General features: G+C 75.9%; 53 protein-coding genes and 3 pseudogenes (2 of these 56 running past the window's edge). 45 read left to right on the top strand and 11 right to left on the bottom strand.

The genetic code is table 11. From position 1 onward, the window contains the following. From VSR01_RS36370 to VSR01_RS38165, 4 genes are all read left to right on the top strand, one after another. On the top strand, nucleotides 1-443 hold the 3' portion of the coding sequence (locus VSR01_RS36370; protein ID WP_326453226.1) for an SDR family oxidoreductase. 400 nt of this gene lie to the left of the window's left edge; 443 of the gene's 843 nt are visible here — the last part of the coding sequence; its start codon lies beyond the left edge, outside the window; its stop codon occupies nucleotides 441-443. A 155-nt stretch (nucleotides 444-598) separates the two neighbouring features. Continuing rightward, nucleotides 599-1,507 carry an SDR family NAD(P)-dependent oxidoreductase gene (locus VSR01_RS36375; RefSeq protein ID WP_326453227.1) on the top strand — a complete coding sequence of 303 codons (909 nt, stop codon included), beginning with the start codon at nucleotides 599-601 and terminating at the stop codon, nucleotides 1,505-1,507. A 176-nt stretch (nucleotides 1,508-1,683) separates the two neighbouring features. Continuing rightward, complete coding sequence (locus tag VSR01_RS36380) at nucleotides 1,684-1,899, top strand: tautomerase family protein (protein WP_326453228.1); 216 nt, start codon at nucleotides 1,684-1,686, stop codon at nucleotides 1,897-1,899. Then, the gene (locus tag VSR01_RS38165) at nucleotides 1,856-2,122 is read left to right on the top strand and encodes a pentapeptide repeat-containing protein (RefSeq protein ID WP_442785620.1); all 267 of its coding nucleotides are present in this window, start codon (nucleotides 1,856-1,858) and stop codon (nucleotides 2,120-2,122) included. Before VSR01_RS36380 ends, VSR01_RS38165 begins: the two co-directional genes overlap by 44 nt. Here VSR01_RS38165 and VSR01_RS36385 read toward each other — a convergent pair. Together VSR01_RS36385 and VSR01_RS36390 are read right to left on the bottom strand one after the other, a co-directional pair. After that, nucleotides 2,073-2,498, bottom strand: a complete 426-nt coding sequence (locus VSR01_RS36385) for a hypothetical protein (protein WP_326453229.1) — start codon at nucleotides 2,496-2,498, stop codon at nucleotides 2,073-2,075. The genes VSR01_RS38165 and VSR01_RS36385 overlap by 50 nt on opposite strands. After that, on the bottom strand, nucleotides 2,495-3,304 hold the full coding sequence (locus tag VSR01_RS36390) for a helix-turn-helix transcriptional regulator (RefSeq protein ID WP_326453230.1): 810 nt from the start codon (nucleotides 3,302-3,304) through the stop codon (nucleotides 2,495-2,497). The genes VSR01_RS36385 and VSR01_RS36390 overlap by 4 nt, the downstream gene beginning before the upstream one ends. A 67-nt stretch (nucleotides 3,305-3,371) precedes the next feature. Here VSR01_RS36390 and VSR01_RS36395 point away from each other — a divergent pair, with 67 nt between their 5' ends. From VSR01_RS36395 to VSR01_RS36430, 8 genes are all read left to right on the top strand, one after another. Continuing rightward, on the top strand, nucleotides 3,372-3,887 hold the full coding sequence (locus VSR01_RS36395) for a cupin domain-containing protein (protein ID WP_326453231.1): 516 nt from the start codon (nucleotides 3,372-3,374) through the stop codon (nucleotides 3,885-3,887). A gap of 151 nt (nucleotides 3,888-4,038) precedes the next feature. After that, nucleotides 4,039-5,100: a LacI family DNA-binding transcriptional regulator gene (locus tag VSR01_RS36400; RefSeq protein WP_326453232.1), complete on the top strand. Its 1,062-nt coding sequence runs from the start codon at nucleotides 4,039-4,041 to the stop codon at nucleotides 5,098-5,100. A gap of 351 nt (nucleotides 5,101-5,451) precedes the next feature. Then, nucleotides 5,452-7,113, top strand: coding sequence for a ribulokinase (araB, locus tag VSR01_RS36405; protein ID WP_326453233.1), 1,662 nt, complete (start codon nucleotides 5,452-5,454; stop codon nucleotides 7,111-7,113). 141 nt (nucleotides 7,114-7,254) lie between these two features. After that, a complete protein-coding gene (locus tag VSR01_RS36410; RefSeq protein ID WP_326453234.1) occupies nucleotides 7,255-7,965 on the top strand; it encodes an L-ribulose-5-phosphate 4-epimerase in 711 nt (236 codons plus the stop codon). Between the two features lie 2 nt (nucleotides 7,966-7,967). Then, a complete protein-coding gene (araA, locus tag VSR01_RS36415; protein WP_326453235.1) occupies nucleotides 7,968-9,473 on the top strand; it encodes an L-arabinose isomerase in 1,506 nt (501 codons plus the stop codon). A 477-nt stretch (nucleotides 9,474-9,950) separates the two neighbouring features. Further along, nucleotides 9,951-11,087 carry a substrate-binding domain-containing protein gene (locus VSR01_RS36420; RefSeq protein WP_326453236.1) on the top strand — a complete coding sequence of 379 codons (1,137 nt, stop codon included), beginning with the start codon at nucleotides 9,951-9,953 and terminating at the stop codon, nucleotides 11,085-11,087. After that, nucleotides 11,087-12,634 (top strand): sugar ABC transporter ATP-binding protein, encoded by a 1,548-nt coding sequence (locus VSR01_RS36425; protein WP_326453237.1) that lies wholly within the window; start codon nucleotides 11,087-11,089, stop codon nucleotides 12,632-12,634. Before VSR01_RS36420 ends, VSR01_RS36425 begins: the two co-directional genes overlap by 1 nt. Continuing rightward, nucleotides 12,631-13,677, top strand: a complete 1,047-nt coding sequence (locus VSR01_RS36430) for an ABC transporter permease (protein ID WP_326453238.1) — start codon at nucleotides 12,631-12,633, stop codon at nucleotides 13,675-13,677. The genes VSR01_RS36425 and VSR01_RS36430 overlap by 4 nt, the downstream gene beginning before the upstream one ends. 69 nt (nucleotides 13,678-13,746) lie before the next feature. On the opposite strand, the gene VSR01_RS36435 is transcribed toward VSR01_RS36430, so the two are convergent. Next, a complete protein-coding gene (locus VSR01_RS36435; RefSeq protein WP_326453239.1) occupies nucleotides 13,747-15,165 on the bottom strand; it encodes a ricin-type beta-trefoil lectin domain protein in 1,419 nt (472 codons plus the stop codon). A 383-nt stretch (nucleotides 15,166-15,548) separates the two neighbouring features. Here VSR01_RS36435 and VSR01_RS36440 point away from each other — a divergent pair, with 383 nt between their 5' ends. Further along, nucleotides 15,549-16,454 (top strand): helix-turn-helix domain-containing protein, encoded by a 906-nt coding sequence (locus tag VSR01_RS36440; RefSeq protein WP_326453240.1) that lies wholly within the window; start codon nucleotides 15,549-15,551, stop codon nucleotides 16,452-16,454. Nucleotides 16,455-16,605: 151 nt separating this feature from the next. Then, nucleotides 16,606-17,601, top strand: coding sequence for a hypothetical protein (locus VSR01_RS36445; RefSeq protein ID WP_326453241.1), 996 nt, complete (start codon nucleotides 16,606-16,608; stop codon nucleotides 17,599-17,601). Here VSR01_RS36445 and VSR01_RS36450 read toward each other — a convergent pair. Continuing rightward, entirely contained in the window at nucleotides 17,589-18,443 is an 855-nt protein-coding gene (locus VSR01_RS36450) for a helix-turn-helix transcriptional regulator (protein WP_326453242.1), read from the bottom strand. The two genes, VSR01_RS36445 and VSR01_RS36450, sit on opposite strands and share 13 nt — an antisense overlap. Nucleotides 18,444-18,528: 85 nt before the next feature. Here VSR01_RS36450 and VSR01_RS36455 point away from each other — a divergent pair, with 85 nt between their 5' ends. From VSR01_RS36455 to VSR01_RS38170, 6 genes and pseudogenes are all read left to right on the top strand, one after another. Continuing rightward, on the top strand, nucleotides 18,529-19,317 hold the full coding sequence (locus VSR01_RS36455) for an SDR family NAD(P)-dependent oxidoreductase (RefSeq protein ID WP_326453243.1): 789 nt from the start codon (nucleotides 18,529-18,531) through the stop codon (nucleotides 19,315-19,317). Nucleotides 19,318-19,497: 180 nt separating this feature from the next. Next, on the top strand, nucleotides 19,498-20,457 hold the full coding sequence (locus VSR01_RS36460; RefSeq protein WP_326453244.1) for an alpha/beta hydrolase family protein: 960 nt from the start codon (nucleotides 19,498-19,500) through the stop codon (nucleotides 20,455-20,457). After that, nucleotides 20,454-20,834: a DUF2255 family protein gene (locus tag VSR01_RS36465; protein WP_326453245.1), complete on the top strand. Its 381-nt coding sequence runs from the start codon at nucleotides 20,454-20,456 to the stop codon at nucleotides 20,832-20,834. The genes VSR01_RS36460 and VSR01_RS36465 overlap by 4 nt, the downstream gene beginning before the upstream one ends. A 272-nt stretch (nucleotides 20,835-21,106) precedes the next feature. After that, nucleotides 21,107-21,274: a hypothetical protein gene (locus VSR01_RS36470; RefSeq protein WP_326453246.1), complete on the top strand. Its 168-nt coding sequence runs from the start codon at nucleotides 21,107-21,109 to the stop codon at nucleotides 21,272-21,274. A 17-nt stretch (nucleotides 21,275-21,291) separates the two neighbouring features. Further along, entirely contained in the window at nucleotides 21,292-21,771 is a 480-nt protein-coding gene (locus VSR01_RS36475; protein ID WP_326453247.1) for a TetR/AcrR family transcriptional regulator, read from the top strand. A 163-nt stretch (nucleotides 21,772-21,934) separates the two neighbouring features. Beyond that, nucleotides 21,935-22,933, top strand: a pseudogene (locus tag VSR01_RS38170) (MFS transporter); the annotation flags it as partial. A gap of 426 nt (nucleotides 22,934-23,359) precedes the next feature. Here the strand turns inward: VSR01_RS38170 and VSR01_RS36490 are convergent. Next, nucleotides 23,360-24,598 carry an LLM class flavin-dependent oxidoreductase gene (locus VSR01_RS36490; RefSeq protein WP_326453250.1) on the bottom strand — a complete coding sequence of 413 codons (1,239 nt, stop codon included), beginning with the start codon at nucleotides 24,596-24,598 and terminating at the stop codon, nucleotides 23,360-23,362. 275 nt (nucleotides 24,599-24,873) lie between these two features. Then, nucleotides 24,874-25,476: a cupin domain-containing protein gene (locus VSR01_RS36495; protein WP_326453251.1), complete on the bottom strand. Its 603-nt coding sequence runs from the start codon at nucleotides 25,474-25,476 to the stop codon at nucleotides 24,874-24,876. Between the two features lie 155 nt (nucleotides 25,477-25,631). Here VSR01_RS36495 and VSR01_RS36500 point away from each other — a divergent pair, with 155 nt between their 5' ends. The 19 genes and pseudogenes from VSR01_RS36500 to VSR01_RS36590 all read left to right on the top strand — a co-directional run bounded on the left by VSR01_RS36500 (nucleotide 25,632) and on the right by VSR01_RS36590 (nucleotide 44,993). After that, nucleotides 25,632-26,042 (top strand): RrF2 family transcriptional regulator, encoded by a 411-nt coding sequence (locus VSR01_RS36500; protein ID WP_326453252.1) that lies wholly within the window; start codon nucleotides 25,632-25,634, stop codon nucleotides 26,040-26,042. Then, nucleotides 26,039-27,007: a DsbA family protein gene (locus tag VSR01_RS36505; RefSeq protein ID WP_326453253.1), complete on the top strand. Its 969-nt coding sequence runs from the start codon at nucleotides 26,039-26,041 to the stop codon at nucleotides 27,005-27,007. Before VSR01_RS36500 ends, VSR01_RS36505 begins: the two co-directional genes overlap by 4 nt. A gap of 450 nt (nucleotides 27,008-27,457) precedes the next feature. Then, a complete protein-coding gene (locus tag VSR01_RS36510) occupies nucleotides 27,458-28,999 on the top strand; it encodes an ABC transporter substrate-binding protein (RefSeq protein ID WP_326453254.1) in 1,542 nt (513 codons plus the stop codon). Then, nucleotides 28,996-30,147 (top strand): ABC transporter permease, encoded by a 1,152-nt coding sequence (locus tag VSR01_RS36515; protein WP_326453255.1) that lies wholly within the window; start codon nucleotides 28,996-28,998, stop codon nucleotides 30,145-30,147. Before VSR01_RS36510 ends, VSR01_RS36515 begins: the two co-directional genes overlap by 4 nt. Next, nucleotides 30,144-31,196, top strand: coding sequence for an ABC transporter permease (locus tag VSR01_RS36520; RefSeq protein ID WP_326453256.1), 1,053 nt, complete (start codon nucleotides 30,144-30,146; stop codon nucleotides 31,194-31,196). The genes VSR01_RS36515 and VSR01_RS36520 overlap by 4 nt, the downstream gene beginning before the upstream one ends. Further along, complete coding sequence (locus tag VSR01_RS36525; protein ID WP_326453257.1) at nucleotides 31,177-32,289, top strand: ABC transporter ATP-binding protein; 1,113 nt, start codon at nucleotides 31,177-31,179, stop codon at nucleotides 32,287-32,289. The genes VSR01_RS36520 and VSR01_RS36525 overlap by 20 nt, the downstream gene beginning before the upstream one ends. Before the next feature lie 128 nt (nucleotides 32,290-32,417). Continuing rightward, the gene (locus tag VSR01_RS36530; RefSeq protein ID WP_442785749.1) at nucleotides 32,418-33,497 is read left to right on the top strand and encodes an ABC transporter ATP-binding protein; all 1,080 of its coding nucleotides are present in this window, start codon (nucleotides 32,418-32,420) and stop codon (nucleotides 33,495-33,497) included. Between the two features lie 283 nt (nucleotides 33,498-33,780). Further along, nucleotides 33,781-34,944: an LLM class flavin-dependent oxidoreductase gene (locus VSR01_RS36535; protein ID WP_326453259.1), complete on the top strand. Its 1,164-nt coding sequence runs from the start codon at nucleotides 33,781-33,783 to the stop codon at nucleotides 34,942-34,944. Beyond that, nucleotides 34,941-36,119, top strand: coding sequence for an acyl-CoA dehydrogenase family protein (locus tag VSR01_RS36540; RefSeq protein ID WP_326453260.1), 1,179 nt, complete (start codon nucleotides 34,941-34,943; stop codon nucleotides 36,117-36,119). The genes VSR01_RS36535 and VSR01_RS36540 overlap by 4 nt, the downstream gene beginning before the upstream one ends. 150 nt (nucleotides 36,120-36,269) lie before the next feature. Beyond that, a complete protein-coding gene (locus VSR01_RS36545; protein WP_326453994.1) occupies nucleotides 36,270-37,397 on the top strand; it encodes an LLM class flavin-dependent oxidoreductase in 1,128 nt (375 codons plus the stop codon). Then, nucleotides 37,394-38,521, top strand: coding sequence for an alpha/beta hydrolase (locus VSR01_RS36550; protein WP_326453261.1), 1,128 nt, complete (start codon nucleotides 37,394-37,396; stop codon nucleotides 38,519-38,521). Before VSR01_RS36545 ends, VSR01_RS36550 begins: the two co-directional genes overlap by 4 nt. A gap of 51 nt (nucleotides 38,522-38,572) precedes the next feature. Continuing rightward, on the top strand, nucleotides 38,573-39,802 hold the full coding sequence (locus VSR01_RS36555) for an LLM class flavin-dependent oxidoreductase (RefSeq protein ID WP_326453262.1): 1,230 nt from the start codon (nucleotides 38,573-38,575) through the stop codon (nucleotides 39,800-39,802). 11 nt (nucleotides 39,803-39,813) lie between these two features. After that, nucleotides 39,814-40,299, top strand: coding sequence for a flavin reductase family protein (locus tag VSR01_RS36560; protein ID WP_326453263.1), 486 nt, complete (start codon nucleotides 39,814-39,816; stop codon nucleotides 40,297-40,299). Between the two features lie 59 nt (nucleotides 40,300-40,358). After that, nucleotides 40,359-40,526, top strand: coding sequence for a hypothetical protein (locus tag VSR01_RS36565; protein WP_326453264.1), 168 nt, complete (start codon nucleotides 40,359-40,361; stop codon nucleotides 40,524-40,526). Between the two features lie 138 nt (nucleotides 40,527-40,664). Further along, a pseudogene (locus VSR01_RS36570) lies at nucleotides 40,665-41,297 on the top strand (TetR/AcrR family transcriptional regulator); the annotation flags it as partial. 325 nt (nucleotides 41,298-41,622) lie between these two features. Further along, the gene (locus VSR01_RS36575; RefSeq protein WP_326453265.1) at nucleotides 41,623-42,870 is read left to right on the top strand and encodes a thiolase family protein; all 1,248 of its coding nucleotides are present in this window, start codon (nucleotides 41,623-41,625) and stop codon (nucleotides 42,868-42,870) included. 276 nt (nucleotides 42,871-43,146) lie between these two features. Continuing rightward, a complete protein-coding gene (locus tag VSR01_RS36580) occupies nucleotides 43,147-43,560 on the top strand; it encodes an SH3 domain-containing protein (RefSeq protein WP_326453266.1) in 414 nt (137 codons plus the stop codon). A 212-nt stretch (nucleotides 43,561-43,772) separates the two neighbouring features. Next, the gene (locus VSR01_RS36585; protein ID WP_326453267.1) at nucleotides 43,773-44,210 is read left to right on the top strand and encodes a MerR family transcriptional regulator; all 438 of its coding nucleotides are present in this window, start codon (nucleotides 43,773-43,775) and stop codon (nucleotides 44,208-44,210) included. Between the two features lie 222 nt (nucleotides 44,211-44,432). After that, on the top strand, nucleotides 44,433-44,993 hold the full coding sequence (locus tag VSR01_RS36590; RefSeq protein WP_326453268.1) for a MarR family winged helix-turn-helix transcriptional regulator: 561 nt from the start codon (nucleotides 44,433-44,435) through the stop codon (nucleotides 44,991-44,993). A 95-nt stretch (nucleotides 44,994-45,088) separates the two neighbouring features. Here the strand turns inward: VSR01_RS36590 and VSR01_RS36595 are convergent, their stop codons facing one another. After that, entirely contained in the window at nucleotides 45,089-46,051 is a 963-nt protein-coding gene (locus VSR01_RS36595; protein WP_326453269.1) for a sensor histidine kinase, read from the bottom strand. Then, nucleotides 46,048-46,872, bottom strand: coding sequence for an MEDS domain-containing protein (locus tag VSR01_RS36600; protein ID WP_326453270.1), 825 nt, complete (start codon nucleotides 46,870-46,872; stop codon nucleotides 46,048-46,050). Before VSR01_RS36600 ends, VSR01_RS36595 begins: the two co-directional genes overlap by 4 nt. Nucleotides 46,873-47,327: 455 nt before the next feature. Here VSR01_RS36600 and VSR01_RS36605 point away from each other — a divergent pair, with 455 nt between their 5' ends. Further along, complete coding sequence (locus VSR01_RS36605; protein WP_326453271.1) at nucleotides 47,328-47,954, top strand: ATP-binding protein; 627 nt, start codon at nucleotides 47,328-47,330, stop codon at nucleotides 47,952-47,954. On the opposite strand, the gene VSR01_RS36610 is transcribed toward VSR01_RS36605, so the two are convergent. Continuing rightward, nucleotides 47,932-48,744, bottom strand: coding sequence for a DUF3152 domain-containing protein (locus tag VSR01_RS36610; protein ID WP_326453272.1), 813 nt, complete (start codon nucleotides 48,742-48,744; stop codon nucleotides 47,932-47,934). The two genes, VSR01_RS36605 and VSR01_RS36610, sit on opposite strands and share 23 nt — an antisense overlap. A gap of 473 nt (nucleotides 48,745-49,217) precedes the next feature. On the opposite strand from VSR01_RS36610, the gene VSR01_RS36615 reads away from it, so the two are divergent. Next, nucleotides 49,218-49,907 (top strand): response regulator transcription factor, encoded by a 690-nt coding sequence (locus VSR01_RS36615; RefSeq protein WP_326453273.1) that lies wholly within the window; start codon nucleotides 49,218-49,220, stop codon nucleotides 49,905-49,907. Between the two features lie 15 nt (nucleotides 49,908-49,922). Next, on the top strand, nucleotides 49,923-51,398 hold the full coding sequence (locus VSR01_RS36620) for a sensor histidine kinase (RefSeq protein ID WP_326453274.1): 1,476 nt from the start codon (nucleotides 49,923-49,925) through the stop codon (nucleotides 51,396-51,398). Here the strand turns inward: VSR01_RS36620 and VSR01_RS36625 are convergent. Then, nucleotides 51,343-51,939, bottom strand: coding sequence for a hypothetical protein (locus VSR01_RS36625; protein WP_326453275.1), 597 nt, complete (start codon nucleotides 51,937-51,939; stop codon nucleotides 51,343-51,345). The genes VSR01_RS36620 and VSR01_RS36625 overlap by 56 nt on opposite strands. 205 nt (nucleotides 51,940-52,144) lie before the next feature. After that, complete coding sequence (locus VSR01_RS36630) at nucleotides 52,145-52,813, bottom strand: glycerophosphodiester phosphodiesterase (protein WP_326453276.1); 669 nt, start codon at nucleotides 52,811-52,813, stop codon at nucleotides 52,145-52,147. Between the two features lie 183 nt (nucleotides 52,814-52,996). Between VSR01_RS36630 and VSR01_RS36635 the strand changes: the two genes are divergently transcribed. The 3 genes and pseudogenes from VSR01_RS36635 to VSR01_RS36645 all read left to right on the top strand — a co-directional run. Further along, a complete protein-coding gene (locus VSR01_RS36635; RefSeq protein WP_326453277.1) occupies nucleotides 52,997-54,394 on the top strand; it encodes a DUF6421 family protein in 1,398 nt (465 codons plus the stop codon). A gap of 47 nt (nucleotides 54,395-54,441) precedes the next feature. After that, nucleotides 54,442-55,199: pseudogene (locus VSR01_RS36640) on the top strand (SDR family NAD(P)-dependent oxidoreductase). Next, a protein-coding gene (locus tag VSR01_RS36645) for a threonine aldolase family protein (RefSeq protein WP_326453278.1) crosses the window boundary here: on the top strand, nucleotides 55,178-55,284 show its 5' end (the start). 985 nt of this gene lie beyond the right edge of the window; the window shows 107 of its 1,092 coding nt (coding positions 1-107); the start codon lies at nucleotides 55,178-55,180; its stop codon lies beyond the right edge, outside the window. Before VSR01_RS36640 ends, VSR01_RS36645 begins: the two are co-directional and overlap by 22 nt.

A 55,284-nucleotide genomic window follows, 5' to 3' on the forward strand; every position in this document is an offset into this window, starting at 1 on the left:
TGGCCGACCTGGACCTCGCCGAGCTGGACGCGACGTACCGCACGAACATCCGCGGCACCTTCGCCGTCGCCCAGCAGGCCGCCCGCCGGGTGCGCGCCGGCGGCTCGATCGTCACGTTCTCCACCTCCATCGTGGGCCTGGCCTTCCCCGGCTACGCCGCGTACAGCGCGAGCAAGGGCGCGGTCGAGGCGGTCACCCTGATCCTCGCCCGTGAGCTGCGCGGCCGGGACGTCACGGTGAACGCCGTCGCCCCCGGCCCGACCGCGACCGACCTGTTCCTGGACGGCAAGGACGAGGAGACCATCGCCCGGCTCGCCGCGCAGCCCCCGCTGGAGCGGCTCGGCACCCCCGCCGACATCGCCGAGGTCGTCGCCTTCCTGGTCTCCCCGGCGGGGCACTGGGTCAACGGCCAGGTCGTCCGCGCCAACGGCGGCATCATCTGACGCCGATCCTCCGGCCCCGCCAGCCGGCGGCCCGCGGCCGGTCCGCGCGCCGCACTCCATCCGTACGTCCGCGCACCGTCACACCGACCGTCCGCACGCACACCGCACGTCCGCACGCACACCGCACGTCCGCCCACCGTCCCGAGGAAGCACCCATGTCTGCCCCGACACCCCTGACCGTCCTGGTCACCGGAGCCTCCAGCGGCTTCGGAGCGCTGACCGTACGGGCCCTGGCCCGCGCCGGCCACACCGTCCACGCCGGCATCCGCGACACCGCGGGCCGCAACGCCCCGGCCGTCGCCGAGCTGGCCCGGTACGCCGCCGAGCACGGCGTCGACCTGCGCGCCGTCGAACTCGACGTCACCTCGCAGGAATCCGCGGACGCGGCGGTCGCAAGGACCGTCGGCGAGCGGGGCCGGCTGGACGTGGTGGTCCACAACGCGGGCCACATGGCGTCGGGCCCGGCCGAGGCGTTCACCCCCGAGCAGTTCGCCGAGCTGTACGACGTCAACGTGCTGGGCGCGCAGCGCGTCAACCGCGCCGCGCTGCCGCACCTGCGCGCCCGCGGCCGGGGCCTGCTGCTGTGGATCGGCAGCTCCAGCACCCGCGGCGGCTGCCCGCCCTTCCTGGCGCCGTACTTCGCCGCCAAGGCCGCGATGGACGCGCTGGCCGTCAGCTACGCGGCCGAGGTGCTGCGCCACGGCATCGACTCCGCGATCGTCGTGCCCGGCGCGTTCACCTCGGGCACCAACCACTTCGCGCACGCCGGGACGCCCGCCGACACCGCGCGCGCCGCGGCCTACCAGGACCGCTACGGGGACCTGCTGGCCGGCCTCGACGGCCGGCTCGCCGCCCTCGTGCCGCCGGACGCCGACGCCGCCCAGGTCGCCGACGCGGTCGTCCGGCTGGTCGCCCTGCCGGCGGGCCGACGGCCGCTGCGCACCCACGTCGACCCCAGCCGTGACGGCAGCGAGGTCGTCTCCGCGGTCGCCGACCGCGTCCGCGCGGAGTTCTTCCGCCGCGTCGGCCTCGACGACCTGCTCACCCAGGGCAGTTCGCTCTAGCCCCCGACGTCCGCGGACCCCGCGGCCGGTTCGCCGGCCCGCCCGGTCCGACACCACAGCTGCGGTCGCTCCGGCCGTTCAGCCGACCCGTCCACCCCTCCGTCCGATTCCATCCGATTCCATCCAATTCCATCCGATCGACCCGGTCGATCGGATGCACCACCAGGAGACGCACCATGCCTTTCGCCAACTTCAAGGTTCCCGCCGGCACCCTCACCGCCGCGCAGAAGGAGACCCTCGTGACCCGTACCACCGACCTGTACGCCGAGATCTACGGCGAACGCGCCCGTGCCACGACGATGGTGCTGGTCGAGGAGGTCGTCGACGGCGGGTGGGGGATCGGCGGCGGTGTGCTCACCCTCGCCGACCTGGGCGGCGCGCCGGACGCGTGACCCCCGGACCCCGGCCGAGGCGCCGACCGTCCCCGCGACGGTCGGCGCCTCGGCCGCGAGCGGTGCCGTCCTGAGCAGTGCTGTCCTGAGCGGTGCCGTCCTGAGCGGTGCCGTCCTGAGCGGTGCCGTCCCGAGCGGTTTCGGGCCGCCCGGGGACGGGGCTCCGGTCGCCCTCAGCCGGCCAGCAGCAGGATGCCGCCCGCGATCAGCGCGACGGTCTTGACCGTCTCCAGGGCGATGTACGCGTGGTGGGCGTGCGAGCGGGGCGCCTGCGCGCCGGCCAGCACCGCCTCCGAACGCCGCGTCAGGGAGGGCCGTACGAGCACCAGTTGGACCAGCAGCGCGGCCACGGCCACCGCCGTCGCCACGACGGCGCGGGCCGGCGGCGGGTCCGCCGCGATCGCACCCAGCACGGCGACCGCGAACAGGGCCTCCGCCGCGTTGAGCGCGCGGAAGACCAGCCGCCCGATGCCGAGCCCGATGGGCACCGTCACGCCCGGCGCCCGGAACTTCAGCGGCGCCTCCAGGAACGAGATGGCGAGCACCATGCCCAGCCACACGAACGTCACCGCCACCGCGGCCGACAGCGCGCCGCTCATCGTGCCCCTTCCGCCGGCGCGAGATGCGCCACGCACAGGTCCGGCTCGGCGAAGCGCTCCAGCCGGTCGACCGTGACCGGCGCGTCCCAGCCGGCCATCGCCCCCTGCATCACGCCGAGATGCACCGGGCACACCACCTCGCCGCCGCTCTCGGCGAGTTCGAGGAACGGACAGTTGCGCAGCCCCAGCCGGTCCGCGCCGGACCCCGCCGCGACCCCGCGTTCCGGGGCGAAGCCCAGGGCGGCGAGCAGGTCGACCAGACGGCCTACCGCGTCGTCCGCGTCCGGACGGCCGTCGTCGTCGCCTGCCGGTCCGGAGCCGCGCGCCGCCAGTTCGCGGCCCCAGGCGCGGCCCGCCCGGACGGCCTGCGCCGACGGGTCGGGCCCGGCGGCGATGCCGCGGGTGAGGATCTCCGCGAGCATCCGGTAGTGCCGGGCGCCGCTTCTGGGCATCCGCCGCACCGCGCGGAACGGCGTGGCCGGGCGGCCGGTTCCGCGCCGGGCGGCCGGCGCGTGCTCCGCCGGCTCCGCCAGGCCGTCGCGGACCAGCCGGTCGAGGTGGAAGCGGACGGTGTTGGGATGCACCGCGAGCCGCTCGGCGATCCGCGCGATCTCCAGCGGCTCGGCCGCGTCCCGCAGGACGTTCAGCACGTCCAGACGCCGTCCGGCGGGCCCGGCGTCGACCGGGTCGGGGGCCGCGTCGGGGGCCGGGACCGCGTCCCGCGCGGTCCGGCTCCCCGCCGTCTCCGGCTCCGGGCCGCCGCCGCGGGCCGGGCTCCCGCCCCTGTCCTCGTGCGCGTCGTGCATGGCCTAGAGTTTACACAACTCGGAATTGGAGAAATTCCGCGCCGCCCGCAGGACAGGAGACAGCACGATGGCCGACGACGCTCCACCGCAGTGGCGGTCCGGGCGGGACCCGGAGCCCTCGCCTGGGCCGCCCCGCCTGCTCGCCGACACCGCGGCGCTCGCGCGGCGCACCGGAGAGCCGGACGTGCGCGGCGCGGTGTGGCGGCTCGACCCCGCGGAACGCGACCTGGACTCCAACGTCGTCGCCCTGCCGCCCGGCGGTGTCATCGAGCCCCACCTCGGCCCCGACCTGGACGTCCTGGTCCATGTGCTGGGCGGATCGGGGAGCCTGGCCACCGAGGCGGACGCGGTGGAGCTGCGGCCAGGGGCGCTGCTGTGGCTGCCGCGCCGCTCGCTGCGCGGATTCACCGCCGGGCCGGCCGGGCTGCGCTACCTCACCGTCCACCGCCGCCGGCAGGCGCTGGTCCTGGAACCGCCCGCGCCCCGCGGCGACGCGCCCGGCATCCGCGGCGACGCGCCCGCACCCTCCGGCGACGCGCCCGCGCCCCGCGGTGACGCGCCCGCCGACCGGCCCGGCGCCTGACCCGCCGCGACCGCCTGCCCGCCCGACCCGGTCCGCCCGGCGTCCGACTCGCCGAACCCCCTGGCAGCCGCCCCGGCGCGATCCCGTGTGCATCCCTTGACGCCTCTTGCTGTGAACGCTAACAATGACTCTCGTCACCGATCGGAGGGTCATGTCGCAGACTGCGGAGAGCGCCGGAAAACGACGACCGCCCACCATGGCGGACGTCGCCCAGGTGGCGGGGGTGTCGCACCAGACCGTGTCGCGGGTGCTGAGCAACCACCCCAACGTACGCGAGTCGACCCGGGACGACGTCCTGCGCGCCATCGACCAGCTCGGCTACCGGCGCAACTCCTCGGCGCGCGCCCTGGTCACCCGCCGGACCCTGACGCTGGGCGTGGTGGCCTGCAACCCCACGCTGTTCGGGCCCTCCAGCACCCTGTTCGGCCTGGAGGAGGCGGCCCGCGAGGAGGGCTACCTGGTCTCCGCGGTGACGCTGCGCCGCTACTCCGCCTCGGCGCTGAAGGAGGCCATCGACCACCTCAGCGACTGGGGAGTCGAGGGCATCGTGGTGATAGTGCCGCACCGCGACGCGGTCAGCGCGCTGGCCGAACTGCGGCTGCCGTTCCCCGTGGTGACCGTCGAGGGCGGCCACAGCCTGCCGATACCGGGCGTCTCGGTGGACCAGGAGCTGGGCGCCCGCCTGGTGACCGGCCACCTGCTCGCCGCCGGGCACCGTACGGTCTGGCACGTCACCGGACCGCAGAGCTGGCTGGAGGCCGAGGCCCGGATCAAGGGCTGGCGCAGCACCCTGGAGGAGGCCGGCGCCGAGGTGCCCGAGCCGCTGGCCGGCGACTGGACTCCGCTGTCCGGCTACCGGGCCGGGCAGGAGCTGGCCGGGCGCGTCGCCGCCGGCCTCGCCCGGCCGGGGGCGCCCGGCGTCACCGCGGTGTTCGTGGCCAACGACCAGATGGCGCTCGGCGTGCTGCGCGCCTTCCGCGAGGCGGGCCTCAGCGTGCCCGGCCAGGTGGCGATCGCCGGCTTCGACGACATCCCCGAGGCCGAGTTCTTCGCGCCGCCGCTGACCACCGTCCGGCAGGACTTTGCCGCGGTCGGGCAGGCCAGCATCCGGCTGCTGGTCAGCCGGCTGGAGGCGGGAGGGGCCGGCGACGCGGACGAGCGCGTCGTCATCGAACCGCGGCTCATCGTCCGCAGCAGCACCAATCCGTACTGAGCACGGCACGCCCCGCCCGCACGCCCCCGCGTCCGACCAGCCCCGCACGCCCCCGCGTCCGACCAGCCCCGCACGCCCCGCGTCCCGTCTGCCCCGTCCGACCAGCCCCGCACGCCCGCGTCTCACCAGCCCCGCCGCCCGACAAGTCCCCGCGTCCGACGAGCCCCCGCGTCCCGCCCGCCCGTTCGTCCCGAGTCCCCGTCCCGAACCCGTCCCGCAGTCCCGAACCCGCCCCGCACGAAGGACCTCCGCCGTCCGCCGGCGCCTTCCGGGGCGGCCCGAGCGATGCGTGCGGGCGCGGCCCCGGCCCGGGCGCCGCGGCGGCGCCCCGCGCACCCCTGGAGGCACACCATGACCACCGATCGTCCCGCCGTCACCGTCGGCGTGGACTTCGGCACCCTGTCCGGCCGCGCCCTGGTCGTCGCCGTCGACGACGGCCGTGAACTGGGCACCGCCGTCCACCCCTACGCCCACGGCGTGGTGGACGGCGCGCTGCCCGGCGGCGACCGCCCGCTGCCGCCGGACTGGGCGCTGCAGATTCCGCAGGACTGGCGCGACGTGCTGCGCTCCGCGGTGCCGGAGGCGCTGCGCGCGGCCGGAGCGCGGCCCGAGGACGTCGTCGCGATCGGCGCCGACTTCACCGCCTGCACGGTCCTGCCGACCACCGCCGACGGCACGCCGCTGAGCGAGCTGCCCGCCTTCGCCGACCGCCCGCACGCCTACCCCAAGCTGTGGCGGCATCACGCCGCGCAGCCCGAGGCCGACCTGATCGTGGCGCGCGCCGAGGAGTCCGGGCAGCCCTGGCTGAGCCGCTACGGCGGGCGGATCTCCAGCGAGTGGCAGTACGCCAAGGCGCTGCAGCTCCTGCGCGAGGACCCCGAGGTGTACGCCGCCGCGGACCGCTGGATCGAGGCGTCGGACTGGATCGTCTGGCAGCTCACCGGCGAGGAGAGCCGCAACCTGTGCGCGGCCGGCTACAAGGGCATCCACCAGGACGGCCGCTACCCCGACGACGCGTTCCTCGCCTCGCTGCACCCGGACTTCGCCGGCTTCACCGCCAAGCTCGACCACCCGCTGTCCCCGCCCGGCGCCGCCGCCGGCAAGCTGAGCGCGCGGGCCGCGGCGCTGACCGGCCTGCGCGAGGGCACCGTGGTCGCCGTCGGCAACGTCGACGCCCACGTCACCGCCGCCGCCGCGCAGGCCCTCGACCCCGGCCACATGCTGGCCATCATGGGCACCTCGACCTGCCACATCATGAACTCGCAGGAGCTCGCCGACGTCCCCGGCATGTGCGGCGCGGTGCGCGACGGCGTGGTGCCGGGCCTGTGGGGCTACGAGGCCGGGCAGAGCGGAGTCGGCGACCTGTTCGCCTGGTCGGTGCGTACCGCCGCGCCCCGGTCGTACGACGAGGAGGCCGGCCGCCGCGGGATCACGCTGCACGAGCTGCTCACCGAGAAGGCGGCGGCCCAACCGGTCGGCGCGCACGGCCTGCTGGCGCTGGACTGGCACAGCGGCAACCGCTCGGTGCTGGTCGATCACCACCTGTCCGGACTGCTGGTCGGGCTGACCCTCGACACCCGGCCGGAGGACGTCTACCGCGCGCTGGTCGAGGCCACCGCGTACGGCGCGCGCACCATCGTGGAGACCTTCGAGCGCTCCGGCGTGCCGGTCGCCGAGTTCACCGCGGCCGGCGGCCTGCTGAAGAACCGCTTCCTCATGCAGACCTACAGCGACGTGCTGAACCGGCCGGTCAACGTCCTGGCCGCGGATCAGGGGCCCGCCCTCGGCGCCGCGATCCACGCCGCGGTGGCCGCCGGCGCGTACCCCGACCTGCGGTCCGCGTCGGCCGCCATGGGCCGGCTGCACCGCGCGGCCTACACCCCGGACCCGGCGCGCGCGGCGGCCTACGACGCCCTCTACGCCGGCTACCGCGAGCTGCACGACCACTTCGGCCGCGGCGGCAGCGACGTGATGCACCGTCTGCGGGCGCTGCGCGCGGCGGCCGCGGGATGAGCCGCCCGCGCACCCCGCGCGCCGTCGGCCCGCCGCCGGAGCCCACCCGGCTCCCGTCCGCCGTCCCACCTGCCGACCCCCTCGCTCCGCTTCGCGCCGCCTTTGTTGTTAGCGCTCACTCTTCGATGAGGACCGTCGCCCATGAGCAGTAACCGCCTGTCGCCGGCCGCCCGCGCGGCGGCCGACGCGCTGAGGGTGCGGGTCAGCGACCTGCACCAGGAACTCGTCCGCTACGGCCTGGTCGTGTGGACCGCAGGGAACGTCTCGGGACGGGTGCCGGGACACGACCTGTTCGTGATCAAACCCAGCGGCGTCGACTACGACCGGCTGTCGCCCGAGTCCATGATCGTCTGTGACCTGGAGGGCCGGGCCGTCGACGGCGACCTCGCGCCGTCCTCCGACACCGCCGCCCACGCCTACGTCTACCGGCACATGCCCGAGGTCGGGGGAGTGGTGCACACCCACTCCACCTACGCGTGCGCCTGGGCGGCCCGCGGCGAGCCGGTGCCGTGCGTGCTGACCGCGATGGCCGACGAGTTCGGCGCCGAGATCCCGGTCGGACCGTTCGCGCTGATCGGCGACGACTCGATCGGCCGGGGCATCGTGGCGACCCTCGCCGGCCACCGCTCGCCCGCGGTGCTGATGCAGAACCACGGCGTCTTCACCATCGGCGCCGACCCGCGCGCCGCCGTCAAGGCCGCCGTGATGTGCGAGGACGTCGCCCGCAGCGTGCACATATCCCGGCAGCTCGGCGCGCCGCTGCCGATCGACCCGGCCGCCGTCGACCGGCTGTACGACCGCTACCGACACGTGTACGGCCAGCCCGGGCCGTCCGAGGGGCAAGGAGCCTGACCATGACCGCACAACCGGCACGCGAGGTCTGGTTCCTCACCGGCAGCCAGGGCCTGTACGGGGCGCAGACGCTCCGGCAGGTCGAAGAGCAGTCCCGCGCCATCGCCGCCGCCCTCGACGCGGTCCCCGGCGCCCCCGCCCGCCTGGTGTGGAAACCCGTCCTCACCGGCTCCGACGCCATCGCCGCGCTCGTCCGGCAGGCCGAGGCCGACCCGGCCTGCGTCGGCCTGATCGCCTGGATGCACACCTTCTCCCCGGCCCGGATGTGGATCGCCGGGCTCAACCTGCTGCGCAAGCCGCTGCTGCACCTGCACACCCAGGCCAACGTCGAACTGCCCTGGTCCACCATCGACATGGACTTCATGAACCTCAACCAGGCCGCCCACGGCGACCGGGAGTTCGGCTACGTGCAGACCAGGCTCGGCGCCGCGCGCAAGACGGTGGCCGGCCACGTGAGCGATCCGGCGGTGGCCTCCCGCGTGCACGCCTGGATGCGCGCCGCGCTCGGCCGCGACGCGCTGCACTCGCTGCGGCTGGCCCGCTTCGGCGACACCATGCGGGACGTCGCGGTCACCGAGGGGGACAAGGTCGACGCCCAACTGCGGTTCGGCGTCAGCGTCAACGCCTACGGCGTCGCCGACCTGGCCGCCGCCGTCGACGCGGTGGACGAGGCCGCCGTCACCGTGCTCGCCAAGGAGTACCAGGACGTCTACCGCACGGCGCCCGAGCTGACCGCCGGCGGCGCCCGGCACGACGCGCTGCGCTACGCCGCCCGCATCGAGCTGGGTCTGCGCGGCTTCCTCGACGCGGGCGGCTTCCGCGCCTTCACCACCAACTTCGAGGACCTGGGCGGCCTGCGGCAGCTGCCCGGGATCGCGGTGCAGCGGCTGATGGCCGACGGCTACGGCTTCGGCGGCGAGGGCGACTGGAAGACCGCGGCGCTGCTGCACACCCTGAAGGCCGCGGGCGCCGGGAGCCCCGGCGGCTCCTCCTTCATGGAGGACTACACCTACCACCTGGTCCCCGGCAGCGAACTGATCCTCGGCGCCCACATGCTGGAGGTCTGCCCGACCATCGCCGCGGGGCAGCCCTCGTGCGAGATCCACCCGCTGTCCATCGGCGCGCGCGAGGACCCGGTGCGGCTGGTCTTCGACGCCCGGCCGGGCCCCGCGGTCGTGGTGGGGATGGCCGACCTCGGCGACCGCTTCCGCCTGGTGGCCAACGAGATCGAGGTGGTGGAGCCGCTGGAGCCGCTGCCGCGGCTGCCGGTCGCCCGCGCGGTGTGGCGGCCCGCTCCCGACCTGCGCACCTCCACCGAGGCGTGGCTGACCGCGGGCGGCCCGCACCATACGGTGCTGTCCACCGCGGTCGGCGCGGAGGAGCTGTCCGACCTCGCGGAGATCCTCGGCACCGAGCTGCTGCTGATCGACCGGGACACCGAGATCCGCCGGTTCGCCCAGGAGATCCGCTGGAACCAGGCGTACTACCGGCTCGCCGGGGGCCTGTGAGGCCGCCGGCGACCGCCCGCGGGGCCCGGCCGCGGCCCTGACGCCCCGTCGGGCCGCCGCCCCGACGGCATGTGCGCGTAGCCGCTGTGCGGCGCCGCCCGCGCGCGCTTCGAGCGCCCGCGGGCGGCGCCGCGACCGGCCCCTGCGGGCCGCTGCGTGCTCCCCGCGACGTGGGCCGACGCGGCCGTGAACCCCGCCGGTTTTTCTCTGTGCAACACCTTGACGCTCGTTCGGTGAGCGCTAACACTCTATGGCGGCGGGTACGGGAACCCGCCGCGACCACGCCGGCGGCCCGGACTCTCCCCGGCCGCGGACACCCGTCGCCGCGGCCTTGCTGCGGCTGCCGGTGGCGGGTCACGGCGGACGTGCTCGACCTGGGTACTTCACCGCACTGGATTGTTAGCGCTCTCAATGGCCGACCGACAGGTCACTGACCGAACAGGAAGTTCGCCCATGCGTGATGTCCAAGGTTCCGCCGTGGCCAGAGGCGGGCGGTGGGGCGCCGCCGCGATCGCCCTCGCGGCGCTGCTCGTGGTGAGCGGGTGCAGCAAGAGCGGGGCCGGGAACTCGGGCCCGGCGGACGCCGGCTCCTCCTCCGGCGGCAGCTCGCAGCCGGTCGCCATCAAGGGCGACATCGCCTTCAACGACGCGAACCTCGCCAAGGTCGACGCCGCGCTGAAGGCGGCGCTGGCCGGCAAGGACCTGTCGAAGCTGAACGAGGCGATGGTCGTCAACGTCGCGGTCGACTACTGGAACGCCGGCAAGGCGGGCTTCCGCAAGGGCCTGTCCGACCTCGGCGTCAAGGGCACCTACCAGGCCCCCGCCAACGGCCGGCTGGACCAGCAGCTGTCCATCATCCAGACGCTGCGCGGCCAGGGCATCAGCGGCCTGAGCGTCTCGGCGATCGACCCGACCGCCATCAAGGCGCCCATCTCCTCGGCCAACAAGGCGGGCATCCCGGTGCTGGCCATCGACTCGCCGCTGCCTAAGGAGGACGGCGCCGCCCTCTACCTCGGCACCCCCAACTACCAGGCCGGGCAGAAGGCCGGCGAGGCGATGAAGCAGGCGCTCGGCGGCAAGGGCCAGGTGGTGATCCTGGTCGGCTCGCTCACCACCTCCAACGCCGTCGAGCGCATCCAGGGCTTCGAGGACGCGCTCAAGGGCACCGACATCAAGGTCGCCCAGAAGCTCAGCGACGGCATGGACGCCTCCAAGGCGCTGTCCAACGCGCAGACCGCGATCCAGACCAACCCGAACGTCAACGGCCTGTACGGGGTGTACTCCTACGACGGCCCCTCCGCGGCGCAGGCCGTGCAGGCGGCCGGCAAGTCCGGCCGGGTCAAGATCGTCTCCGACGACAGCGACCCGCAGACCCTGAAGTTCGTGCAGTCCGGCGTCATCCAGGCCACCGTGCTCCAGCAGCCGTACCAGCAGGGGTACACCGGCGCCTACCTGCTCGCCGCACTCAAGGTGCTCGGCAAGGACGCCACCTTGAAGATCGTCCAGCCCTACCTGGAGTCCGACGGCACCACCCTCAGCTCCGGCGTCGGCCTGGTCACCCGGGACAACCTCGCCGCCTACCAGGACAAGCTCAAGCAGCTGGGGATCAGCTGATGGAGTCCGAGCCCGCCGTCCGGCTCCGGGACGTGAGCAAGTCCTACGGCCCGGTGAAGGTGCTCGACATCCCCGCCCTGGAGCTGGCGCGCGGTCAGATCGTCGCCGTGGTGGGGGAGAACGGCGCGGGCAAGTCCACGCTGATGGGCGTGCTGTCCGGCACCGTCACCCCCACCACCGGCGCCATCGACGTGGCGGGCCGCCCGCTGCAGCCCGGTCGCCCCGACCACAGCAGGGAACTGGGCGTCGCCCTGGTGGCCCAGGAGTTCCCGCTGGTCGGCCAGTTGAGCGTGGCGGAGAACCTGCTGCTGGGCCGCCGCCCGCAGCGCGCCGCCGGCCGGCCGCTGGGCACCCTGGTGCTGGACCGGGCCGGCATCCGCGCCGAGGCGCGGGCGCTGCTGGCGGAGGTCGGCATGACCGGTGTCGACGTCGACCGGCCGGTGGAGCGCTTCCCCGTGCCGGTCCGGCAGATGATCGAGATCGCCAAGGCCTGGGGCCACCGCCCGGTCGTGCTCATCCTCGACGAGCCGACCTCCTCGCTCGGCCCGGTCGAGGCCGGGCGAGTGCTGGACCTGGCCCGCGAACACGCCGCCGCCGGGGGAGCGGTGCTCTTCATCGGCCACCGGCTGGACGAGGTGCGTGCCGTCGCCGACCGCGTGCTGGTGCTGCGCACCGGCCGGCTGGTGGCGGACCTGACGCCGCAGCAGGCCACCGAGGAGCGGATGATCCGCGAGATGGTCGGCAGCGAACTCGCCCGCGCCGACCTCGCCCCGTCGTCCTCGGTGGAGCGCACCGCCACGCTGTCGGTGCGCGCCCTGACCGCCGACGGGCTCGGCCCGGTCGACCTGGACGTGCACGCCGGAGAGATCGTGGGCGTCGCCGGGCTGATGGGCTCAGGACGCAGCCGGCTGCTGCACACCGTGATGGGCGCCCAGCCGCGCACCGGCGGCGAGGTGGTCTTCGAGGGCCGCAGCTTCCGCCCGCGGCACCCCGCCGACGCCGTCGAGGCCGGCATCGGCCTGGTCCCCGAGGACCGCAAGGTCCAGTCGCTGCTGCCAACGCACTCGGTGCGCTGGAACGTCACCCTCGCCACGCTGCGCCGGATCAGCCGCCGCGGCGTGCTGCGCCCGCGGGCCGACAAGGAGCACGCCGCCCGCATCGTCAGCGACCTCGGGGTGCGCCTGCACAGCCAGGAGCAGCCGATCGGCGACCTGTCGGGCGGCAACCAGCAGAAGGCGGTCTTCGGCCGGTGGCTGGCGGCGGACCCCAAGCTGCTGCTGCTCGACGAGCCCACCCGCGGTGTCGACGTGGGCGCCAAGGCCGAGATCTACGGCCTCATCGACGCCGCCGCGCAGGACGGGCTCGCGGTCCTGGTGGCCTCCTCGGAGCTGGAGGAACTGCTGTGGATCTGCCACCGGATCGTGGTGATGGCGCACGGCCGGGTGGTCGGCGACCTCCCCAGGGACGCGTTCAGCAAGGAAGCGATCATGACCGCGGCGGCCGGCACCCGGACCGCCGCGGCACCGCACGGGAAGGCACCCGCATGAAGACCAGCGCCCGTACCGGCGCCGCACCCTCCGGCGGCGCCACCCCCGCGCCGACCGCGGCGGAGGCCGGGGCCGCGCCGCGCGCCCCGCTCGCCCGCCGGCTGCTGGAGACCCCCGAGGTCGGCGTCGTCGCCGCGTGCGTGGTGGTGTTCACCGCGCTCGCCCTGGACAAGTCGTCCTTCGCCGGCGCGGTCAACCTCCAGGGCATGGGCTTCGACCTGGCCCAGTACGGCCTGATCGCGATCGGCGAGTCGCTGGTGATCCTCACCGGCGGCATCGACCTGTCGGTGGGCGCGCTGCTGGGCACCAGCGTCATCCTGATGTCCTGGTTCAACGTCCGCGCCGGGCTGCCGCCGGTGCTGGCCATCCTGGTCACCCTGGCCATCGCCGGAACCGTCGGCCTGATCCACGGACTGGCCGTCACCCGGCTGAAGATGGCGCCGTTCGTGGTCACCCTGGTCACCTACACCGTGGCCCAGGGCGTCACCCTCGCCATCACCTCCGGCACCTCGATCACCGGCATCGGCGGCCTGTTCTCCGACGTCGGCCAGAGCTACGTGGCCCAGATCCCGCTGCCGCTGATCCTCTTCGCGGTGGTCGCGGTCGCCGCCTGGTTCTTCCTGGAGCGCACCTACGCCGGCCGGCAGGTCTACGCGGTCGGCGGCAACCCCGAGGCGGCCCGGCTGGCCGGCATCCGCGGCGAGCGGCGCATCGTGTCGATGTACGTGACCAGCTCGCTGCTGTCCGCCTTCGCCGGGATCATGGTGCTCGGCCGGATGGGCGTCGGCTCGGCCAGCGGCGTCGGCGTCGGCTGGGAGCTGTCGGCCATCGCCGCCGCCGTCATCGGCGGGGTCAGCCTGGTCGGCGGGCAGGGCCGGATCGTCGGCATCGTGGCCGGCACCGTCCTGCTGGAGCTGATCAACAACGGTCTGACCACCCTGCAGATCAACTCCAACTACACCAACATCGTGCTCGGCTGCGTGCTGGGCCTGGCGATCACCGCCGACCGGCTGCGGGCCCGCGGCATCGCCAGACGCGGCTGAGCGCGCGGCGGGCGCGGCATCCGCGCCGCGCCCGCCGCCGCTCCGATCAGTGCGTCACCGGACCGGTGGTCAACTCGGCAGGTGCCACACCTGGTTGGCGCCGCCGGTGCAGTCCCAGATCTCCACCTGGGTGCCCGGTGTGGTCGACCAGCCCGTGTCGTCCAGGCACTTGCCCGACTGCGGATTGAACAGCGACCCGTCCGAGCGCGGGATGAACACCTGCGACCCGGTGCCGTTGCAGTCGTAGAGGTCCACCGCCGTCCCGTTCGCGGTGCCCGCGGCGTACACGTCCAGGCACTTGCCCAGCACGTGCAGGGCGCTGCCGGCCTGGACCACGGTCCACTGCTGGGCCGCGGTGCCGTTGCAGGTGTAGACCTGCACCGGGTTGTAGTTGGCGGTGCTCGCCGACCGGTCGTCCAGGCACAGGCCGCCGTAGCCGGTGATCTGGCCGCCGCCGGTGGGCGGCGGCGTGGTGCCCCCGCCGCCGGTGGTGTACGCCGCCACGTAGCCGACGCTCATCGTGCCGCCCGAGGTGGTGCCGGAGTTCGGCGAGGTGCAGCCGCACACGCCGTTGGGGAAGGCGCCGCCCATCGCCAGGTCGAAGATGATCATCAGGTTGTGGTCGTACGCCTGCTGCCAGACCGCCGTGCCCACCTGGCTCTCGCTGACGCTGAAGTACGAGGCGCCGTCCAGGTAGAAGGTGATCGACTCGTTCGAGGTGTTGGTGCGGTCCAGGATCATGGAGTAGGTGTGGAACCCGGACTGGCAGCCGGAACACGCCCGCAGGCCGCTGCCGATGCCGTTGCCCTCGTTGCAGACGCCGCCGGGGGAGGTGCCGCAGTGGATCGTGCCGGCCACCTCGGAGAGCGCGTTGACGTCCTCCATGATGTCGATCTCGCCGTTCTCGGGCCACTGGCCCTGCCCGAGCATCCAGAACGCCGGCCAGTAGCCGAGGCCGTTCGCCGGGCTCGGCTGCTGGATCGACGCGGTGACCTCGAGCTTGCCGCCGGCCGGTGCGCCCGCCACGGCGGTCGGCGTGTGGATGCGGCCGGACGTCCAGTTGGAACCGCTGCCCAGCGCGGTGATGTTCAGGTGGCCGTTGCCGTCCAGGTGCACGTTGGAGGTCGAGGTGGTCATGGTCTCGATCTCGCCGGTGCCGAAGTTGGAGCCCGGACCGGTGTCGTACGTCCACTTCGAGGAGTTCGGCGCGCTCCCGGAGGCGCCGCTGAAGTCGTCGCTGAACACGGTGGTCCAGCCGGACGGCGGCGGGGGCACGGTGACCGCGCTCGCGGCGGGCGCGCCGCCGGTGAACGCCGCCAGCACGCACAGCGCGGCGAGCGAGAGGACGGCGGCGAGGCGGCGTGCGGCGCGCCGCGCGGCGGAAGACGGCCTCGCGGAAGGGGAAGCGGGCGTGGACGCGGGCGCGGGCGTGAACGTGGGCGCGGGCGCGCTCGGCGGCGCGTCCGCGGAGGACAGGGAGGATCTCATCGACGACTCCGTGGGGGGGGAGAGCCGGGACGGTGGCGGAGGCCGCGGCAGGCGGCGCGGTCGGCTCGGCGTGGGGGGGGTGTGCGAGGTGCTGTGCGGTGCGCGGTGCGCGGGGTGCGGTGCGTGCGTGTGGTGCGCGATGCGTGCCGCGTGGGTGGAGCGCGTGGTGCGATGTGGGCGACGATTGATTGAAATTGGTCTATGCCAAGACGTCAAGAGGTGCGGAGAGCGCTTTCACGCCCCAGTGCCTCGGCGGGCCCGGCGCCTCGCGGGGTCTGTGCGCGGTCTGTGCGTGGCCTGTGCGGCGTGCGGGCCGCACCACCGCGCGGACCGCACCCTGGCAGGGTGCGGCACCGCCGCGCCGCGCGGCCCACACTGAAGGCATGAACCGACAGGGGCAGCTCGCCGACTTCCTCCAGGCCCGCCGACGCCAGGTGCGCCCCGCCGACGTGGGCCTTCCCACCTACGGGGACCGGCGCCGGGTGCCGGGACTGCGCAGGGAGGAACTCGCCCTGCTCGCCGGGGTCAGCGTCCCCTATTACGCGCGGCTGGAGCAGGGCCAGGCGCTGGGCGCCTCGGCGGAGGTGCTGGACGCCATCGCCTCGGCCCTGCGGCTGGACGAACCCGAGCGGGAGCACCTGCACGCGCTCGCCGAGCAGCCGCGCCGGCGGCGCGCCGCGCGCCCGCGCCCGGAGCGGGTCACCCCCGAGACCCGGGCGCTGCTCGCGGCGCTCGGCGACACCCCGGCCGTCGTCCTCGGACGCCGCACCGACGTGCTCGCCTGGAACCGCGCGGGCCACGCGCTGTTCGCCGGCCACCTCGGCGCCGCCGATCCCGACACGCCGGACACGCGGCCCTGCATGGCGCGGCTGGTCTTCCTCGACCCGCACACCCGGGAGCTCTACGCGCGCTGGGAGGACAAGGCCAAGGCCGTGGTGGGGGGCCTGCGCATCACCGCGAGGGAGTTCCCCGACGATCCGGGACTGGCCGCGCTGATCGGCGAGTTGACGATGCGCAGCCCGGACTTCGCCCGCTGGTGGGCCGACCACCAGGTGGTGGCGTGCGACGTCGCCGCCTACACGATGCGGCATCCGCTGGTCGGCGAGCTGACCCTCACCCAGCAGACCCTGCAGAGCCCCGGCGGTCGCGGCCCGCGCATCGTCGTCGCGACGGCCGAGGAGGGGTCGGCCGCGCAGGCGGCCCTCACCCTGCTCACCCACGGGCTCGCGCGCGGCGAGCCGGCCCGGCGGCCCGCCGCACGGCCTTCCACCGCGGCGCCCTCCGCGTAGAGCCCCTCGACCGCCGCGCGCCGGCGGCGGCGTCCACCGCCCCGCGCCCGGCGTAGCGCCCACCGGCCCCCGCTCCCTGCCCGCCCGTCACGGCAGCGGAGCCGGTGCCCCCTGCCCGCGCACCACCCGCACCGACCCGAAGAAGGACCAGATGTCCGTTTCCCGTGTCTCCCTGCTCGCATCCGCCGCGCTGGCCGCCGCCGTGACGCTCACCGGGTTCTGCCCGCCCGGCGGCGGACCCTCGGTGGCCGACGCTCATGTCGTCGTCCACTTCGACGCGGGCGCCGGCCAGTCGCCGGAGAACGTCGCGCTCGAACCCGGCGGCGGCCTCGCGGTCACCTTCGCCGGCGCCCGGCAGATCGCCGAGATCACGCCTGAGGGGTGCACCCGAGTGCTGGCCGCCCTGCCCGCCCCCGCCGACGGCGGCGTCCACACGCCCGCGCTCGGCTTCCCGCTGACCACGGGCCTGGTGCGCGCCGCCGACGGCACGCTCTACGTCCTCTACGCCACCGGCACCGCCGACCTCACCGGGCTGTGGCGGCTGCGCCCCGGCGGACGCCCCGAGCGCATCGCCGCGCTGCCGGCCGACGGCCTGCCCAACGGACTGGCCCTGGACGCGGGGACCGGCACGCTGTACGTCGCGGACTCGGTGCGCGGCGCGGTCTACCGGGTGCCGGTGTCCGGCGGCTCGCCGCAGGTGTGGAGCCACGCCCCCGAGCTGGCCTCCACCGGCTTCCTGGGTGTCAACGGCCTGAAGGTGCACGGCGGTTCGCTGTGGGCGACCAACCTCGACCGGGGGACCGTGCTGCGCCTGCCGATCACCGGCGACGGCTCGGCGGGACGTCCGCGCACCGTCGCCGCCGGCCTGGCCGGGATCGACGACTTCGCCTTCACCGGCCACGGGGACGACATCGCCGCCGCCCTCAACGTCCCCGACCAGGTGGTGCTGGTGCGCGGCGACGGCAGCCACGCCACCCTCCTCGGCGCGGCCGACGGCCTGGACGGACCCACCTCGGTCGCGCTGCGCGGCAGCACCCTGTACGTGCTCAGCGCCGCCTACACCACTGGGAAGGACCCCAACCTCCTGGCCGGCCGCCTGGTCCGCCGACCCGCCGGCGAACAGGACGGCACGCCCTACCGCGGGTAGTGGCTCGCCCCCGCGCCGAGGACGTCCAGCAGGGCCAGCGCCTCGGCGCCGGGGGAGCCCGGCGGCGCGCTGTAGAGCACGAGGTGCTGGTCGCTGTCGGTGAGGGCGAGGTTGTCGCAGTCGACGGTGATCTCCCCGACCGTCGGGTGGCGGAAGGTCTTGGTGAGCGTCGGCACGGGCTGGACGTCGTGGCGCTCCCAGAGCCGGGCGAAGTCCGCGCTGGTGTCACGCAGTTCGCCGACCAGGCCGGTCACCGCGGGATCGGCGGGATAGCGGGCGCAGGCGGCGCGCAGCTGCGTCACGACGCCCAGCCGGAACTCGGCGGCGTCGGAGAGCCCGTAGGGCGACGCGCCGTCCTGCCCCGGCCCGGGGAACGCCCGGCGCGCGAGGTTGCGCCCCTCGGGCGGGAGCCGGTCGAAGTCCTCCATGAGCGCGGCCGCGAGGTCGTTCCAGGCGAGCACCTCGAACACCGCGGACATCACGAAGCCGGCCGTGCGCGGCAGCCGCTGGAGAAGTGCGAGGACGCTGGGCCGGACGTCGCGCCGGTGCGTCCTGGCGCCGGCCGCCGGCGCGGTGCCGGCCAGGAGGTGCAGGTGGTCGGACTCGGCGTCGGTCAGCCGCAGGGCGCCCGCGATCCCGGCGAGGACCTCGGCCGACGGGCGCGGCGCCCGGCCCTGTTCGAGCCGGACGTAGTACTCCGTGGAGATGTGCGCCAGGACCGCGATCTCCTCGCGGCGCAGCCCCGGGGTCCTGCGCCGAGGACCGGAGGGGAGACCGACGTCCTGTGGCCGCAGCCGCTCACGGCGGCTGCGGAGGAATGCCCCGAGTTCCTGTTTGTCCATGGGGCCAGTGTCCCCGCCTGCCGGCGGCCGATCGTAGTACTGGCTGTGCCTGTATCCGCTCGCTGGCCGGAACGACGGTGGTGGCATGACAGGAGAAACCCACACCACCGCACCCATCGGCCTGCTCACCGGCAAGGTCGTCCTCGTCACCGGCGCCAGCCGCGGCATCGGCGCGGCCGCGGCCCGGCTGTTCGCCGCCGAGGGCGCCGCCGTCGTGCTCGCGGCGCGCGGTGCCGACGCCCTGGAGAAGATCGCCGCCGAGATCCGCGCCGGCGGCGGCGCCGCCGACGCGGTCCCCCTGGACCTCGCCGACCGCGCGAGCATCCGCGCCGCCGTCGACCGCGTCGCAGAGCTGCACGGACGGCTCGACGGCGCCTTCAACAACGGCGCGGTCCCGCAGCGGCAGGTCGGCCCGGTCGAGACCACCAGCGACGAGGACATCGACGAGCAGTTCGCCGTGAACTTTCGGGCGCACTGGACCGCCATGACCGCCGAGGCCGCCCTCATGCGGCGGGGCGGCGGCGGGGCCATCGTCAACACGTCCAGCATCGGCAGCCGCCGCGCGAACCCGGCCCTGCCCGCCTACGGCGCCATGAAGCGCGCGCTCAACAGCCTCACCGAGACCGCCGCGGTGAACTGGGCCGGCGACCGGATCCGGGTCAACGGCATCACCCCCGGCGGCACCTCCACCGAGATGATCGACGCCTGGGAAGCGGCGAGCCCCGGCACCGTCGAGCGGATGACCAGGTCGATCCCGCTGGGCGCGATGGCCGAGCCCCGGCAGATCGCCGAGGCGGCCGCGTGGCTGCTCAGCGATCGGGCCTCCTACGTGACCGGCGCGATCCTGCCGGTCGACGGCGGCGCCGGCGCCTGACCGGGCCGGCCCGGCGCAGGGCGCGAGGGACAGCGCGTGCCGCGGCTCGCTTGCGAAGCGGAACATTGCTCCGTATGATTTTCGGAGCGGTGTTCCGCTTTTTATGATGCCCCGAGCGGCGCCCCCGGCGGCCACGCCGTGCGGCGGCCCGCCGCTCCTCTTGTCCCGAACGGATGTCACATGACCACACATCACTCCACCCCGTCGGACGCCCCGGCCGCCGACGCGGCCACCGGCGCCGCCACCCCGCTCGTCTCCGTCAAGCCGGTCGTCGTCCCGGCGCCGGACCGCGGCGAGGACCTGCGCGTGCGGGTGTCCGCCCCGACGACGGGCCGGGACCTGCCCGTCGTCGTCTTCTCGCACGGCTTCGGCTGGTCCCTGGACGGCTACGCGCCGCTCGCGGACTTCTGGGCGGCGCACGGTTTCGTGGTGGTCCAGCCCACCCACCTGGACTCCCGGTCGCTGGCCCTGCCGCCGGAGGACCCCCGCACCCCGCTGATCTGGCGCATCCGCGTGGACGACCTGACCCGGGTGCTGGACCGCCTCGACCTGGTCGAGGACGCGGTGCCCGGCCTCGCCGGGCGGGTCGACCGCGGCCGCGTCGCGGTCGCCGGGCACTCCTGGGGCGGCCAGACGGCGAGCATGCTGCTGGGCGCCCGCGTCCTGGACGCCGACGGCGGCACCGGCGAGGACCGGTCCGACCCGCGGGTGTCCGCGGGCGTGCTGCTCGCCACGCCCGGCACCGGCGGCGCCGACCTGACGCCGTTCGCCGCGGAGAACTTCGCCTTCATGAACCCCGATTTCAGCGCGCTGGCCACGCCGTCCCTCGTCGTCGCGGGCGACCACGACCAGTCCGCGCTGTCGGTCCGCGGCCCGGACTGGTTCACCGACCCCTACCGGCTGAGCCCGGGCGCCACGAGCCTGCTCACGCTGTTCGGCGCCGAGCACGGCCTCGGCGGCATCGTCGGCGAGGGCAGCAAGGAGACCACCGACGAGAGCCCCGAGCGCGTCGCCCTCGTCCAGCGGGTCACCACGGCCTACCTGCGCGGCGCGCTCGGCGTCGACCCGGCCGCCTGGAAGACGGCGGTCGCGGAACTGGCGGCGGCCCCCGACCCGCTCGGCCGGATCGAGGAGAAGTGACGCCGTCCGCCTGGCCGCCCGGGGTCCTCGCCGGCCTCGCCGCCCGCGACGACTTCCACGTCGCGCCCTACCGTGAGGACGGCGTGACGCCCGGCACCCTGATCCGGGTCTGGTCGGCCGTCGTGGACGGCGCGGTCTACGTCAGGTCCGCCAACCCGGCGTCCCGCTGGTTCGCCGCCGCGGTGCGGGAGCGCGCCGGGATCGTCAGGACCGCCGGCGACGAGGGCGCGGCCACTTTCGCGCCGGTCGCCGACGAGGCGCTGAAGGACCGGGTCGACGCGGCGTACACGGCGAAGTACGCGGCCGATCCGTACTACTCGGCGGGGCTGCTGGAGCGCTCCCGCCACCAGATCGCCGAGGTGCGCCCGGCCGGCTAGGGCCCGCGACCCCGTCGGCGTCCACGTGAGCGGACGCGGGGTCCGTCCGCCGGCCCGGCGCGGGGCCGGCGGACGGAGCGGTCCGGCGGGCGCGGGCCGTTCAACCCGATGGCGTTCCCGTCGTCCGCGCCCGACCCGGCCGGACGCCGGGCCGTGCGGACGGCCGCGACCGCGCGGGACGGATGCCGCGCGGGACGGACGCCGTGCGGACCGGTGCGCCGCGCGGGAATCGCTGTGGACGGGCGTCCACAGCGTTGCGTACGCTCGGCCGCATGATCACCGAGACCTCCGCGGGGGACCGGGCCCGCGCCGCCGGCCGGCTCCCCGGGGCCGGGCCCGACCGGGCCGGGCGCCCCGGCGGCGGGCACGCGGCCGGGACCGGCCCGGGGAGCGGGTCCGCCGCACGCGCCGCTACGACCCCGGCCGCCGCGAGCGGCTGATCGCCGCCGCGCTCGAGGTGATCGCCGAGCACGGCGTGGCCGGCGCCTCCCACCGCGTCATCGCACGCGCCGCCGATGTGCCGCTCGGGTCGACCACCTACCACTTCCGCACCCTCGACGACCTGCTCGCGGCGGCCTTCAGCCACCACGCGCAGGTGATCGCCGACGCGCTGGAGAAGCGGATGCGCGCCGCCGCCGACCGGGAGGCGGCGCTCGAATCGCTCGCGCAGCACCTGGCGCGCGACCTGCTCGCGCCCGAGCGCGCGCTGGTCCTCGCGGTCGAGCTGTACCTCGCCGCGGCCCGCAGGCCCGAGCTGCGCACGGTCACCGAGTCCTGGATGCTGCGCAGCCGGCGCGCCCTGGAACGACACTTCGACCCCGTCACCGCGCGCGAGCTGGACGCGCTGGTCGAGGGGCTCGTCCTGCACCAGGCGCTGTCCACCGACCCCCTGTCCGCCGCCCAGGTACGGCACGCGCTGCGCCGTATCACCCGCTGACGGCCCCGCCGCAGCCGCCGAACCCTGGCGGCGGCCGACCGCAGCCGCCGAGCCTTGCGCCCCCGCCGTCGCCCGCCGTACCCGACCCGTACCGACCGCACCCGCCGCCGGCACCCCGCCCGGGGGACCCCGGCACGCCCACGACCCCCCGGAGCGCCCGCCCATGACGTCCGCCGCCGCAGCCCCGACACCCGAGGAGATACGCCGCGCCGTCAGGAGCACGTACACCGTCTTCACCGGGTGCGGCCTCGCCTTCGCCAGCTGGGCCTCGCGGATCCCCCAGGTCCGCGACCACCTCGGCCTCTCGCCGGCCGAACTCGGCCTGGTGCTGCTCGCGATCGCCGCCGGCTCGCTGGTGGCTCTGCCGCTCGCCGGGCCCGTCGTGCACCGCGTCGGCTCGCGGCGCACGGTCGCCGGGATGTCGCTGCTGCTCGCCGTGGCGCTGTCCACGGTCGCGCTCGGCTACCTCGGCGGCCTGGTCCCGGTGGTGATCGGGCTGTTCTTCCTCGGCTTCGGCAACGGCGCCTGGGACGTGGCGATGAACGTCCACGGCGCGGTCGTCGAGCGCCACCTCGGCCGTTCGATCATGTCCCGGTTCCACGCCGGCGACAGCCTCGGCACCGTCGTGGGCGCCCTGATCGGCGCGGCGATGGTCGCGCTGCACGTGCCCGTCACCGCGCACCTGCTGATCGTCGCGGCGGTCGTCGCCCTCGCCGTCCCCCGGGCCACCCGCGCTTTCGTCCCCGACGGGACCGAGCCCGAGGAGCCGGCCGCGGACGGCGCGCCCGCGCGCGGCGCGCTCGCCGCCTGGCGGGAGCCGCGCACGCTGCTGATCGGCGTCTTCGTCCTCGCCTTCGCCTTCGCCGAGGGCACCGGCAACGACTGGATCAGCATCGCCGTCATCGACGGCTACGACACGCCCGCCGTGGTCGGCACCCTCGCCTTCGCGGTGTTCCTGTCGGCGATGACCGTCGGCCGCTGGTTCGGCCCCGCGCTGCTCGACCGGTACGGCAGGGTGCCGGTGCTGCGGCTGCTGGCCGCGCTGGGCATCGCCGGCACGCTGCTGTTCGTGTTCGCCCCGGCGGCGCCCGCGGCCTTCGCCGGCGCGCTGCTGTGGGGCTTCGGCACCTCGCTGGGCTTCCCGGTCGGCATGAGCGCGGGGGCCGACGAGCAGCGGTACGCCGCAGGCCGGGTCAGCGTCATCGCCTCCATCGGCTACTGCGCCTTCCTCGCCGGGCCGCCCTCGGTCGGCCTGTTCGCCGACCACGTCACCGTGCTGCGCTCGCTCACCTCCGTCGCGGTGCTCCTCGGCGTCGCCGCGCTCGTCACCGCCGCGGTCGCCCCGCTCCCGGACACCGCGCACCACGACCGCGAGGAGCCGGCCCCGTCCGCGACAGCTGACCGCCCGCCGCACACCGCCCCCGCGGCGGCTCACGGCGACGCGGCGCAGCGGCGGCCCGCCGGGCACCACGGACTCCTCGGGACACGGCGGCTCACCGCGACACGCCGGCCGCCCGCCCGGCCGCGCGACGGCGCGTCAGGTGCTCGGCCAACAAATCGTTCGCCGGCGCGGCGGCCACGAACGCGGTCACGTCGAGCACGGCGCCGCCGATACCGAGCCGGCCGGCGTCGTCCCCGTAGGTGCGGCGTCGCGCGCGTCCGCAGCGCCGGCGCTCGCACCTCGCGGGTCCGCCCCGGCGTCCGGCCCGGCGTGCGGCCCGGCGTGCGGCCCGGCGCCCACGCCGCCCTCCGGGGCCGCGCCCGGCTCGCGCAGCAGCGGCAGCAGGGCGTCGCCGACGCGGGCGGTCTCCTGCTTGTACGGGGTGTCGGAGAGCACGAAGTGGCTGACGCCGAGCGCGCGGTAGGCGTGCAGCGCGGCGGCCACCTCCTCGGCGGAGCCGACCAGCCAGGTGGTGCCCGCGCCCTCGCCGCCGAACCGGCCGGGGGCGGTGTACAGGCAGGTGTCGAGGACGTCGCCGCGCCGCGCGAGGCCGGCCAGCCGCCGCTGCCCGACCGCGGCCGTGCGGTCACCGGTCCAGAAGCTCTCCGCGGGGCCGGCCGCCATCCGCGCGACCTTCCGCTCCGCGGCGGCCCACGCCTCCTCGCTCGTGTCCCGCACCACGGTGGTGACGCGCAGGCCGAACTCCAGCGGCCGGTGGCGGCGTTCCAGCCGCGCGCTCAGCGTCCTGAGCCGGTCCACCCGCTCGGCGATCCCGTCCAGTGGCTCGCCCCAGAACAGCTGGACGTCGGCCTCCGCCGCCGCGACGCGCTCGGCCGCCTCGGACGCGCCGCCGAAGAACAGCGTCGGGTGCCGCCGCTCCTCGGCCGGGTAGGGACGTGACGCGAGGGTCGAGCCCGCCACGTGGAAGTGCTCGCCGGCGAAGTCGACCGACTCCTCGGTCCACAGCCGCCGCACCAGGTGCAGGAACTCCCGGGTGCGGGCGTAGCGCCGCGCGGGGTCGACGGTCGTGTCCCCGTAGGCGGCGGGGGTGTCCACCCCGCTCACCACGTTCACCAGCACCCGGCCGCGGCTGAGCTGGTCGAGCGTGGCCGCGGCGGCGGCGAAGTGCGCCGGCTGCCAGTACCCGGGCCGCACCGCGATCAGCGGCTTGAACGTCGTGGTCCTGGCGGCCAGCGCGGTGGCCAGGGTGAACGTGTCCGGCCGTCCCCACCCGGCGCCGAGCAGCGCGCCGCCCCAGCCGTGGCGTTCGGCCGTCAGCGCGAGGTCCGTCGAGAAGTCGACCGAGCCCCAGCCGGCCGTGCTGTCGTCACCGCGGTGGCCCGGCGCGACGGTGTTGGGGAGGTACCACAGGTATTCCGGGCTCATCAGCTTCCGATCGCTGCGAGGGCGCCCCGGCGGGCGCGCTCGTGCGCGGGGGCCGTGGCGATGGGCGAGCGGGGGCGCTGCGGCTGCGGCGACGCGGTCCGGTGACGGCTTCCCGTCACCGGCTCAGCGGTGCGAGCGGCACGCGCCGGTGCGCGGACATCGCGCGGTCCGGGGCGGGTACGGCGTGCGACGCCGGCGCTCGGTCATGGCCCCCATCCTCGGAACCCGCGGGCCGCGGGTCGACACCCCCCGGCGCGCCCCCCGTCCGCTGCCGGTCACGCGCACTGCGACGGCTCGGACGGCTCGCTCGCCGCGCGCCCCGCCGATGCTGGGGGTGCCGGGGGTGCCGCCGGGTCCGAGGGGTCCAGCACGTACAACCCCGGCAGGTTGACCACCACGGCCTCCTGCGTGCTGCGGGCGATCACCACGACCGCCTCCTCGTCCGGGTCCGGGTTCTCCTCGCGGTGCGGCACGTAGGGCGGCACGAAGACGTAGTCGCCGGGCGAGGTGCGCAGCCGCACCTCGCGCGGTCCGTCGCCGCCGTCTTCCAAAAACACGAACTCGGGGTGGCCGCTGACGACGTGGATCGCCGTCTCCGACTCCCCGTGGTGGTGGTCGGCGGACGCGGTCGAGGGGGCCACGTGCGTCTGGCCCATCCACATCCGCTCCGAGCCGACCCGTGCCCCGCTGATCGCGGCGAACCGCCGCATCCCACCGGTCTGCGCGGTGTCGCCGTCCAGGTCGCCGGCGCGCACGTGGTGCACCCGGGCGCGCGCGGAGCGGCCGGCGCCGGCCTCGTCGGGGGAGCGGTCCGGCAGGTCCGGGTGGAAGCCGTCGTGGGCGGGGGACCCGGCCGAGGGGGCGGGCGATGCGGTCATGGGTGTCCTGTCCTGGGGTCTCGACGGGAGTGCGCCGCAGCGCGGCGGGCGCGCCGGAACCCGCCCGAGATCCGGCCGCTGCCTGGACCGTAGAAGCCGCCCGGAAAGGATGTCAAGAGGTGTCCATTGCGCGCGGCGCGGCGATAATGGCGCGTATGCATATTTCGGCGAAGGCGGACTACGGCGTCCGCGCGCTGCTCGAACTCGCCCGGGACAGCGACCGGCCGCTCACCTGCGAGAGCATCGCGGCCTCGCAGGAGATCCCGTTCCGGTTCCTGAAATCGGTCGTCGGCGACCTGCGCAGGGCCGGCCTGGTGCGCAGCCAGCGCGGCTGCGAGGGCGGCTACTGGCTGGGCCGCGACCCCGCCGAGATCAGCCTGCTCGACGTGGCGCTCGCGGTCGACGGCGAGCTGATGACGCTGCGCGGCGACCCGCTGCCCGGCCTCGCCTACCCGGGCCCCGCCGCCGGCCTGCCCGACGTCTGGCGCTCGGTGGAGGACGGCGCGCGGCGCATCCTGTCCCGCACCACGCTCGCCTCGCTGCTCGCCGAGCGGGCCCCGGTGTGACCGCGCGCCCGCGGCCCGCGGCCGGCCGCGACCGCGAGCCGGTGCTCGACGTGGTCGAGTACACCGACCCGCTGTGCCCGTGGGCGTGGGGCTCCGAGCCGGAGTTCCGCCTGCTGCGCGCCCGGCTGCGGGCCAGGCCCGGGGTGCGGGTCCGCTGGCGGCGCGCGTACGCGATCCTCTTCGACGAGGGCGAGGACCCGGCCCCCGACCCTGCGGCGGAGGCCGCCTGGTACTCCGGTTACGTCGCCGAGGTGTGCGCCCACACCGGCGCGCCGCGGCCGCACGCCCTGGACCGCGTCGCGCTGAGCAGCTGGCCCGCCTCGCTGGCCGCCCGCGCCGCGCAGGCGCAGGGGCCGCTGGTCGCCGAGCGCGTCCTGCGCCGGCTGCGGGAGTCGGAGTTCGTGCTCGGCGCGCCCGCCGACACCCCGCAGCGGGTGCTGGCCTGCCTGCGCGCCGTGCCCGGCCTGGACACCGGGCGGCTGAGCGCCGACGCCGCCTCGCCCGCCGTCGCCGACTCGGTGCGCGCCGACCGCGCCGAGGCCCGCCGCCCGCTGCCCGAGGTGCTGGACCTCGACGGCCCCCCGCCGCACCCCGGCGCCGCCAAGGAACTCGACGGCGGCGGCCACCGCTACGCCCTGCCGACGCTGCTCCTGCGCGGCCCCGGCGGCACCCGCGTGGTCCCCGGCCGGCGGCCTTTAGAGGCGTACGCGCAGGCGCTTTCGGAGGTCCTCCCCGGTCCCTGGCCGCAGCCGCGGCCGCTGTCGGCGGACGACGCCCTGGACCTCCACCGCACGCTGACCGCACCGGAGTTGGAGCTGCTCACCGAGGAACGCGCGGCCCCCGCGTGGGCGTTGCGGATCGACACCCCCGGCGGTCCGCTGTGGCTGCACCCGGACGAGGCCGCGGGGCATCCCGCCCTGCTCAACAGCCGTCCAGGCAATGAGACACCTTTTGGTGTCCATTGACAGTGCGTGCGGTCCGCCCCCAGGATGGGCGCATGCTGAAGACGCACCCCGACGTGGTGTGCCGCTACGTGGACTTCCGGCGCACCTGCAGCGCTCTGTGTCGCTGACCCGCCCGTACCGGCCCTGAGTCGGCCCCGGTGAGCCCCGGACACTACGCCGCCGACGGTCCCTGACCGCTTCCCGACCGGCCCCGCGCCGTCCCGCGAACGGTCGCCGCCGCGACGCGGACCCCGGGCCCGCTCCCGCCGCCGGACTCCTCTCCCGCGCCGGACCCGCCCGTCCCGCATCCCTCCCGTGCCCCGCCGCGCCCGCCCGCGCGGTTCGTGCCGTCCCGTACCCCGCACCGCGCCCCCGGCATGCCCCGGCGCGCTGTCCCGCGCCGCCCCCACTCCCGGACCCCGCCCGGCCGGAAGTGTCCCCGGCGCGCTCCACAGAAGGTGACACGCCATCATGAACTCCGCAGCCATGCCCGCGCTCGGCAGACGCTCCTTCCTCGGACTCGGCCTCGGCGCAGGCGCCGCCCTGGCCCTCAGCGCATGCGGCGGTTCCGCCGCCCCGGCGACCGCGTCCGGGGCGGGCGGCACCCTCAAATGGGGCTGGGCGCTGCCCACCTCGTGGGACCCGGTCTTCTCCTCCGCCGGCTGGGACGTCCACGAGCTGTCCCTCGTCTACTCCGGCCTGACCCGGCTCGACTCCGCGGGCGCCGCCGTCCCGGCCCTGGCCAGCGGCTGGAAGTACAACGCCGACGGCACGTCCGTCACCTTCACCCTGCGCCCCGAACTCACCTTCAGCGACGGCACCCCGCTCGACGCCACGGCGGTGAAGAAGAGCCTGGACCGCGGCAGGACCGACCCCAAGTCCCTGGTCGCGCCGCAGCTCGCGCATGTCAAGGAGATCACCGCCACCGGCGCCGACACGGTGACCCTCGCGCTCACCCAGGCCGACTACCAGATCCCCAATCTGCTCGCCGGCAAGACCGGCATGATCGTCAGCCCCAAGGCGTTCGAGACGGACGCCGCGTCCCTGGCGAGCAGGCCGGTCGGCTCCGGCCCCTTCGTCCTCACCTCCTACACCCAGAACGCCAAGGCCGTGCTGCGCCGCAACCCCGCCTACTGGGACGCCGCCAGCATCAAGCTCCAGGGCTTCGAGATCTACCCGCTGCCCGACGCCTCCACGGTCGTCGCCGCGCTCCAGTCCGGCCAGTACAACGTCGCCCAGATCCCCGGCAGCCAGGTCGCCGCAGCCAAGGCGGCCGGCCTGGAGGTCCAGGTGATCCCCTCCATGGTCGTCTCGGTGCTGGACGTCAACACCGCCAAGGCGCCCTTCGACGACCCCGACGTCGCGCTCGCCCTGCAGTACGCCGTCGACCGCCAGGCGCTGCTCAAGACCCAGCAGTTCGGCTACGGCACGGTCAGCAACCAGCCCTTCCCGCCCGGCTACGTCGGCCACGACGCCGCGTCCGACGGCCTGTACCCGCACGACCCCGCCAAGGCCCGCGCGCTGCTCGCCAAGGCCGGACACCCCGACGGCGTCGATCTCACACTGACCACCTCGGCCGCCGAGGGCCTGCCCGAGCAGCTCCAGGCACAGCTGAAGGAGGCGGGCTTCCGGGCGAAGATCAGCGTCATCCCGCAGGCCCAGACCACCCAGATCGTCTACGTCCAGCACTCCCAGGCGCTCTTCACCGACCAGTTCGCCGGCCGCGACTCCGCCGCCCAGGCGTTCCAGGTGCTCTTCGGCCCCCAGGGCCTGATGAACCCCGGCCGCAGGACGCCCGCCGACCTCCAGGCCGCGGTCGCCAAGGTGTCCGCGACGCCGCTGGACTCGCCGGACTACCCCAAGGTGCTCCAGGCCGCCACGGCGCTCGCGGTACGCACCATGCCCAACGTCTTCCTCTACACCGTGCCGCGCATCCTGGCCCGCAACCGCGCGGTCTCGGCGCTGCCCGCCGACGTCGTGGTGCAGCGGTTCGAAGGGGTGACCGTTCGATGAGCGCGGCAGTGCCCGCGGGGGCCGCGCTCCCCGCCGGGCCCGCGGCCGCCGGACCCGCACCGGCCGGGAGCACGGCGAAGTCCGCGGGCCCCGGGACCGCGGGGGACCCCACGGGGCCCGGCCCGGACGTCCCGGCGCGCCCGCACCCCTGGCTGCGCCGGGCCGGCCGCGCCCCGGTGCCGCTGGCCCGCGGACTGCTCAGCGCCGCCACGGTCTTCCTGCTCTCCTCCGTGCTGACCTTCGGCCTCGGCGCGCTGTCCGACGCCAACCCCGGCGCCGCGGTGCTCGGCGAGACCGCCACCCCCGCCGACATCGCGCGGATGAACCACGCCTTCGGCCTGGACCGCCCGCTGGTGGTGCAGTACGCGGACTGGCTCACCGGCGCGCTGCACGGCGACCTCGGCCGCTCCTGGTTCACCACCCTGCCGGTCGCCAGAAGCATCGGCCAGGCGCTGCCGGTCGACCTGTCCGTCGCCGGCCTCGCGCTGCTGTTCGCGCTGGTCCTCGGCGGCGCGGCCGGCATCGCCGCCGCGCTCAGCAACGGCGGACGCACCGACCGCGCGATCACCGCGGTGTGCGCGGTGCTCGGCACCGTCCCCGCCTTCGTGGTGGCGATCGCCCTGATCACCGTCGTCTCGGTGAAGCTCGGCGCACTGCCCTCCGGCGGCTACGTGCCCTTCGGGCAGAACCCCGCGCAGTGGCTGCGGTACGCGCTGCTGCCCGCGTTCGCCCTCAGCCTGGACGCCGCCGCGCACATCGCCCGCCAGCTGCGGACCTCGCTGGTCGGCGCGCTGCGCGAGAACTACGTGACCGGCGCGGCGATGCGCGGACTGTCCGCGCGGCGGGTGCTCTTCGGCCACGTGCTGCGCAACGCCGCGGGCCCCGCGCTGACCGTGCTCGGCATGAGCGTGCCGATGCTGATCGGCGGCGCGGTCGTCACCGAGAAGATCTTCAACCTGCCCGGCATCGCCCAACTCGCCCTGCAGTCCGCCCAGTCGCACGACGTCCCGGTCATCCAGGGAACGCTGCTGGTCACGGTGGCCGTCGTGCTGGCCGCGAACCTCGCGGTCAACGCCGCGCTGGCCGCGCTCACCCCCGCCGCCCGCCGCCGCGGCACCCGCCCCTCCGACGGGAGGGCCGCGGCATGACCCGGATGAGGACCCTGCGGCTGACCTGGCGGCTGCCGCTGGCGCGCGTCGCGCTGGCCGTCCTGGCCGTCGTCGCGGTGCTCGCGGTGTTCGGGCGGCAACTGGCGCCGCAGGACCCGCTGGCCCAGGACACCGCCCACATCCTCCAGGGCCCGAGCGGCGCGCACCTGCTCGGCACCGACTACCTCGGCCGCGACGTGCTCAGCCGGCTGCTGGCCGGCACCGCGCTCAGCGTCGCGGGCGCCCTGGAGGCGGTCGGCGCGGCCCTGGTGCTCGGCATCGTGCCGGGCCTGGCGTCGCTGTGGCTGGGCCGGGCCTTCGAGTGGACCGCGCTGCGCGCGGTCGACGCGCTGATGACGCTGCCGTTTACGCTCTTCGCCATCGCCGCGGTCGGCGTCCTCGGCAACGGCCTGCACCAGGCCATGCTGGCGCTGGGCGTGCTGCTGTCCCCGCTGTTCTTCCGGGTGACCCGGGCCGCCGCGCTGGGTCTGCGGCAGACGCCGTACGTGGAGGCCGCCGAGCTGATGGGCGCGTCCCGCACCCGGGTGCTGCGCACCCACATATGGAGCAAGGTCCTGCCGACCGTCGCGGTCACCACCGCTCAGGCCCTGGCCACCAGCCTGCTCACGGTCGCCTCGCTCACCTTCCTCGGCCTCGGCGTCCAGCCGCCCGCCGCCACCTGGGGCGGCATGCTCGCCACCGACCTGGGCTTCCTCGCCCAGCAGCCGTGGGCGCCGGTGCTGCCCGGCGCGCTGGTCATGGTGACGGTGGGCGCGCTGCACCTGCTCGCCGACGCGCTGCGGGACAGCGGCGGCCCCGGAGCGCTCGCCGCGCTCGACGCCGACGCCGCGCTCGCCGCCGCGGCCGGCGCGACGCCCGAGCCGGAGCGGGGCGCCCCGGACCCGGCCGCCGCCGTTCGCACCGACCCCGCGGCCGGCGTACCGGACCCCGCGGCCGGCGTACCGGACCCCGCGGACGCGACCGGCGCCGACGAGAACCCCGACGCGCAGGACCGAGGAGGCAGGACCGATGCCCGTATCTCCGCCTGACGCCGCATCCGCGGCGGCGACATCCGCGGCGTCGAAGTCCGCGACGCCCGCGTCCGCGACGCCCGCCGCCGTGGTCCCGCCGCGCGCCGCGCGGGAGGACGTGCTCGCCGTGCGCGGCCTGCACGTCACCGTGGGCGGCGGCCGCACCGAGGCCGTCCGGGACGTCTCCTTCACCGTACGGGCCGGGGAGGCGGTCGGCCTGGTCGGCGAGTCGGGCAGCGGCAAGACGCTGACCTGCCGCTCGGTCCTCGGGGTGCTGCCGCCCGGCTGCGCGGTCTCCGCCGGCACCGCGACGCTCGCCGGCACCGAGCTGACCGCGCTGGACCGGCGCGGCTGGGAGCGGCTGCGCGGGGTCAGCCTCGGCGCGGTGTTCCAGGACCCCGCGTCGTACCTCAACCCCTCGCTCACCGTGGGCCGCCAGCTCACCGAGCCGCTGCGGGTGCGCCAGGGCCTGTCCCGCGCCGACGCCCGCGCCCGGGCCGTCGAGCTGCTCGCCGCGGTCGGCCTGCACCGGCCCGCCGAGGTCTACCACCAGTACCCCTTCGAACTGTCCGGCGGGATGCTGCAACGCGTCCTGATCGCCACCGCGATCTGCGGCGACCCGGCGCTGCTGGTCGCCGACGAGGCCACCACCGCGCTGGACACCGTCGTCCAGGCCGAGGTCCTCGACCTGCTGGCGCGGCTGCGCGAGGACCGCGGCCTGGCCCTGCTGCTGGTCAGCCACGACCTCGCGGTGGTGGCCGAGGTGTGCGACCGCATCCTGGTCTTCTACGCCGGCGAGATCGTCGAGGACGGCCCCGCCGAGCAGGTGCTGACCGCGCCGGCCCACCCGTACACCGAGGCGCTGCTCAAGGTCGCCTCGATCGGCGACTGGCGGCGCCGCGAACTCGCGGTGATCCCAGGCCGTCCGCCGGAGGCCGGCGCCGCCCCGGCCGGCTGCCGGTTCGCCGACCGGTGCGCCTACGCGGCCCCCGCTTGCACCGCCTCCGACGTGCTGCCGCTCGCCGCGGCCGGAGAGGACCGGCGCACCCGCTGCATACGCCACGCCGAACTCCGCCTGACCGCCGCCGCACCCGAGGAGGTGGACGCATGAGCACCGCGGACCCGACCACCGCGGACCCTGTGACGGGGAAGGCCGTGACGGGCAAGCCCGCCGCCGCGGACCCGACCGTCCCGGCGCCGGCCCCCGCCGCCGGGTCCCCGGCGCCGGCCGCCGCCGCGATCCCGGACGGCGGCGCCGCCGCCGAGCCGCTGCTGCGCGTGGACTCCCTCGCCGTCGCCTTCGGGCGGCGCGGCGGACGGTCCGGGCAGAGCGTCCTGGAGGGCGTGTCGCTGCGAGCCGGCGCCGGGGAGATCCTCGGCGTGATCGGCGAGACCGGCTCGGGCAAGACCACGCTGGCCCGCGCGGTCGTGGGCCTGTCACCGGTCGTCGCGGGCAGCATCGCCGTGGACGGCAGGGAGGTCACCGGCCTGCGCGGCCGGGCGCTGCGCGACTTCCGGCGCACCGGCGTGGCGCAGTACCTCTTCCAGGACCCGCTGCGCTCCCTCGACCCCGACATGGCCGTACGCGACCTGGTCGCCGAGCCGCTCGCGGTCACCGGCGCCGGCAGCCGCGAGGAGCGGTACGCGCGCGCCGCCGAGGCGCTGCGCCGGGTGGGCCTGGACGAGGCGCTCGCCGGCCGGCTGCCCGGACGGCTGTCCGGCGGTCAGCGCCAGCGGGTGGCCGTCGCACGGGCGCTGGTCACCCGTCCCCGGCTGCTGCTCGCCGACGAGCCGGTGAGCGCGCTCGACGCCTCCAACCGCAACCACGTGCTGCGGCTGTTCGACCGGCTGCGCACCGAACTCGACATGGCGGTCGTGCTGATCTCCCACGACCTCAGCTCGCTGGCCGGCATCGCCGACCGCATCGCCGTCCTCTACCGCGGTCGGCTGGTGGAGCAGGGCCCGACGGCCGACGTGCTGGCCCGGCCCCTGCACCCGTACACCGCGCTGCTCACCGCTTCCGCGCCCAGCGTCCGCCGCGAACACGGCCTCGCCCCGGCCCGGCTGCGCCGCGGCGACCCGCCGGCCTGGGCCGACCCGGCCCGGTCGGCCCACCCCGCGGGCTGCGTCTTCGCCGCGCGGTGCCCGTTCGCCGACGACGACTGCCGCACCGAACCCGTTGCGCGGGAGCGTCCCGTGGCGGCGGGGGCGGGCGGGGCGCAGGCCGCCGCCGCGGCCGGCGCCTCGCGGGAAGTCGCCTGTCACCACGCCGACTCCTGGCGCGCCGAGGTCGCGCCGCCCGCGGCCGTACCCGCGTGAGCCGGGCCGGGAGCCGGGTCCGAGACCCGGACCCGGGCCCCCGATCCGGGCCTGCGGTCCGACCCCCTGATCCGACCCCCTGATCCGAGTCCCCGCCCCGAGCCGACGCCCCGAGTCTCTGGCCTGGGGCCGCGCCCCGAACCTCCCGCCCCGAGCCCCTGACCGCCTGCCCGAGACCAGCCGCCGAACCTCCCGCGACCCCGTCCCCGGGCGGCCCGCCGCGCCCCCGTCCCGCACCCGTCCTGCCGTCTCGTTCCACCCCGCCCCTCCTTGGAGTGCACCCATGTCCGTCGAGTTCATCGGCATCGCCGCCACCCAGCCCGTCAGCGAGACCGGCGGCGGTACCGCCGCGCCGTCCTTCTCCTCGCAGAGCGAGTCGCACGCCGCGCAGGGCCCCGCGATCCAGCCCGCGTACCTGCGGGAGCTGGCGCTCGCGCACGAGCAGGCCGGGTTCGACCGGGTGCTGGTCGCCCACTCGTCGGCGAGCCCGGACGGCTTCACCGTCGCCGACCAGGTGCTGACGCACACCACCCGGCTGGGCGTGCTGCTCGCGCACCGGCCCGGGTTCGTCTCGCCCACGCTCGCCGCCCGCAAGTTCGCGACGCTGGACGCCTTCCACCCCGGCCGGGTCGCGCTGCACGTCATCACCGGCGGCGACGACGCCGACCAGGCCAGGGACGGCGACCTGACCGACAAGCCGACCCGCTACCGCCGCACCGACGAGTTCCTCGACGTGGTGCGCCGCACCTGGACCTCGGCCGAACCCTTCGACTACGACGGCGACTTCTACCAGGTGCGCGGCGGCCGGTCGGCGGTCCTCCCGGCCCGGCCCACCCCGGTGTACTTCGGCGGCGCGTCGCAGGACGCGGTGCGGGCCGGCGCCAAGCACGCCGACGTCTACGCCTTCTGGGGCGAGCCGCTGGCCGGCATCGCCGAGCGGACCGCCGAGGTCCGCGCCGCCGCCGCACCGCACGGCCGCACCCCGAACTTCAGCGTCAGCCTGCGGCCGATCCCGGCCGCCACCGAGGCCGAGGCGTGGCGCCGCGCGGAGGACATCCTGCGGCTGACCAAGGAGCGCGCGGGCGCGCTGCGCAGGGCCTTCGACCTCGACCACTCCACGCAGGTCGGCTCCCAGCGGCTGCTGGACGTCGCGGCCAGGGGCGACGTCCACGACAAGCGGCTGTGGACGGCGGTCGCCAAGGTCACCGGCGCGGCCGGCAACTCCACGGCGCTGGTCGGCTCCTACGAGCAGGTCGCGGAGTCCCTGGTCGACTACACCGCCCTCGGCGTCGGCACCCTGCTGATCCGCGGCTTCGACCCGCTGGCCGACGCGCGCGACTACGGCCGGCTGATCGACCTGGTCCGCGCCGAGACCGAACGGCGCGGCTTCGTCGGCAACCGCGTCGCACCGGCCGCGGGCGTCCTCACCGCGGCGGTCGGCGCATGACCCGGGACCTGCTCGGCCCGGCCCCGCCCGCGCTGGACCGGCTGCCGGAGGTCGCCGCGGCGCTGGCCGCCCGCGCGGACGAGCACGATCGCGCGGCGACCTTCCCGTACGAGGGCGTGGCGGCCGTGCACGACGCGGGGCTGCTCACCGCGACCGTGGGCACGCGGTTCGGGGGGCCCGGCGGCGGCCTCGCCGACACCGTGCGCATCCTGCAGGCCCTCGGCGGCGGCGATCCGGCCGTCGCCCTGGTCACCGCGATGACGCTGTTCACGCACGCCGCGCAGGCCCGCGCCGGACACTGGCCCGCCGACGCCTACCGGCTGCTGCTGGAGGAGTCCGCGACCCGCCCGGTGCTCGTCAACGCCCTGCGGGTGGAACCGGAGCTGGGCACCCCCGTGCGCGGCGGGCTGCCCGCGACCACGGCGGTGCGGCGCGCCGGCCACTGGGAGCTGACCGGCCGCAAGATCTTCTCGACCGGCGCCGAGGCGCTCGGCCGGATGCTGGTGTGGGCCCGCACCGAGGAGGACCCGGTACGGGTCGGCTCGTTCCTGGTCCGCGGCGGCAGCCCCGGCGTGACGGTGCTGCCCACCTGGGACCACCTGGGCCTGCGGGCCAGCCGCAGCGACGACGTGCTGTTCGACGCGGTCCGCGTCCCCGAGGACGACGTGGTGGGCCTGGCGGAACCGGGGGCCGACGGCGGCCGGGACGCGGTCGTCGGCGCCTGGAACGCGCTCGGCCTGACCGCCCTCTACCTCGGTGTCGCCCGCGCCGCGCAGAGCTGGCTGACCGGCTTCCTGCACGAGCGCACCCCCACCGCGCTGGGCGCCCCGCTGGCCACCCTGCCGCGCTTCCAGAGCGCGGTCGGCGAGATCGAGGTCGCGCTGAACGGGGCCGAGCGGCTGGTCACGGCGCTCGCCGAGGCCGCGGACGCCGGCGACCCCGGCGCCGCGGAGCAGGCCCCGGGCGCCAAGGTGCTCGGCACCCGCGCCGCCATCGCCGCCGTCGAACAGGCCGTCGCCCTGGTCGGCAACAACGGACTCACCTACGCCAACCCGCTCCAGCGCCACCACCGCGACGTGCTGTGCGCCCGGGTGCACACCCCGCAGGACGACACCGTCCTGTTCACCGCCGGACGGGCCGCGCTGGCCCGCCGACCGCTCACGGAAGGCAACTGACCCATGACCGAGACCACATCATGCCCGCGCGCCGGCTTCCCCGAGTCCGCCGCCTCCGCCGGGTCCCCGGACGTCCCCGCTGCCGCCGACGCCCCGGACGCCGCCGGCGGACCGGCGCCCGCCCCCCTCACGGGCGTGGAGTTCGTCGGCATGATCGGCACGCGCGACGGCTCGGAGACCCGCCCGCCGGCCGGACCCGTCGTCGACGCCGACTACACCCGCCGCTTCGCCCGCGCGCACGAGGACGCCGGCTTCGACCGCATCCTCATCGGCTACAGCTCCGGCAGCCCCGACGGCACGCAGGTCGCCGCACACGTCGCCGCCCACACCGAACGGCTCGGCCTGCTGGTCGCGCACCGGCCCGGCTTCGTGGCCCCCACGCTGGCCGCGCGCACCTTCGCCACCCTCGACCAGTTCGCCGGCGGCCGGGTCGCCGTCCACATCATCACCGGCGGCCACGACGCCGAGCAGCGCCGCGACGGCGACTACCTGCCCAAGGACGAGCGCTACGCCCGCACCGACGAGTACCTCACCGTCCTCAAGCGCGCCTGGACCGCGGACGAGCCGTTCGGGTTCGCCGGCGACCACTACCGCTTCGAGGACTTCCACGCCGACGTCCGCCCCGCCCAGCAGCCCCGCATCCCGCTGTACTTCGGCGGCTCCTCGCCCGCGGCCTACCGGGTCGGCGGCAAGCACGCCGACGTGTTCGCGCTGTGGGGCGAGCCGCTGGCCGAGACCGCCGAGCAGATCGCGTCGGTGCGGGAAGCCGCGCGGGCGGCCGGCCGCACCGTCCCGCCGCGCATCAGCGTCTCCTTCCGGCCCATCCTCGGCGCGACCGAGGAGGCAGCGTGGGACCGCGCCCACCGCATCCTCGACACCATCAACCGGCGCGGCGCCGCGGGCTCGCTGCTCGGCACGCGCCGCGCGGTCCTGCCGGTCGGCCCCGGCGCCGAGCCGCAGAACACCGGGTCCCAGCGGCTGCTGGCCGCGGCCGGCAAGGCCGACCGGCACGACCGGGCGCTGTGGACCGCGCCCGCCGCCGCGACCGGCGCCCCCGGCAACTCCACCGCCCTGGTCGGCACCCCCGAGACGGTCGCGCGGGCCCTGCTGGACTACGTCGACATCGGCGTCACCACGCTGCTCATCCGCGGCTACGACCCGCTGGACGACGTGGTCGACTACGGCCGCGAGCTGCTGCCGCTGGTCCGCGCCGAAGTCGCCCGGCGCGCCGCCGCCCAGCGGCCCCGCGACACCGTCGCCGCCGGCGGCGCCCGGTGAACGCTCCGGTACGGACCCGCGCCGCCGCGGCCGTCTGGCGCCCGGCCGAGGGCCTGTCGGTGCGCGGCACCGTGGTCCTGCTGCCCGGCCGCGGCGAACACCCGGGCGTCTACGAGCGGTTCGGCCGCAGGCTCGCCGTCGACGCCTACGAGGTCCGGGTCCTCGACGTCCCCGCGGACCAGGACGTCGAGGACACCGCCGCGCAGGTGGCGGACGCGGTCGGGGACGCGCCCGCGCCGGTCGTGCTGGCCGGCTCCGACACCGGCGCCCTCCACGCTCTCTCCGTCGCCGCCCGTCCCGGCACCGGAGTGGCCGCGCTTCTCCTCGCCGCCACGCCGGCACAGGTCCTGCCCGCGCCGGCCGCCGGTGTGCCCGTCGCAGGCGGCGCCGCCGGCCCGGACGCCGCCGATGCGACGGGGACCCTCGACGCGGGTCCCGAGGCGAGCCCCGACGCGGGCCCGTACGCGGGCCCGTACGCGGGCCGGTACGCGGGCCGCGGCGTGAGCCGGGACGTGAGTCCTGCCGTGGCCGCGGGCGCGGGTTCCGCAGGAGGCCCCCACGTGAGCCCCGAGGCAAGCCCGTACGCGGGCCGGGACGTCGGCCTTGCGGTGACCGGGGGCGCGGGCTCTGTGGGAGCTCCCAGCGTGAGCCCCGACGCGGGCCCGTGCGCGGGCCGCGGCGTGAGCCGGGACGTGAGCCCCGACGCGGGCTCGGGCATGGGCCCCGGCCTCGGGGACTGGCAGGACGAGCTGGCCGCGCGGACCGCGTGCCCGGTCCACCGCGGGCGGCTCGACGCCGACGCGCGGTTCGTCCGCGGCGGACTCGCCCGGCCGGTCCCGGCCGCGCTCGTGCGCGCCGCGGCCGGGGCGACGCCGCCGGACCTGCCGACGCTCGTCGTCCACGGCGGCGCCGACCCCGTCGCGCCGCCGGCCGCGGCCCGGCGGCTGGCCTCCGGGCTGCCCCGCGCCCGGCTGGCCACCGTCGCCGCCGGCCGCCACGACGTCCTCAACGACCTGGCCCACCGCTCGGTCGCGGCGACCGTCGTCCTGTGGCTCGAAAGCCTGCGCGCCGGCCCCCACCTCCCCCCGGCCGTCACCGTCGAGGACGCCCCCTCGCCGCCGTGACCACCGCCCGCCGCCGGCCGCCCGCCCCGCGTCCCCCGAGGAGGACCGCTCATGACGCTGCACCCGCACTGGTACCTGCCCACCTCCGGCGACGGCCGGGACGTCGTGGGGTGGGTGCACTCGCGGATCGCGACGGCCGCCCCCCGGCCGACCGACCGCGCGCCGACCGTCGACTATCTCGCCGACGTGGCGCGGGCCGCCGAGCGGCTCGGCTTCGAGTCGGTGCTGACGCCGGTGGGCACCTGGTGCGAGGACCCGTGGGTGACCACCGCGGCGCTGGTGCGCGAGACGCGGCGGCTGCGGTTCATCGTCGCGCTGCGGCCGGACGGCGTCGCGCCGACGCTGGCCGCGCAGATGGCGGCGACGTTCCAGCGGATCTCCGGGGGCCGCCTGATGCTGAACGTGGTGACCGGCTCCGACGAGGAGGAGCAGCGCCGCTACGGGGACTGGCTGGACCACGACGCCCGCTACACCCGCACCGACGAGTGGCTGGCGGTGCTGCGCGGCGCGTGGTCGGGCGAGCCCTTCGACTTCGACGGCGCGCACTACCGGGTGCGCGGCGCCACCGTCGCCGACGTGCCCGTGCCGGTCCCGCCGGTGCTCCTCGGCGGCGCCTCGCCCGCCGCCCTGGGCGTCGCCGCCGCCCGCGCCGACCTGCACCTGAGCTGGGGCGAGCCGCCCGACGCGCTCGCCCCCCGGCTCGCGCTGGTGCGCGAACTGGCCGCCGCCGCGGGCCGGCACGTCGCCTTCGGCGTACGGCTGCACGTCATCACCCGGGACACCGCCGACGAGGCGTGGCAGCAGGCCGACCGGCTGCTGCGGGCGATGGACCCGCAGGCCGTCGCGCTGGCACAGGGCCGCGCCGCGCGCACCTCCTCCGAGGGCCAGCGCCGGATGACCGCGCTGCACGGCGGGCGCACCGACCGCCTGGAGGTCGCGCCGAACCTGTGGGCCGGCTTCGGCCTGCTGCGCCGCCACGCCGGCACCGCCCTGGTCGGCAGCCACGCCGAGGTCGCCGACCGGCTGGCCGAGTACCACGCCCTCGGCGTCGAGCACGTGCTGCTGTCCGGCCAGCCGCACCTGGAGGAGGCCCACTGGTTCGGCGAGGGAGTCCTGCCGATCCTGCGCGATCGCGGCCTGCTCGCACAGCCGCCGGCCGCCGGGGGAGCCGCCGCCCCGGAACCCGCCGCGCCGACCGCGGCCCCGGAACCCGTAGCCCCCGCACCCGCCGCCGCCCCGGTCTCCGCGCTCGCGGCCCCGCTCCCGTCCGCCCAGCTGTGAAGGACCAGACGATGACCGTCACCACCACCGCCCCCGCCGAGTTGCTCAAGCAGACCCTGCGCCGCCACGCCGCGGGCGTCACCGTGCTGACCGTTCCCGGACCGGCCGGCTTCACCGCGACCTCCTTCACCTCCGTCTCCCTCGAACCGGCGCTGGTCTCCTTCTACCTCTCCGCCACCGCCTCGGCCGCCGCGGCGGTCCGCGTCGCGCCGGTGTTCGCCGCGCACGTGCTCGGCGAGCACCAGCAGGCGCTGGCCGAGCGCTTCGCCCGCAGCGGCGTCGACCGGTTCGCCGGCACGGCGTGGACGCCCGGCGCGGACGGCGTGCCGCTGCTCGACGGCGTGCCGGCCTGGCTGACCGCCCGCCCGGTGCTGAGACAGGAGGTCGGCGACCACCTCCTCGTGGTCGGCGAGGTCGTCGACGCCGGCGGCGCGGACCCGCGTCCGCCGCTGCTCCACCACGGCGGCGCCTTCGGCACGTTCCGCACCCTGACCTGACGCGGAAGCGGCCCCGAGTCGGCGGCTCGTACGTCCCTGGCCGGTACTGTGTCCCGATCGTGCGGGCCGCGCGCGCACCAGAAATCCAGTTCCACGACCCGCAGGACGAGGCCCCGCGCCGGGCGTTCCCCGCCCGGGTCAGCCGCGCGACCGTCGCCGCCGCGGTGCTCGACGAGGCCGAGACCCGGGCGCACGCGGGCGCGACCCTCGTGCCCGTCGAGCGCTGACGGGCGGCGGCCCCTGAGCGCGACCGCCCGGCCCTCCTCGGCGACCGCCCGCCGCCGCGTCCGCGTGTGTCAGCCGCGCTCCTGCGCGACCTGCCCGTCGGGGCGGACACCCCCGTCCGTTTGGCTACAGTCGGAGTGGTGACCGTACCGCCGTCCCCCGCGCCGTCCCCGTCCCCGTCCGCGTCCCCGCGCTCCGACGCCCTGGACAACCGGGCGCGCATCCTGGACGCGGCCCGCGCGGTCTTCGCCGCCGACGGGCTCGGGGTGCCGATGCGCGAGATCGCCCGCCGGGCCGGCGTCGGGCCCGCCACGCTGTACCGGCACTTCCCGACCAAGGAGGCGCTGGCCACCGAGGCGTTCGCGGGGCAGCTGCGCACCTGCCGCGACGTCGTGGACGAGGGGCTCGCCGACCCGGACCCCTGGCACGGCTTCAGCCTGCTGATCGAGAAGATCTACGAACTGCACGCCCGCGACCGCGGCTTCACCGCGGCCTTCATGGCCGCCTACGCGGACGCCGTGGACTTCGCCGCCGAACGCGAGTACACCGTCCGCGCGGCCGCCGAGGTCGCCCGGCGGGCCCAGGCGGCCTGGCTGCGCGCCGACTTCGTCATGGACGACCTGATCCTGATGCTCATGGCCAACAGCGGCATCCACGCCGCCTCGCCGGCCGCCCGCGTCGCGGCCTCCCGCCGGTTCGCCGCGCTGACCCTGCAGGCGTTCCGCGCCGCCCCCGAGGCCGCGCCGCTGCCGCCGGTGCCCCGGCTGCGCCCGCGCGCCCCGTTCCCGGCCGGCGCCCGTCCCGCCCGTACGGAGCGCGGAGGCACCGACGCCCGCACCGACGCCGGTACCGATTCCCGTGCCGACGCCCGCACCGACGCCGGTACCGATTCCCGTGCCGACGCCCGCACCGATGCCCGTATCGATTCCCGTACCGACGCCCGTACCGATCCCGGCCGTTCGGAACCCCGCAGGACGGGTTCGGGTTCCCGGCCATGAAAATGTCAGGTGCGATGGACGCTGTCCGCCCGGTGATGCGAAAGTCGGCGACGCAGGCGCGCGCAGCCGAGCGCGCCAGGCCACGCGGACGGGACAGCGCATGGAACCGGTGTATGTGATCGGCACGTCGATGACCCGCTTCGGGCCGTTCCCCGGCACGGGCCTGAGAGCGCTGACCGCCGAGGCGGTCTCCGGCGCGCTGCGGGACGCCTCCGTGACCGCCCCCGCGATCGGCGCGGTGTTCTTCGCCAACGCCACCCAGGGCGTCGTCGAGGGCCAGGTGTCGACACCCGGGCAGTTCGCGCTCCAGGGCACGGGGCTCGCCGGGACGCCGGTGGTCAACGTGGAGAACGCGTGCGCGTCCGCCGCCACTGCCTTCTGGCTCGCCTGCCACCACGTGCGGTCCGGCGCCGCGGACGTGGCGCTCGCGGTCGGCGCGGAGAAGATGGTCTACCCCGACGACGAGCGCAGGTCCCGCGTGCTGGAGTCCTTCGGCGGCGCGCTGGACGTGGAGCGCGGCCCGGAGGCGCTGGCCGGCGTCCTCGCGCTGGGCGCGGCCGTGTCCGGCGAGTCCGGCGGCGGGCGCAGGACGGTCATGATGGACCTCTACGCGGGCCTGTGCCGCGCCCACATGGCCCGCTTCGGCACCACGCGGGAACAGCTCGCCCTCATCGCCTCCAAGAACCACGGGCACGCCGCGCTCAACGACAAGTGCCACTTCGACCGGCCCATGTCGGTCCGGGAAGTGCTCGCGGGCCGCCCGCTGGCCTACCCCCTGACGGTCCCGATGTGCTCGCCGCTCAGCGACGGCGCGTCCGCGGCGGTGCTCTGCAACCGGGACGGACTCGCCCGCATGCCGGCCGCGGTCCGCTCGCGCGCCGTGCTGGTACGCGCCTGCGAGCTGCGCTCGGCCGTCGAACGCGACTGGGACGACGTCGACCGGCACGTGGTGCGGCGCGCCGCGCGGGCCGCCTACGAGCGGGCGGGTGTGACGCCGGAGCAGGTGAGCGTGGCGGAGGTGCACGACGCGGCGTCCTTCGGCGAGCTGTTCGCCAGCGAACTGCTCGGTCTCGCACCGATCGGGGGCGGCGGCAAGCTCGCCGAGTCCGGCGACACCAGGCTCGGCGGCGCGGTCCCGGTCAACCCCTCGGGCGGGCTGGAGTCGCGCGGCCATCCGATCGGCGCGACCGGCCTCGCCCAGATCCACGAGCTGGTCACGCAGCTGCGCGGCGAGGCCGGCGCCCGCCAGGTCGCGGGAGCCGCGATCGGCGTGCAGGAGAACGGCGGCGCCTTCCTCGGCGTCGAGGAGGCGGCGGCCGTCGTCACGGTCCTGTCCGCGCACGGCTAGCGCCCACCCCGTGTGCGGCCGGCGGGCCGGCGGGCCTGCGGCCGGCGGGAGCGGCCCGGGCGGCGGGCCGGGGGAGGGGGCGCGCGGCGGATCGGGCCCGCGCGAAGTCCCCTCTGCCGCCGAACGAGTTGTTCCGTGTGGGCCGACCGAGGGTCATACCGGAATGGCGGCGCGACCGCGCGCGGCGGATGTGAGGTGATCGGCGCGCAGGACGAATGCGTCCCGCGACCCACCGGCCCGCCGGCCCGCCCGGTGGACTCGACCAGGAAGGCATCCATGCAGCGGCTCGTTACGTCGAAGTTGATGACCACCGTCGCCCTCACCGCCGGGGCCGCCGCCCTGAGCGTGCTGGGTTCCTCGCCCGCCGGCGCCACCGACGTGAACCCGGGCGCCGCGTCCGCGCAGACGAGCACCCAGGCCGTCCAGCAGTCCGGCGGCCAGTCGGACGCCGAGGCCGCGGCGTCCGTCAACGGCAAGGTCGTCTCCCGCATCCCGCTGACCATCCGCGCCAAGGCCACCACGGACTCGGCCGCGCTGGGCAGCTACGCCCCCGGCACCATCGTGCACATCAAGTGCAAGGTGAACGGCCAGACCGTGGACGGCAACCCCCGCTGGTACAAGCTGTCCGACCGGACCGGCTGGCTGGCCGCCCGCTACGTCCAGAACCTGGCCACCGTGCCCTGGTGCTGACCCGCCCGTAGGCCGCTGCCGCCGGTTCCGGTCCCGTTCGCGCGGGCCGGCGCCGGCGGCAGGCCGTCTCGCGGCCCGGTGCGGCCCCCTGCGGCCCCCCTGCCGGCTGCGCGCCCGGCCGGGGTCCCGGGAGCGGCGGGCTGAGGGCGGTCCGGCCGCGCGGCCCGCCGGCCGGTTGACTTCAAGCGCTTGAGGTGTGTGACGCTGCCACCATGCCGGTTTTCACCATTCAGGACGTGTCACGGCGCAGCGGGCTCAGCGAGCCGACGCTGCGCTACTACGAGGAGGTCGGGCTGATCGGCCCGATCGGCCGGGACGAGCGCAGCGGCCACCGCCGCTACCGCGAACGCGACCTCGACACCCTCCAGGCGCTGGCCTGCCTGCGCGCGGTGGGCGTCGGCATCGAGGACATGCGCACCTACCAGGCCAACCGGTCGCGCGGCCGGGCCGCCGCGGCCGAGCAGCGCGACCTGCTGCTGCGGCACGCCGAGCGCATCGAGGCCGAGATCGTCGCCCAGCGCGCCCGGCTCGCCTACCTGCGCGAGAAGGCCGCGCTGTGGGACGCCCGCGAACGCGGCGACGCGGCGGCGGAGGAGAAGGCCAGGGAGCGCTCCGCGGAGGCGGCGGGCCGGCTGGAGCTGTTCTCCTGATCCTGGCCGATGGCCGATGGCCGATGGCCGATGGCCGATGGCCGATGGCCGGTGGCCGATGGCCGGTGGCCGGCGCGGGCCCGGGAGCGCCGGCGCACAGTCTCCCGCGGCCCGGGACGGGCCGACCGCGTGCGCCGGGACGCGCGCCCCGCCTGGGTATCGTGGGTCGATCAAGGGCGTCCGCGGGCCGCGGCCGGCCGCGGACGCAGCGGAGGAGGGGCGATGCCGCAGGAGCGGGGCGAGGGGTCGGGGGAGCGGGACGGCGCGCAGGGGGAGGACGGCGCCCGGGGCGAGCCGGAGTACGACCCGGCCGTCTGGACGGCCCTGGCCCGGCTGAGCCAGCTCGCCTCCGCCGTCAGCCGCGGCCGCCTCACCGAGCGGGCCGCCGACGCGGCCGGCCTCTCGCTCGACCGCCCGGCGATCAGCGTGCTCCTGACGCTCCACACCGCGCACAAGCCGCTGCGCATCGGGGAGATCGCCACCCGGATGCAGGTGGTCGGCCCGCACGTCACCCGCCAGGTGCAGATCCTGGAGCGCCGCGGCCTGGTCCGGCGGGTGGCCGACCCGGACGACCGGCGGGCCAGCCTGGTCGAGCCCACCGAGCAGGGGGCGGGCGCGGCCGAGCGCTACATGGCGTCCATGATCGGCTGGTTCATGCGGGCCATGGGCGACTGGCCGGACAAGGACCGCGAGGAACTCGGCCGGCTGCTGGGCCGGTTCGCCGACGACGTCATGGAGAGCCTGGCCCTCCTCGACGACGGTCCGGCGGCAGGCGGGCGGTGACGCCGGCGGCGCCCTGTCCGCGCCGCTGCCTCCGCCGCGGCCGTCCCCTCCGCCGCCGTCGGCCGCGCCCTCTCCCGAGCCGCGCCCGCCGTGGCTCAGCGCAGCGCCATGCTCAGCCGCACGGTCGTGCCGTGCTCGGGCGTGGAGCGGATCTGCACCAGGTCGCACAGCTGGTGCACCAGCCACAGGCCGCGGCCGCCGATCTGGTCGGGGCGCGGGCGGGCCCGGCCGACCAGCGGGTCGCCGATGTGGCCCGAGTCGTGGAACTCGCAGACCAGCACCGTGCCGTCCGCCCAGATCCGCAGCGTGCCCGAGCCGCCGGCGTGGCGGATGCTGTTCGCGGCCACCTCCGTCACCGCCACCAGCAGCTCCTGCAACCGCGCGCCCTTCAGCCCCCAGCGGGTCGCGCACTCCGCGACCGTGTCGCGGACCGACGCCAGCGCGCCCGAGCGGTAGTCGAGCGCGTGCGCCCCGTCGCCGACCGGTGACAAATCCTCGAACCGGAACGGCCCGTCGGCGTAGGCGGGGTTGTCGCCGTGCCGGTCGTCCGCGAGCTGGAACGGGTGACACAGCCGTGCCGACTCCAGCGCGTCCGGTTCCACGGCCGTCACGTCGTACGGACACAGCAGCCACCAGGCGGGGGAGCCGGCGAAGGTCAGGTTCAGCAGGTACTCGTGGTAGCGCAGCTCACCGCGCTCGGCCGGGGTGGCCGATTCCCACGGGGACTCGCTGATGCCGCGCACCGGCAGGCCGTCGCTCACGCTCTTGGCGATCCAGTCCTGCCAGGCCGGGATGAGGCGCCCGGGGTTGCGGCCCAGCGCCGCGGTGTCCACGAACGACACCTGCCGGCCCGCCTCGCTGCCGCCGAGGGCGTCGCGCAGCATCGTCTGCTTCTCGTCGCCCACCGCGACCAGCACGGTCTCGTCCGCGGACAGCGCGTCCTGGATGAACGACACGGCGCCGCGCAGGAAGTCGGATTCGCCCTCGTAGGCGTACAGCTCGTGGCGGAACGCGGGCGACGGCGTGGCGCCCGTCGCGGAGGTCGTCGGCGCGGTCACGGCACCAGCTCCGCCGGCACGCCCGGATCGTCGAAGCCGAGCAGGTCCCAGCACTTGCGGACCACCGGGTTGGCGCCGATCAGCAGCACCTTGCGGCCCGGCAGCGCGGCGGCCGCCCATGCCAGGGTCTGCAGCCCGGCCGCGTCCATGAGCTGGAGCCCCTCGCAGCGCAGCCGCAGCGTCGGCGTGGTCCGCAGCAGCTGGGCGAGCGCGGTGCCGAAGGCGTCGGCGCCCTCCGCGTCGACCACGCCCGTCACGCTCCAGCAGTCCGCGGAGTCGTGGAACAGGTGGAACGACGGGGCCCGCTCGACGTGCCCGGTGAAGTGCGGGTGCACGCTCGCCGCCTGCTCCAGCGCGCTCGGCGAGAAGTTCGGGGTCGGATAGGCACAGACGACCATGGCCGCGGTGCCGCCTATCACGGCGTCGAGCCGCAGCTCCTGGTCGGCGACCTGCTCGGCGGTGATGCCGGCCGGCCAGATACGGTCCATGTGCGCCAATACCCGCAACGCCCTGAATCCCTGCCGGTCGGCCGTCTCGGCTTCGCGCCGTACCAGCGCCGCCAGGGCGTCCACGTCCCAGCCTACGCCGCCGGGGCCCGCGCCCCCGGCGGCGGGGTCGACCAGCAGGCTCTGCGGGGCGAGCAGTTCCGGCCAGCCCGCCGAGGACGGCCCCACCACCATGATCTTGTCGCCGAGCTGCGTGCCGTCGGAGAGGTAGCCCCTGGCCGTCCCGTGGAAGTCGTCCTGCGCCGGTACGACCCAGCACACGTGGTCACCGATGTCGACCAGGCCGAGGCTCGCGACACTGCGAGCGATCCTCACACAGCCCTCCCTGCCTCGACCTCGGGTGAAACAGCCCAGCACAGTGTGTCACCTCCCGAGGCGGGCGGCATGCCACCCCGCTCGCGGGCGCACCCGTCCATGCCGCCTCCGTCCACGCCGCTGTTCCCGCGCCTCCCGGCACGGGCGGCGCACGCCGGCGCGACCGCATCACGCGCGACCGGGTCATGACGGCCGCCTGCCCGTGACGCGGCGGCCCAGTCCTCCCGGGGGCCGCGAAAGCGGGAGCGGACACGGAAAGCGGGAGCAAAGACAGAAGCGGGGGCAAAGACAGAAGCGGGAGCAGGAGCGGAGACAGCGGCAGGAGTGGACACGGAAGCCGGAGCGGACGTAAAAGCAGAGGTGAACGCGCAGGTGTGCGGGTGGCGCGCGGGGGTAAGCGACACGGGAGCGGCGCGGAGCCGCACCGGCGGTGAACGGGGCGAGGCGGGAACGTCATGAGTCTGGCGGAGGGCATGAGCAGCAGGCCGGGGCCGGCGGGACGGTCCGTGACGGTGTCGGCCGTCTTCGAGGGCCGGGAGGGCGAGATCGCCTCGGCGCGGGAGCTGGCGCGCGTCTTCCTGGCCGACGCGCGGACCGTCCACGGCCGTGCGGTGTCCGACCGCGCCCTCGGTGTGGTGGAGCTCGTGGTCAGCGAGCTGGTCACCAACGCCCGCAAGTACGCGCCCGGGCCCTGCCTGCTCACCCTCACCCTGGACGACGGGGACGTGGTGGTGGAGGCGTGGGACAGCGGGACCGCCCTGCCCGCGGTACTGGCCCCCGACCCGCTGCGGGTGGGCCAGCACGGCCTGGAGATCGTCATGGCGGTGTGCCGGAGCTTCTCGGTGCACCGCGAACCGGTGGGCAAGCGGATCAGCGCCACCGTCGCCCTGACCGACGAGCCGGCGGCCGGCGCCCGCGCCCCCGGCTGGTCTGACGACCGGAGGGTGGCCTCGGCCGGAGGGTGGCCTCGGCCGGAGGGTGGCCTCGGCCGGAGGGCGGAGCGACAGGACCGGCGGCGTCCCGCTCGGTCGCGACCTCGTCGTGGCGGACCGTGGCCGGTCAGGGCACCGAGGGTCCCGTGATGTAGTGGCCGCCGGCGTCGTACGGCCAGGCGTTCGCCCTGCACCCCTTGAGGCCGTCGATCTGCTGCATCATCACCGGCGCGAGCATTCCGGCGCCCGGGCACGTCTCGTGGCCGTGGCCGATGCGGTGGCCGACCTCGTGGTTGATGATCAGCGCGCGGTACTCGTGGATCGGGCCGGGGAACTGCGGCGAGCCGAGCAGCCAGCGCTTGAGGTTGACCACCACGGTGGCGCCGACGTCGCAGTTCACCTCGCCGTGGGTGTGCAGGCCCGCCGCGCCGCAGATCGCGTCCGTGGTGTCGGGCGTGGCGATCTTGATCACGAAGTCCACGGGGCCGGAGGAGACCAGCTCGAAGCCGTCGTCCTTGTCGGCGGTCCAGCCACGCGGGTCGCCGAGGATGCCCTGGATCTCCTGGGCCGCCGCGGGCGCGGAGATCCCGGCGCCGCCCTCGACCTCCACCTCGTAGCGCCTGATGTTCCCCCGGCCGACCGGCTTCGCCGACGCCTCGGCGGTGCTGAACGACCCCGAGCCGTGCGTCGGCACGTGGGCCGGCGTGCCGTCGCCCGCGGTCGCCTTCGGCGACGTCGGCTGTTCGGAGCGCGGTGTCGTCCGCCTCGGCGCCGGGGGCCGCGCCGAGGCGGCGCCGTCCCCGGCGGAGGAGCCCGCGGCCCTCCCGGCCGCCGCGGACGTCGTGCCGCCCTCGGGCGCCCCGGCCCGCGCCGACTGCCCGGGCCGCACCGCGTAGACCGTGACGCCGAGCAGCGCGGCGAAGACCAGCCCGAAGAGCACGTACGGCGTGCTCCTGCGGCCACCCGGCCCGCCGGCGTGCACCGCGCCCCGGCCGTGGCCGCGACGTCCGCTTCCGCCCCGGCCCCGGCCGCGCCCCCCGCTCGCACCTCGGCGCCGTGCGCTCGCTCCCCGTGCGCTCGCCCGCCCGCCGCGGGCCCTGCCGCCGCTCGCGCCGGCTGTCCTGCCGCCCCTGCCCCGGCCTCTGTCCGGTCCCCTGCCCATGCCCTGCCCGTCCCTGTCCGGCGGTCCGTCACGGGCCCGCCGCCGGGCCTGCCCATGTCCTACGGGCGGTCACACTCGCGGCGCCACTTGATCGCGCCTGGACCGTACGGTCACGAACGTGCAACGACCGCCCGGCCGCAACCCGCTGGCCAACGGGCCGCCGCGGTCCTCGTGTGACCGTTTCGCAACAGTCGGCCGGGGCGGGCCGTACGGGGGACCGGGCGCCGGGGAGCGTCCCCATACTGGTGGGCGTGTCGCACGTACTCCTGATCGAAGACGACCCCGCCGTCCGGCAGGCGGTCGCCTGGGGGCTGGGGCACAGGGGGCACGACGTGCGGGCCGCCGCGAGCGGCGAGGAGGGCCTCGCCGCGCTGCGGTCGCACCGGCCGGACGTGGTGGTGCTCGACCTGATGCTGCCGGAGATGCCCGGTCTCGAGGTGTGCCGGCGGATCCGCGAGCACGACCAGATACCCGTCATCATCGTCACCGCCCGCGGCGACGACGTGGACGTGGTGGTCGGCCTGGAGGCGGGCGCCGACGACTACGTCGTCAAGCCGGTCCGCGCCAGCGTCCTGGAGGCGCGGATGCGCGCGGTGCTGCGCCGCACCGGCCCCGGGACCGAGCCGAAGGGCCGCCCGCCCCTGCACACCTACGGCGACCTGACCGTCGACCGCGCCGCCCTGACCGTCACCCACCGCGGCCGGCCCGTGCCGCTCGCCCCCTCAGAACTGCGGCTGCTGCTGGTGCTGTCGCAGTCACCGGGCCAGGTCTTCAGCCGCCAGCAACTGCTGGAGATCGTCTGGGAGCACAGCTACCACGGCGACATCCGGCTGGTCGACGCCTGTGTGAAGCGGCTGCGCGGCAAGCTCGGCGAGAGCGCGGGCAGCCCCGGCCACATCGAGACGGTGCGCGGCTTCGGCTACCGCTTCCGTACCGGCTGAGGCAGTGGCGCGAGCGTGGCCAGACTGCCCCTCGTCGTCCGCAGCCTGCGGTTCCGGCTGGTCGCCGGGTTCGCGCTGGTGGCCGTGGTGAGCGCGCTCGGCACCGGCGCGCTGACCTTCCGCGAGGCCCGCACCAGCGTGCTCAAGCAGGGGCAGGACAGCGTCGTCGACCAGTTCCGGGAGAGCGTGGACGCGGTCACCCCGGAGCTGACCGCGCCGCTGGGACAGGACCGGCTCGCCGCCGTCGTCGGCCAACTGGCCACCGCCCACCGGTCCCAGCACTGGCGGATCGCCGCCACGTACCGGGGCGCGCGGGTCGGCTCCGAGCCCGGCGACGCCTTCCCCGAGCTGACCCCCGAACTGGTCCGCTCCGTCGACACCCGCCTGGCCGCGGTCTTCCAGCGGGTGCACACCGCCGGCCGCTCCTCCCTGGTGGTGGGCCTTCCCGTCGTCTACGGGTCCGGCGACGCCGAACGCGTCCGCAGCGGCCTCGCCTTCTACCTCGTGGTGCCGCAGACCGAGGAGCAGCGCGATGTGCGGGCGCTGGTCACGGCCATCGAACGGGCGAGCGTGCCCGCGCTGTGCCTGGCCGTGCTGCTCGCCCTCGTCGTCGCCGGCAGCGTGCTGCGCCCGATCCGGGCACTGCGCCAGGCCACCCGCAAGATGGCCGACGGGCGGCTGGACACCCGCCTGGCCGTCAACGGCTCGGACGAACTCGCCGACCTGTCGAGGACCTTCAACGACACCGCGGACGCCCTGGAGCGGTCGGTCTCCGAACTGCGCCAAATGGAGGCGCGGTCCAGGAGGTTCGTCGCCGACGTCTCGCACGAACTGCGCACCCCGCTCGCCGCGATGTCCGCGCTGACCGAGGTCCTGGACGAGGAGTCGCTGCGCCTGGAGCACGGCACCGCCGAGGCGATCCGGCTGATCACCGACGAGACCGGGCGGCTGGTCCGCCTGGTCAACGACCTGATGGAGATCTCCCGCTTCGACGCGGGGGCGGTCGAACTCAGCCTGGACGAGATCGACCTCGCCGAGTCCGTCCGGCAGAGCCTGGCCGCGCGCGGGTGGGACACCCGGGTCGAGGCGCGGCTCCCGGACGCGCTGCGGGCGCAGGTGGACCCGCGGCGCTTCGACGTGGTCGTGGCCAACCTCGTCGGCAACGCGCTGCGGCACGGCGCTCCGCCCTTCACCGTCGACCTGGCGCCGCGCCTGGACGACGCCGGGCGCGCGTGGGCGCGGCTGGTGGTCGCCGACCGCGGTCCGGGCATCGGCGCGGCCGCGCTGCCGCACATCTTCGAACGGTTCTACAAGGCCAGTTCCGCGCGCGTGCGCAGCGACAGCAGCGGTCTGGGCCTGGCCATCACGGCGGAGAACGTCGCCCTGCACGGCGGCCGGGTGCGCGCGGAGAACGCGCCCGGCGGAGGCGCGCTCTTCACGGTCGACCTGCCGGTGCGGCCGACCGGGCGGGACGGGGAGGAGCGCGGATGAGGGGATCGTCCTGCGAGGGGACGGGGACGGGGACAGGGCCGGCGGCGCGGCGGTCCTGCGGGTGGCGGGCGGCCGCCGGGGCGCTGGGCGCGGGCGCGCTGCTCGCGGGGTGCGGGGTGTCCGCGACGGGGGTCATCGACGTGGGGGTTCCGGCCACGGGACTGCCGCCGGAACCGGTCCCGGCCCAGGTGACGGTCTTCTTCCTGGACGCCTCCGACCCGTCCCGGCTGTACGCGGCCGGCCGGACGGTCACCGGCGGCGGCGACCCGGTGGCCGCGGCCGTGCAGGCGCTCTTCGACGGCCCCACCGCGCGGGAGCGGCCCCGGATGACCACCGAACTGCCCAGGACGCAGGTCAAGGTGGCCCTGGCGGGCGCGGGCGACACGGTCGCCGTCAGGCTTCCCGCCGCGGTCCCGCGGCTCGGCGACAGCGCGCTGCGCCAACTGGCCTGCACCGCCGCCGCGGCGATGCGCCCCGCGGCCGGCGCCCTGGCGACCACCGGTGGGGTGCGGCCGGGCCCGTGGACGCGGACGGTCGTCACGGGCGGGGGCTGGCAGCGCGAGAGCACCGGCGCCGCCTGCCCGGCCGACGCCGTGCCGACGGCGCACCCGCTACGCGTCCCGCCGGGCGCGCCGACCCCGGGGGACGCGGCGGCCCAAGGGGCGAGCGAGGGCCGGCCCGGCGGGATGACGGCCACGCGGCCGGCGCGGGTCACGTGGGGCCCCGGCCCGCGCGAGCGCCCACGGCTAGGCGGCGGGCTCCTCCGGCAGGTCGGTCGCCGCGCCGTCCAGGCCGAGGGCCCGCACCAGCGCCCAGTCCTGCGCGGAGTTCACGCTCCACGCCATGACGGCGATCCCGGCGTCGTGGCAGCGCCGCACCGCCGCCAGGGTGAGCTGCGTCAGGTCCAGGCTGACCAGCCGCGCGCCCACCGCCTGGGCCCGCGGCACCAGGTCGGGCCCCGATTCGCCGGAGACCAGCACGGTGCGCACCTCGGGGAGCAGCGCGTGGACCTCCGCCAGCGCCTCGTCGTGGAAGGACAGCACGCTGACCCGCCCGGTCTCGCCGCGCTCGCGCAGCACCCCGGCGAGCACCCGGGCCGCGGCCACGTCCTTGATCTCCGCCTGGATCGGCCGGGACACCGCGTCCAGCACCTCCTGGAAGACCGGCACCCGCTCGCCGAGGCCGGCGTCCAGGCCGCGGATCTCGCCGATGGTCAGATCGCGGATCAGGCCGGAGCCGTCGGTGGTGCGGTCCACCGTGGCGTCGTGCATGACGACCAGTTCGCCGTCCTTGCTCAGGTGCAGGTCCAGCTCGATCTGGTCCAGGCCCGCCCGCTCGGCGCGGCGGAACGAGCGCAGTGTGTTCTCCGGCTCGACGCCCATGACACCGCGGTGCCCGACGGTGAGGAAGCTCATGGCAGGTCAGCCTAGCCACCCCCTGTGCGCCGCACCTCTTCCCGCACTGTCCCCTGGATGAACGCAGGAAAAACATCGGTGATCTCGACTGTCGACCGCACGATCTCCGTCTGCTGCCCTTGAGGGCTCGCCAAGATCCCGGTTACGGTGGGCGGGCAAGAGATTCTTTCGTGGAGGTGGGACATGAGCGACGTTCTTTCGTCCGAGCGGCCGGCCGGGGACCGGATATCCGGCGGCCGGATCGTGGACCACCCCCAGTGGGCCGTACTGAAGCAGGCCGTCGAGGCGATCCGCCCCTGGCAGCTGAAGGACGGCTCCATCGACTTCACCGCCGACGGCGCGCCCTCCAAGGACGACGCGGTCCGCACCGTGGGCCGCGTCGTCGACGCGGTCGAGCAGCTGTCCCCGCTGCTCCCGCACGACGCCGCCTACCACCGCGCGCTGGTCGCGGACCTGCGCCGCTGGGCCGAGGAGGGCTTCGAGGTCCCCGACTTCCTGGACTCCCTGCTGGCCTTCCAGCCCGCCGCCGACCGCCGCGACGGGCTCCAGCACCTCGTCGTCTTCCCGATGTACACCCAGAACGGCAACCCCGACCGCAACCTCGAAGCCGTCGTGGTCCGCGTGGTCTGGCCCGACTGGCTCGCCGAGCTGGAGCGCACCCGCTACGACAACCCGCTCTTCGTCTCCATCACCTTCGAGGACTTCACCCCCGGCTACGACACCAACTCCGCCGTCCTCTTCCCGGAGACCGTCGCCGTCCGCAAGGCCCCCGAGCGCTGGACCTGGGGCGCCATCTTCTGCGACCGCGAGGCCGCCCGGTTCCGCGCGGTCACCTCCGCCGCCGTCGACACCCTCGGCCTGGATCTGCCCGAGGACGCCGCGGAACTCGTCGCCGACCAGGACCTGGCGCAGCAGACCTTCTCGCTGTGGGACATGATCCACGACCGCACCCACAGCCACGGCGACCTGCCGTTCGACCCGTTCATGATCAAGCAGCGCGCGCCGTTCTGGATGTACGGCCTGGAGGAGCTGCGCTGCGACCTCACCACCTTCAAGGAGGCCGTCGCGCTGCAGGCCGAGGGCCACCCGATGGGCAGGCGGGTGCAGTACGCGATCCTCTTCGACCGGCTGTTCCGCTTCCCGGTCACCGGCGAGCGGATCCGCAACTACGACGGCCTCGGCGGCCAGCTGCTCTTCGCCTACCTGCACAAGCACGACGCCGTACGCTGGACGGACAACACCCTGCACATCGACTGGGAGCGCGCACCGCAGGTCACCAACCAGCTCTGCGCCGAGATCGAGACCCTCTACCGGGACGGCATCGACCGGCCCAAGCTCGTGCACTGGTTCAAGGCGTACGAGCTGGTCGCGACCTACCTCTCGCCGAACCCGGGCTCGGTCTGGGCCAAGGGCCCCGAGGCCCTGGACCTCACCCTTCCGCCGCGCAAGCTGGTGGACGACGTGCTCGCGGACGAATTCCCGCTCAGCATGTTCTACGAGGCCCTCGCCAAGAAGCTGCGCCAGGTGATCGCCTCGACCAAGGGCGTCACCGGCCACGGCGCGCTGGGCGCCGCCGCGTGAGCGTCCCGGGCGGTGAGCGGGCCGGCGGCGCGGGCGAGGAGGCGGACATGACCACCGACACCTACGACGGGGGCCTCGACGGCGCGGTCATCGCGGTCGCCGGGGCGGCCGGCCCGGCCGGCCGCGCGGTGCTCCAGCGGCTGGCCCGGCCGGCGGCCACGTGGTCGCCGCCGACGCCGACCCCGAGCGCCTGGCCCGGGCAGTGGACGCCGCGCAGTACGACGCCGGCGGCGCCGACATCACCGGCGAGGTCGTCGACCTGCTGGACCTGGAGGCCACCCAGAACTGGGCCGGCCGGATCGAGAAGGACCACGGCCGGGTCGACGGCCTGGTCCACCTCGTCGGCGGCTGGCGCGGCTCCGCCTCCTTCCCCGAGACCGAGCTGGCCGACTGGCAGGCACTGCACGACCTGCTGATCCGCACCGTGCAGCACACCTCGCTGGCCTTCCACGACGGCCTCATGCGCAGCCCCGGCGGACGCTACGTGCTGATCAGCGCGGCCGGCGCCAGCGCCCCCACCGCGGGCAACGCCGCCTACGCGGCGGCCAAGGCCGCCGCCGAGGCCTGGACGCTCGCCCTCGGCGACTCCTTCCGCAAGCTCGGCGGCGACGACGGCCCCACCGCGGCGGCCACCGTCCTGGTCGTCAAGGCGCTGGTGCACGATGAGCTGCGGGCCCAGCGCCCCAACGCCAGATTCGCCGGCTTCACCGACGTCCGCGACCTCGCCGAGGCCGTCGCGGACGTGTGGAACGCAAGCCCCAAAGAAGTGAACGGGACCCGACAGTGGCTGACGCCCCGACCGTGACAGAACAGCTCGCCTCCGACGCCGTACGGCGCCACGACCCCGACGCCAGGGGATTCGCCAGCGACAACTACGCCGGCGTGCACCC

This window comes from Actinacidiphila sp. DG2A-62, assembly GCF_035825295.1.
Taxonomy (GTDB): domain Bacteria; phylum Actinomycetota; class Actinomycetes; order Streptomycetales; family Streptomycetaceae; genus Actinacidiphila.

Bases quoted from the DNA above. Each gene is read 5' to 3' on its own strand.
- VSR01_RS36400 (WP_326453232.1), top strand. From the start codon at position 4,039: ATGTCGCAGACTGCGGAGAGCGCCGGAAAACGACGACCGCCCACCATG.
- VSR01_RS36635 (WP_326453277.1), top strand. From the start codon at position 52,997: ATGAGCGACGTTCTTTCGTCCGAGCGGCCGGCCGGGGACCGGATATCC.
- VSR01_RS36440 (WP_326453240.1), top strand. From the start codon at position 15,549: ATGAACCGACAGGGGCAGCTCGCCGACTTCCTCCAGGCCCGCCGACGC.
- VSR01_RS36525 (WP_326453257.1), top strand. From the start codon at position 31,177: ATGCCCGTATCTCCGCCTGACGCCGCATCCGCGGCGGCGACATCCGCG.
- VSR01_RS36430 (WP_326453238.1), top strand. From the start codon at position 12,631: ATGAAGACCAGCGCCCGTACCGGCGCCGCACCCTCCGGCGGCGCCACC.
- VSR01_RS36425 (WP_326453237.1), top strand. From the start codon at position 11,087: ATGGAGTCCGAGCCCGCCGTCCGGCTCCGGGACGTGAGCAAGTCCTAC.
- VSR01_RS36410 (WP_326453234.1), top strand. From the start codon at position 7,255: ATGAGCAGTAACCGCCTGTCGCCGGCCGCCCGCGCGGCGGCCGACGCG.
- VSR01_RS36380 (WP_326453228.1), top strand. From the start codon at position 1,684: ATGCCTTTCGCCAACTTCAAGGTTCCCGCCGGCACCCTCACCGCCGCG.
- VSR01_RS36545 (WP_326453994.1), top strand. From the start codon at position 36,270: ATGATCGGCACGCGCGACGGCTCGGAGACCCGCCCGCCGGCCGGACCC.
- VSR01_RS36460 (WP_326453244.1), top strand. From the start codon at position 19,498: ATGACCACACATCACTCCACCCCGTCGGACGCCCCGGCCGCCGACGCG.
- VSR01_RS36605 (WP_326453271.1), top strand. From the start codon at position 47,328: ATGAGTCTGGCGGAGGGCATGAGCAGCAGGCCGGGGCCGGCGGGACGG.
- VSR01_RS36495 (WP_326453251.1), bottom strand. From the start codon at position 25,476: ATGACCGCATCGCCCGCCCCCTCGGCCGGGTCCCCCGCCCACGACGGC.
- VSR01_RS36385 (WP_326453229.1), bottom strand. From the start codon at position 2,498: ATGAGCGGCGCGCTGTCGGCCGCGGTGGCGGTGACGTTCGTGTGGCTG.
- VSR01_RS36560 (WP_326453263.1), top strand. From the start codon at position 39,814: ATGACCGTCACCACCACCGCCCCCGCCGAGTTGCTCAAGCAGACCCTG.
- VSR01_RS36555 (WP_326453262.1), top strand. From the start codon at position 38,573: ATGACGCTGCACCCGCACTGGTACCTGCCCACCTCCGGCGACGGCCGG.
- VSR01_RS36575 (WP_326453265.1), top strand. From the start codon at position 41,623: ATGGAACCGGTGTATGTGATCGGCACGTCGATGACCCGCTTCGGGCCG.
- VSR01_RS36470 (WP_326453246.1), top strand. From the start codon at position 21,107: ATGATCACCGAGACCTCCGCGGGGGACCGGGCCCGCGCCGCCGGCCGG.
- VSR01_RS36445 (WP_326453241.1), top strand. From the start codon at position 16,606: ATGTCCGTTTCCCGTGTCTCCCTGCTCGCATCCGCCGCGCTGGCCGCC.
- VSR01_RS36500 (WP_326453252.1), top strand. From the start codon at position 25,632: ATGCATATTTCGGCGAAGGCGGACTACGGCGTCCGCGCGCTGCTCGAA.
- VSR01_RS36535 (WP_326453259.1), top strand. From the start codon at position 33,781: ATGTCCGTCGAGTTCATCGGCATCGCCGCCACCCAGCCCGTCAGCGAG.
- VSR01_RS36490 (WP_326453250.1), bottom strand. From the start codon at position 24,598: ATGAGCCCGGAATACCTGTGGTACCTCCCCAACACCGTCGCGCCGGGC.
- VSR01_RS36540 (WP_326453260.1), top strand. From the start codon at position 34,941: ATGACCCGGGACCTGCTCGGCCCGGCCCCGCCCGCGCTGGACCGGCTG.
- VSR01_RS36390 (WP_326453230.1), bottom strand. From the start codon at position 3,304: ATGCACGACGCGCACGAGGACAGGGGCGGGAGCCCGGCCCGCGGCGGC.
- VSR01_RS36455 (WP_326453243.1), top strand. From the start codon at position 18,529: ATGACAGGAGAAACCCACACCACCGCACCCATCGGCCTGCTCACCGGC.
- VSR01_RS36590 (WP_326453268.1), top strand. From the start codon at position 44,433: ATGCCGCAGGAGCGGGGCGAGGGGTCGGGGGAGCGGGACGGCGCGCAG.
- VSR01_RS36580 (WP_326453266.1), top strand. From the start codon at position 43,147: ATGCAGCGGCTCGTTACGTCGAAGTTGATGACCACCGTCGCCCTCACC.
- araB (WP_326453233.1), top strand. From the start codon at position 5,452: ATGACCACCGATCGTCCCGCCGTCACCGTCGGCGTGGACTTCGGCACC.
- VSR01_RS36585 (WP_326453267.1), top strand. From the start codon at position 43,773: ATGCCGGTTTTCACCATTCAGGACGTGTCACGGCGCAGCGGGCTCAGC.
- VSR01_RS36520 (WP_326453256.1), top strand. From the start codon at position 30,144: ATGACCCGGATGAGGACCCTGCGGCTGACCTGGCGGCTGCCGCTGGCG.
- VSR01_RS36435 (WP_326453239.1), bottom strand. From the start codon at position 15,165: ATGAGATCCTCCCTGTCCTCCGCGGACGCGCCGCCGAGCGCGCCCGCG.
- VSR01_RS36450 (WP_326453242.1), bottom strand. From the start codon at position 18,443: ATGGACAAACAGGAACTCGGGGCATTCCTCCGCAGCCGCCGTGAGCGG.
- araA (WP_326453235.1), top strand. From the start codon at position 7,968: ATGACCGCACAACCGGCACGCGAGGTCTGGTTCCTCACCGGCAGCCAG.
- VSR01_RS36395 (WP_326453231.1), top strand. From the start codon at position 3,372: ATGGCCGACGACGCTCCACCGCAGTGGCGGTCCGGGCGGGACCCGGAG.
- VSR01_RS36630 (WP_326453276.1), bottom strand. From the start codon at position 52,813: ATGAGCTTCCTCACCGTCGGGCACCGCGGTGTCATGGGCGTCGAGCCG.
- VSR01_RS36375 (WP_326453227.1), top strand. From the start codon at position 599: ATGTCTGCCCCGACACCCCTGACCGTCCTGGTCACCGGAGCCTCCAGC.
- VSR01_RS36510 (WP_326453254.1), top strand. From the start codon at position 27,458: ATGAACTCCGCAGCCATGCCCGCGCTCGGCAGACGCTCCTTCCTCGGA.
- VSR01_RS36515 (WP_326453255.1), top strand. From the start codon at position 28,996: ATGAGCGCGGCAGTGCCCGCGGGGGCCGCGCTCCCCGCCGGGCCCGCG.